Here is a 57,671-nt window from a genome sequence, read left to right as displayed (position 1 = left end):
TGTACATTATGCAGTTCATATTCGTCACACAGCGCGAATAGCTGGCGAGACAAACGCTCGTAACACGCGTTGCTGGAGTCAAAACATGCATAGAATGCATCATCCGGTTTAAACTCAGCAAGAATATAGTGATTGTTTCTAGCTTTAGTTGATATATAAACACGATTCAAATTCATTGAAGCCATTACTTTTGTCCTTTCCTCGGTAACGTAACTTAAGCAGTGTTTGTGGTATAAACACTGAGATGGCGCAACTATAGGATGAAGTTGTGACGGAAATATTGCGCTAGAACAAAATTTGTCACAAAAATCTGATGAACATTTAACTAAGTGAATAAATCCTGATACAGCGCAGATAATTGCTGTAAGTTCGGCTGAGTTTTTGTAATAATGCCAAGGTTAACTAAGAGCATAATTCAGAGGAAAGATTTCCTATGGCGGAAACTGAAAATCGCCCATCAAACTTTATTCGCAACATTATTGATGCGGATCTTGCCAGTGGCAAACATGCGTCTACGCACACACGTTTTCCACCTGAGCCAAATGGCTTTTTGCACATTGGCCATGCTAAATCAATTTGCTTAAACTTTGGTATTGCCCAAGATTATCAAGGTAAGTGTAACTTACGCTTTGATGATACCAACCCAGAAAAAGAAGACATTAACTACGTTAAATCGATCCAAGAAGACGTACACTGGCTAGGTTTCGAATGGGATGGCGAAATTTGCTATTCATCAAACTACTTTGACAAGCTCTATAGCTACGCGGTTGAGCTAATCGAAAATGGTAAAGCGTACGTTTGCTTCTTGTCGCCGGAGCAGGCGCGTGAATATCGTGGTACGTTGACTGAGCCTGGCAAAAATAGCCCTTATCGTGACACTTCACCTGAAGAGAACTTAGCCTTATTCGAAAAAATGAGAAATGGTGAGTTCAAAGAAGGAGAATGTGTACTTCGCGCTAAGATTGATATGGCAAGTTCATTTATGGTGCTTCGGGACCCTATTATTTATCGTGTACGTTTTGCGCACCACCACCAAACAGGTGATAAGTGGTGCATCTATCCAATGTATGACTTTACGCATTGTATTTCCGATGCGCTTGAAGGGATCACGCATTCACTTTGTACACTGGAGTTCCAAGATAACCGCCGTTTGTATGACTGGGTGCTGGATAACATCAGCATCGAGTGTCATCCACAGCAAATCGAGTTTTCTCGTTTAAATCTTGAATACACGGTGATGTCGAAGCGTAAGCTCAACGACTTGGTTGTTAATAACCATGTTGAAGGGTGGGATGACCCGCGCATGCCGACAATTGCAGGCCTTCGTCGTCGTGGTTATACACCAGCTGCAATCCGCGAATTTTGTAAGCGCATTGGCGTAACCAAAATGGACAACATGGTTGAAATGGGGATGCTTGAAGCGTGTATCCGTGACGACCTAAACGAAAATGCACCACGTGCAATGGCGGTACTTGACCCGGTTAAGCTAGTCATTGAAAACTTTGATGCAGATAAAGTTGAAATGCTACAAGCGCCTAATCACCCAACGTTAGACATGGGCGAGCGTGAGCTACCGTTTACGCGCGAAGTCTACATTGAACAAGAAGATTTTCGCGTAGAAGCGAACAAAAAGTTCAAGCGTTTGGTGCTAGGTAAAGAAGTGCGTCTTCGTAATGCTTATGTGATTAAAGCTGAGCGTATTGAAGAAGACGAAAACGGTAATATTACGACAATCTACTGTAGTTACGACCCTGATACTTTGGGTAAAAACCCAGAAGATGGCCGCAAGGTGAAAGGCGTAATTCATTGGGTATCTGCTTCACATTGTATTAAAGCGCCGGTGCGTCAGTATGACCGCCTATTTACTGTACCAAACCCAGCGGCGGCTGAAGATTTCACGGAAGTATTAAACCCAGACTCTTTGGTAACCATTGCAAATGCCAAACTTGAGCCAGCGCTTGCAAACGCTAAGCCTGAGCAAGGTTATCAGTTTGAGCGTTTAGGTTACTTCTGTCGTGATAACAAGTCAGAAGCGCTAATGTTTAACCAAACTGTTGGTCTACGTGATTCGTGGGCTAAGATAGAACAGCAAGGTTAATACTGAATGAGGTCGGCTAATGTCGACCTTTTTTATTGCTTTTTCTACGTACAATTATGTCTGAAAAATCCATCCAACACTTCTATATCAACGAACAGCAGTCCATCTACTTACTGTCTCATCATGATGCAAAAAAGCACCGTCAATGGCTGAATATCTGCAAAAAGCAATTGAGTCAACTTGGCTATAAACATGTTGAGGTAATTGGCTCCGGTGCATTTGGCTTCGTATTTGCTGGTACAAGTGATATGGGGAAAGACTGGGTGTTTAAATTTTCCCGGATCACGCTTGCCCAAAGTGTGCGTGATAGGCTTGAAGATGAAGGCTATATGTTGTCGCAAATTGATAACCCGATGGTGCCAAACTTCTATGCCTTCGAGCGAGTAAAAAAGCAAGGCATTTTAATGATGGAGCGTGCTCCTGGTGAAGATTTAGAAAAGATCTCACTCAAAAAGGGCCGTTTTAAAGCGCATGAGTTGGTAAGCCTCGCGTTAAAACTCAGAAATGTGTTGGTTGATTTACGCGAGCGTCGCAATGGCATGTCTCCTCAGCCTATCGTTCATGGAGATATTAAGCCATCCAATATCGTTTGGGATGAAGCTTCCGATGGTTTCTCTTTGGTTGATTGGGGAAGCTCTGTCTATGCTCAGGTGGACGTGCATGGTGAACCCATCGCCAGCAATATCATGGACTTGATGTCATCTGATGTAAGTACGACCAACGCTCGGATGGGGGATGTGTATTTTATTGGCGATGAGCAAATGTCGGGTGCACAATCTTCTCCTCGTTTCGATGAACAAGGCGTTGCATCGACGATTTATGCACTGGCTAGTGCACAATCATGTCGCTTTGGCGCTCAGGTCATTCCTGCTAGCGCTTTGGGGCTGCCAAAAGTATTTGCGCAGGTGCTAGATGGCATGCTTAGCAAAGACAAAGCAACGAGGGATAGTGCAGGGGATTACTTTGTTCGTAATATGCCAGCAATGGCAAAAATGTATTTACCTGATTTAACACAGTCAGAGAAAAAATCCCGTATTCCTTTTTGGACCTACGAAACCACAGTTAAGCCTGAAACGGTCGTCTACAGCTCACGCAAGCAGTTTTTGCGTCGTGCTGACGATAAACACAATCTAAGAGACGTAAACGACGCGCAATTAGATAGATATTATAAAGAGTTTTTGTTTGATACCGGCGATACCGAGAAAGCCTTTTTGGCCTCAATCAGCAGACTGGCAAAATACCCAGTCGTTGGTGGTCTCAGTTTTCACTGGAAAGACGCGCAGGTATTTGTTGAGTCGAGTCTTATTTTACACGATGAAACATTGAGTCTTGCATTTAAAGACGCGTTGAACGCCACCGTAATGATTGCGCAGGGGATCAAACAAAAAGGTTTGTTTAAATGCTGTTTGTTCGACGCGCGGCAAACTATTCAATTGACTCGTGACGGCACCGGTGCATTCCAATTTGACCATCTGCCAGAACTAGAATTTAGCGTTAGCGATATTTCGAGTAATGAAATTACACGTCCGCATTCATACTTTGAAGACGGCAAAGATCCAGACGAGCAGCTGCAGCTGCCAAGACAGATAATTCAATGTGTGTTCGAGTTAAACCAAATCCATCATACAGGTTGCATCATTTTTGAATCGTTACAAGATAGGATGAAAATCCACTATTACTACCGGCTACTTGATGCTAATAAAGAAGCGCAATTTAAGGCGCTACTGACTCGGATCATGCAATACGCGGTGAGTATTCAAGATTATGGCGTAGCAGGTTTTATGAAGCTACCCTATAAAAATACACGTGAGTTTGCTTTACGTGACCGCCAGCCTGACTTTTTCTTTCCCAAAAACCCCAAAACATTTGTTGTTAACACTTAGGTGTTGGTTAGGTGTTAGTACCACTTCTGGCCAGTCATTAACCGCCAGCTCTTTACACTAATTATAGTGAAAGCAGGAGTGGTAAACATGACAACACAATTTCAAATTAACGCGATTGACTACAAACAATTTAAGCATTTATTTTCTTTAAGCGATGAAGAACTAGCGGCATTACATGCCAAGAGGCTCGTCGTTGACGCTAAACCTGGCTATCCTTGTCGCGTTTCCCTACAAGAAGCAGAAATAGGGGAGGTGGTGTTGTTAGTACATTATCAGCACCATACTACTTTATCGCCATATCGCTCTTCTGGGCCTATCTTTGTGAGGGAACATGCTTTACTGGCAGAGCCTAAAGTAAATGAAGTGCCAGAAATCTTGCAAACCAGATTACTGTCCATCAGGGCCTACGACAGCGTAGGTGTAATGATAGAGGCGCAAATCGTAAAAGGAATGGAAATTAAAGACTTCCTCCATACCATATTTGACGACCATAAAATCGAATATGTGCATATTCACAATGCAAACCCCGGTTGCTTTAATTGCATAGCGCGTAGAGTATAGGAAAAAGAAGGTGGATCTGCCCAGGCTAAAACTAATCTGCTGAGCCTTTCAGAGTTGATGGCGTCAAGTTGAGGCGCTTGCTGATTTATGAAATAGTGACTATACCAATTCAAATGGCTATAACCTAGCTGACGAAGGAAAGTGGTGAGCAATCAACTTGCTTGCGATAGCAATGCTATTCGTAAGTCTATAGAAGTGCTGTACAAGCAAGAAAGCCGGAAAATTTACGCTACACTGATCCGCCTTCTAGGTGACTTTGAGTTAGCGGAAGAAGCATTGCAAGACGCGTTTAATATGGCGTTAAAACACTGGCCTACTCAAGGTATGCCAGAAAACCCAGTCCCTTGGTTAATTTCTACTGGTCGCTTTAAAGCCATTGATGCAATACGTAAACAGCAACGTCAAAGAGAAAAGCTAGAAGTTGCTGCTACTGAAATGGATGAGATTTCTGACATCGCAGGCCACGCTCAAGAGCAAAACGCCAATGCAATTGAAGACGACCAATTGCGATTAATTTTTACTTGCTGCCATCCGGCTATTGATCCAAAAGTACAAGTTGCGCTTACTCTGCGGGAGGTCTGTGGACTGACAACAGAAGAAATTGCCAGTGCATTTTTGGTGTCTAACACAACAATGGCACAACGAATTGTGCGCGGCAAAGCGAAGATCCGTGATGCCCGTATACCGTTCGAGCTGCCAGACGATACTGACTTTAACAACCGACTTGATGCGGTGCTGACAGTTATCTATCTGGTCTTTAATGAAGGATATTCAGCAACACAAGGCGAACTTGCAATACGCAGTGAGCTGACTTCGGAGGCCATCCGCTTAACTCGTTTACTTTATTCTCTAACGCCAGATCCAGAAGTGGCGGGGTTACTCGCCTTGATGCTCCTGAATGATGCAAGAAAGGCGGCGCGCACCAATGCCTGTGGCGACATTATTTTACTGGAAGATCAAGACCGAAGCCTTTGGAGTAAAGGTATGATTGCAGAAGGTACGCAGTTGGTCGCTGAAATAATGCGCGCCGGTGAATATGGCTTTTACACCATTCAAGCGGCTATCTCTGCGACTCATGCAGTTGCGACAACCGCCGCGGCGACAGATTGGTCACAGATTGTCGAGTTATATACTCAGCTACACCAAGTGAGCCCGTCTCCTGTTATTGAGCTCAACCAAGCGGTCGCAATCGCTATGAAAGAGGGACCAGATGCGGGTATTACCATTATAGAGCGGCTACTAGAACACAAAGAAATGCAAAGGTATCACTTGGCTCATGCGGCTTATGGCGAACTATTATCTCGTGCTGGCAGAACCGCAAGTGCGATTAATGCATTTAAAACGGCTCTTAATTTAACTACGCAATTACCAGAGCAAAGGGTTCTCAAACAAAAGCTTCTCAAGCTCGGTGAAAATTAATTAAGAAAATTTTCCTTACTTTGTCGATCTCTAGAGAATGCATTCGACTAGAGTGTATAGAGCACTTTATTTATCAAAACCGCAGGTGATCTTTGGTTATTCAGCTCTATTTACGAAAGACAACAGGAGAATTGACGATGAAAGTAATGGTGATTGTAAAAGCAAGTGAAGGGTCTGAAGCAGGGGAGTTACCAACCGCGGAATTAATGGCTGCGATGGGGGAATTCAATAATGCATTAGTTGATGCTGGAATTATGACTTCTGGTGATGGTTTAAAGCCGAGTAAAGAGGGAGTTCGCGTTCGTTTTAAAGGCGAAGAGCGGATTGTAACTAAAGGGCCTTTTGCAGAGACTAATGAGTTAATTGCGGGTTATTGGGTTTGGGAAGTAACATCGATGGAAGAGGCGCTAGAATGGGTTAAGCGCTGCCCTAATCCCATGAATGAGGAATCAGATATTGAAGTTCGACCGTTTTATGAAATGGCTGACTTTGCAGATATTGATCCCTGCGGCGAAATCCTCGCAGACGAAGAACAATTAAGACAAAAGATTGCGATGCAAACTGCGAATGTTTGCAATTATTTGTTTTTTGCAGGGCGTACCGAAGAGGCACTTGAATACTATCAACAGCATCTATATGCCAAAGTCGGTCTACTTATGCGCTTTAACGAAAGTCCAGATCCTATCCCAGATGGTGCGATACCAGAAAACTTTTCAGATAAAGTAATGCACTGTGAGTTTAGTATTGGCGATATGAAGATTTTTGCATCTGACGGCTGTGGTGATGATGCTTCGTTTGCAGGATTTAGCCTGTCTATAACAATTGATTCTGAACAAGAAGCTCACCGTGCATTCAATGCTCTAGCCGATGGTGGCACGGTCAGAATGCCATTACAAGAAACATTTTGGTCCCCCCTTTATGGTCAAGTCGTTGATAAATTCGGTGTGGCGTGGATGGTGATGCTACCTAGTAACGCCGCTAATTGACCACGAGTACGGAATAGCTAAGTCAAAGCGAGCAGCAAAAGATGCTCGCTATTCAGATATCATTTAATAAGGAGCTGGACACACTATGAAATATGTCGCTTTGGTTTATTACGATGAACACGCAATGGAAAAGCTCTCACAAGATGAATGGGACGCACTTAACCGTGAATGCATCGCGTGCGGGGAATCATTAAAAGAGCGCGAGCAGATGATAGGGGGTAACGCGTTGCTCTCAACTCAAAGTGCGACAACATTGCGGGTACGAGCGGGTAAAGTTGATATTACCGATGGTCCTTTTGCAGAGACTAAAGAGCAGCTTGCGGGCTTCTATTTACTTGATGTTAAAGACTTAAATGAGGCTATCTAAGTGGCTAGCAAAATTCCGCCTGCACGCTATGGCAGCATCGAAATTCGGCCAGTTCGCGAGTTGCAAGACGAGAACAATGTCAGCTATGAAGCACAAAGACGTGAATAAGAGAGGGGTCAAAGATGAGTTATATTGATGGTTTTGTATGCGCTGTACCCACCAATAAGCGCGAAGAATATCAGGCGCACGCCAGTAAAGCGGCAAATGTGTTTAAAAAGTTTGGAGCAGAACGCGTTGTCGAAGCATGGGGGATGATGTTCCTGATGGAACGCTTACCTCTTTTCCACTGGCTGTAAAATGTAAGCCTGATGAAACTGTGGTGTTTTCCTGGATCACTTGGCCTTCAAAAGAAGTCCGTGATGCTGGAATGGCAGAAGTATTTAAAGATCCTATTTGCGATCAAGAAGCTAATCCAATGCCGTTTGATGGCAAAAGGCTTATCTATGGTGGCTTTAAGACAATAGTAGAGTATTAACCTTAGTTATTAAATTGGGCTGAGTTATCAGTCCAATTGACATGGAGCTGATATATGTCGAACTTTACCATTACCACGTTTGATTGGGTGCCTGAGCTGCCACGAGGTTATGTCCGGGATATTCGCTTGCGGTGGGCGCTAGAAGAGGCGGGCATACCCTATGATATAGAGCTTACCGCTTTCAATGAACGAGAAAATACGCATTATTTACATCAACCATTTGGCCAAGTTCCTTGGCTTAGCCATGAAGATAAGGAAATATTCGAAAGTGGTGCTGGTCTGTTATACATCGCTGAGCATAGCGATGAATTAATATCGACAGAAAATAGCTCATCGGTAATACAGTGGCTATTCGCCGCGCTCAACTCTGTAGAAATGGCGAGTCTTCCATGGACAATTTTGAAATTTTCTGGAGATACTTTTGAGAGTGATGGCAGCAAAGCGATAGAGCGATTTTTACATAGTCGCTTGAAACACATGAATGAATATCTTAGGGAGAGAAACTGGTTGGCTGAGCAATTTTCTGTTGCAGACATCGCGATGGCTGATGTACTTCGTTTGGTCGATAGGTTTGATGGGCTAAAACAATATAGCTATTGCCGAAAGTATCTAGAGACTTGCGTTTCTAGAGCTGCTTTTAAAAAAGCACACAAAGATCAGCTGGAATTGTACTCTACGATATAGTGACCATATAAATGGAAGGTGGTGTTTATGCAGCAAATCAAAACAGATGCGGGTAATTCTAACAGCTGAGTCTTACATTGAGTTATTCCAATAGTTAAATGACAGTTTTGTTGATAGATGGAAAAATGGTCCTGTAGAGCGCTCTATAAAATAGCTTATAATATTGAAATAATTGATAGATGTAGAGACTTTATTGGGTTACATCGTTATTGTTGACGTAACCCATTGATTTACTATTTTGTATATTTCAGGAAAAGCTTGTATCTACGGTGCTGAACTTCATAACCTGGAATCGGCCCTCCGACATCTATAGCTCGAGTTGTAACAGTTACATACTCATTGCAGCCTACGTCTCCATTTTTTACAACCCTATGTATATCACCTAAAGAAAAGCGCCCATTGATATAAGGCATATATTCACAATATGTTGTTACATTATTGCTTTGACTCGAATTAAGCGCTGTATTTGTATTTGCATTTAATGTTAGTGATGTTATTAATGCAAAAAATACAATAGTTTTTTTCATTTTTATTCCTTTTTAATTGTGGTTGTAAATAACGGTACACATTTTATAAATAACTTTCAAGTTTTTGTGTTTTTATACTTTAAAAAGTTGAGCTTATATTTTAAGTTTTGATTTGAAATGTAAAAAGAGGTAAGTGGTATTTTTCGTCGTTTTATTTAATATTTTCGTAGTTCCTTAGTTGACCATGACCTAACTTGTACCATGAATTTAATCGAATAACATTGGCAGATTTTAATAAAATACATGGCCTTATAGATATTATTGTCTTAGTGAGACTAGTACTATTATGGTCTAAACTGAGAGCCTGTAGTTTCTGAGGCATTGCTTGCAACCATTGGTAAATGGGGTCAACGAACAGCGAAAAAACAAGTTATTTTGCTCAATGGCAAATGTTACATTGTCCACAATAAAAACCCGCCTTACAAATGGTAATCGTGTACGATACAAAAATAAATTCAGTGTTTAGTCAAAAGTAAATACCTTGTACACAATGTGAAATGATGTTGAAGGCTGTACGTCATTACACATGATGTTGTATTGTCTACGAAAGGCTCTCAATAAAATAGTAGATAGGAAAACACATGTAGTGGAGCAGCTTAAGAAAGTAGGTTATTAGTGATATACATCAAAATGTGCTGGGTTGGAAAAAGTCTCATTTTTTATACAGCTGAAACCAAAAAGGAATGGAATACTGCAAGAGCTATAACAGCCATTCTCGGTATTATTGTAGTGGAACTGCACTGGAAATGTGTCTATAGATACTCGCTAATCGGTCGCTTAAATTGTACTATCGTATAGATTGCTTGGGCATTCTACTTTTTAACACTAAATTGAGGATTTTGTATTTAAAGAAGATTACTCAAGGGACTGATTTGATGGCAAGGCAGAGAGTTGTGCGCTATACCAGCTTTGTATGAATATGCTCAAGCAAAGTGATTATGGTTCGTCAAGACAACGAAGTAAATTGAAAACGGTATATCGGAGTTAATTCAGTAGCTAAATTTAGGAGGGCGTTCAGAATTCTGTGTCAGCCTAAATTGCTAAATATCTAGCACACCATCTAACCGGCCTTCGAAGTGGATGGCTAATTGCGACAATGTCAGATTCCAGCTATGGATTGTCATTGTCCATTTCTTCGAAGCATTCAATATGCCGGCATACAATAATTTCATCAAGCTATTTTCGTTCGGGAATGCCCCCTTAGTTTTGGTTAACTTCCTAAATTGACGGTGCACTGCTTCAATTGCATTGGTCGTATAAATCGCCTTACGCACATAATCAGGATACTTGAAGTAAACGGATAAATTCGACCATTTACGGCGCCAAGATTCGATAACGATGGGATATAGCTTGCCCCATTTGGCATCGAGTTCGTCGAGTGCAACATGAATGCTTTCTGGTGTTTTGAAGCAACGTATTTCATTGAGTTACGTATTTGATGGATAACGCACTGTTGAACCTCTGTTTCAGGGTAGATAGTGCCAATCGCTTCAGGGAAGCCTTTAAGTCCATCAACACAAGCAATTAAAATATCGGATACGCCACGATTGCGTAAATCAGTTAACACCGATAACCAGTAGTTTGCGCCTTCACTTTCTGAAACATACAGACCAAGTAATTCCTTACGGCCTTCGATATTAATACCAAGGACGGTGTAAACCGCCTTGCTAACGTAGCGGCCATTCTCTTTGATTTTATAGTGAATAGCATCAAGCCAGATGAACGGATACAGGGTATCAAGACTTCGTTATTGCCAAGCCTTAAGCTCTGGTATTAGCTGGTCAGTTATGCCTGTTATAGTGGCTTCTGATATTTCAATGCCGTACATTTCCTGAGCGTGGCCTCGAATATCCCGGTAGCTCATGCCTAAAGCAAACATGGAAAGGGTTTTTTGGTCAATTTCAGGCGTTAGCTTGGTTTGATTTTTCTTAACCAACTGAGGCTCAAACGAGTCTGTACGATCTCTTGGCGTTTCAAGCTCAAATTGATCGACGGATGATCTAATCGTTTTCTTGCTTGTGCCGTTCTTGCGGTTAGGTTGCGGATCAGAGCCTAAATGTTGTTCTAGCTCTGCTTTTAAAGCAGCTTCGGTTAACTGTTTAATGAGTGGCGTTAAAACACCATCTTCGCCAGTTAAACCTTTACCAGATTGAAGTTCGGCTAATGCTTTGTTGAAGTAGAAAGATTGAGTCATGTATCATTCCTTTCTCTTAATATTACTGAAATGACACAGATTTCTAAACACTACCAAATTTAGCGAACTAAAAAGCCAGCAATTTGCTGGCTTAATGCTTAAATTGGCGAAAAGGTAGGTTAGTTACCATTTTCCTCAGCGTACTTTTTGCACGCTTCTTTATCTTCACACTCACCGTATAGATATAGTGAGTGATTAGTCAGTTTGATGCCATTGCTGTTCGCGATTTCTTCTTGGCGTGTTTCAATAACGTCATCTTCAAACTCGACAACTTTGCCACATTTTAAACATACCAAGTGATCATGGTGCGTGCTGCCAGACAGCTCGAAAACAGATTTACCGCCTTCAAAGTGGTGACGTGTTACAATACCAGCATCATCAAATTGGTTTAGTACGCGATATACCGTAGCTAGACCAATTTCTTCACCTTTGTCTAATAAGATCTTGTACACATCTTCTGCGCTGATGTGTTGATTATCAGGAGACTGAAGGATCTCTAAAATTTTGATGCGTGGAAGCGTTACTTTTAAACCAGCCTTTTTAAGCTCTAAGTTGTGATCAGTCATTAAATCTGTCTCAATCTGTTAGTTATAATTTGTCTTAGGTCAATATTCACGACGCTATACCTAAGAATAACTTGCTCGGGCAGCAAGTGCAAAGCAAATGGAATTAATCTTCCAGCTCGCTTAAGCACATTTCGTCATATACTTGTGCGCACCATTGTTTAACTCGTTGCTCTGTTAGCTCTGGCTGACGGTCTTCATCAATACCAAGACCAACAAATTTACCATCTTCAACGACAGCTTTTGACGCTTCAAAGTCATAACCATCGGTAGACCAATGGCCAACAACAATAGCGCCGCGCTCAGTGACGATGTCGTTGATCATGCCCATCGCATCGAGGAAGTATTCAGCATAATCTTCCTGATCGCCACAACCGAAGATAGCAACTAGCTTGCCTTCGAAATCGACTTCTTCAAGTTCAGGGAAAAAATCATCCCAGTCACATTGCGCTTCACCGTAGTACCATGTTGGAATACCGAACAGTAGTAAATCGAATTCAGCAATCTCTTCTTTACTGCTTTTAGCAATGTCTTTTACGTCAACGAGCTTTTTACCTAGCTCTTTTTGAATCATTTTAGCAACGTGCTCTGTATTACCAGTATCACTGCCGAAAAAAATACCTACGCTTGCCATTAATTGCTTACCTTTTATCTATTAACCGCTAACTTTTCTTGTAAGATGGTCTCGATGAGTGCACTTCGACTAATGTTTTGCGACTCTGCCATATCACTTAGCGCTTGATACAACTCTGATGAAACCTTAAATTCTACCCTTTTTAGGCCACGAGCACGATCTCTCTTGATTTGATTGCGCTTGTTAACCTTTAACTGCACTTCTCGTGGCAGTGGATTCGTCTTAGGACGTCCGGGACGTTTTTCATTTTCAAATAGGTCGATAGTCGTTCTATCTGTTTCAGCCTTGGCCATTATCCAACACCTGCGCCTTGCCAAAACACTTGGATCAAGCCTTTTGCTATAAATCCAGAGCAACCTAGAAACAACACCAGCCAAACGATATAGCGTCCGAACTTTGGCACGTCACCTTTTTTCAGTACGTCCTGAATCGCCATACCGATGAAAAAGAATATACCAGCTAGCGCAAACCACAGCCCTAGCGTTTCAAATTCATTTATAAATTGACTGACCATCTGAGCTCTACTCAATATTTAAACGGCGGCTACTATAACATAACCTAAATGCATAAATTAAGTTTATAACGGTAAATTCGATTCGTTTTATTGAAGAAAATCAATAATTGAGCGATTTACCGCTTCGGGCTTTTCTGCATGTAACCAATGGCCCGCACCTTGAATTATTTTTGCTCGCGCATTTGGGAAAAAACGAGCGATGGCATCCCTATGCTCAGGCAGGATGTAGTCAGAGTTATTCCCTTTAATGAACAAAGTATCGCACAAACAGGAATGAGTTTCATTAATATTTGATGTGATTGTATCGTATCTTTCAGTAATTACGTCTAAATTGAAACGCCAAGCAAGCTTGCCTTCTTCATTTTTTGCTAAACTTTTGAGCAAAAACTGACGCACACCGACGGTTTCAATATAATGCGACATGATGGTATCTGCTTCACTACGACTTGATACATCACTTTTTTGCACTTCGTTTAGCGCAGCTATTATTGCATCATGTCTTGAGTGATAATCAACAGGTGCAATATCTAATACGACAAGTTTGTTGATACTTTCTGGGAATAATTGGGCGAATTGCATTGCCACTTTACCACCCATCGAGTGACCAACGAGGCTTATTTTATCCAGTTTTAACTCATCCATTAGTGCTTTGATGTCTTTTGCCATTATTGGATAGGACATTTGCTCATCATGAAAAGAGCGACCGTGATTTCTCAAATCGACGTTAATCACATTGAAATGTTCAGCAAGTGCTTTTGCCACCACATTTAAATTTTCCAAGGAACCAAAGAGTCCGTGCATAATACATACTGTGGGCTTCGTTTGGTCGCCAATTTGTTGATAGTTTAACTGCATAAATCCTCCAAATTTGGCGTTAATTGTGACATTGAAGAGTAAAAATGCAAAGCCATAGAGTAATAAGTTAAATTTGGATATACTAAGTGACAATTGAAATGAGTTGCTCCTAATTAGCATAGATGACAGGAAACGCATGAAAAAGATAGAAATAGATGACGAGCTATATCAATACATTGCAAGTAACACACAAAGTATTGGAGAAAGTGCTTCTGAGATTTTACGTCGTTTATTAAAACTTACTCCTGGGACAGAATCTAAACCCGTCGTACAGCAGGAAGAAAAACAAGTACAAGAAATTGCAGCTGAGTCACAAACAAAAACACCAAGCCAACCGATAAAGCCAGCAGCTAATGTCTTTAATATTCTCAATAAAGAAGAGCTCGCCATGCAAAAGGGTGTAGTCGGGCGCTTTTTGTTTATCCTATCCGCGCTACATCGAACACATAAATCCGATTTTAAAAGTGTGCTTGAGATTAAAGGTCGTGACAGGATTTATTTCGCCACGAGTAAAAATGCACTACTCGAAAGTGGCAGCAGCATGAACCCGAAAAATATTGTAGACAGTGAATATTGGGTGATGACAAATTCAAATACGACTAGAAAGAAAATGATGCTTCATGAAGTAGCTAAGGTGTTAGGTTACACAGATGAAGCTGCCGAGAAAATTAGAGACTACCTATAAGTAAGGAAATCTTATGGCGATCCATCCGCAAGCTGGCAAAAAGGTATCGAGAGAATTATTGGTAAATGTACCTAAACTGGTTTCATCGTACTATTTAAATGAGCCTGATTTAGAAGCGCATCCAGAGCATTGTGTCGCCTTTGGCACAAGTGGTCATCGAGGCTGCTCACTTAATTTTAAGTTTAATGAGTCGCATATTCTGGCCATCACTCAAGCGATTTGTGATTATCGTAAAAATAATAATATTTACGGTCCGCTTTTCCTTGGTAAAGACACTCATGCGTTGTCGGAGGCCGCTTTTAACTCGGCTATTGAGGTTTTGGTTGCCAACGAAGTACAAGTTATCACACAAGAAAATGATGACTACACACCAACTCCTGTGATCAGCCACGCGATTGTCTCGCACAATGCAGTCAATCCACACGAGCTTGCAGATGGCATTGTCGTTACGCCATCACATAACCCGCCAGAAGATGGCGGCTTTAAATATAATCCCCAAATGGTGGACCTGCTGATACTGATGTCACCAACTGGATTGAAGATAGAGCTAATCAGCTACTACTCGAGGATTTGGTTGAGGTTGAATTATTCCCGTTTGCGAAAGCGAGAAGATCTGGATTTATCAAATATGAAGATCTGATCACACCATATGTTGAAGACTTGGGTAATATCATTGATATGGAAGCCATTGCTCAAGCCGGTGTTAATATTGGCGTGGATCCACTTGGTGGTTCAGGTGTTAATTTCTGGCCAGTGATCGCCAAACACTATGACTTGAAGCTTACGGTAGTAAATGATGTTGTTGACCCGAGTTTTGCCTTTATGCCGCTTGATAAAGACGGCAAGGTGCGTATGGATTGCTCGTCTCCTTTTGCAATGGCTAATTTGATAGCACTGAAAGACGATTACGATATTGGTATCGGTAATGATCCAGACTTCGACAGACATGGTATTGTTACGCCGGACGACCTGATGAATCCTAATCACTTTTTAGCGGTTGCAATTGACTACCTCATTAAACACCGAAGCTGGAAGAGCTCAGTAAAAATCGGTAAAACACTGGTATCTAGTGCCATGATTGACAAAGTGTGTGGCGCAAATGGTCGAGACGTTTACGAAGTGCCAGTTGGCTTTAAATGGTTTGTAGACGGGTTAGCGGCTGGAGAGCTCGCATTTGGCGGTGAAGAGAGTGCTGGCGCTGCGTTTTTAAGAAAAGACGGCAGCACATGGTGTACAGACAAAGACGGTTTTATCATGGGGTTACTTGCCGCTGAGATCCTAGCTGTTACAGGTAAATCGCCATCTCAACATTACCACGCTTTTGAACAAGCATTTGGCGCGCCTGTATACAAACGTATCGATGCACCCGCAAATACTGAGCAAAAAGCAAAGCTCAAGGCATTAAGTGCAGACAATATCAAGGCGGACACCCTAGCAGGTGATCAAATTACTCAGATATTAACCAATGCCCCAGGTAACGGCGCGGCTATTGGGGCCTTAAAGTCGTAACCGAAAATGGTTGGTTTGCGGCGCGCCCATCGGGCACTGAAGATATCTACAAAATTTATCTTGAATCATTTAAAGGTGAAGCACACTTAGCTGAGCTTGAACATGAGGCAAAGACATTGGTTGACTCAGTGATTAGTTAACCAAAAGCTTCTACAAGCCATACTCCTCGTATGGCTTTTTTTTATCCCAATGCGGATTACTCAACAACATCAATTTGGAATTATGACGTACTTATCAGAATTAAAACAAAGCGGTGACTTTCTTACTATCACAAGAAATAACGAATTTACACTTGAACCCGTGAACTTCACTTTAGACAACGGTACCTTGGTGGAAGTCCATGATACTGGTGTGATCCAGTTTACGCCCGCAGGTGAAACAACGAAAGATATTGTGCTATCGAGCGCGGTGCACGGCAATGAAACCGCGCCAATTGAGATATGCGATGAGCTTATCCAACATATTATTACTGGCAAGCTGGTGTTGGCGCAGCGTGTGTTGTTTATTTTTGGTAACCCTAAATCCATTAACATTGGCCAGCGTTTTGTCGATGAAAATCTAAACCGTCTATTTAACGGCGCACATAATCAAGAAACAGATAACCCCGAAAAGGTCCGAGCACAAAAACTAGAGGGTTACGTTAGGGCGTTTTTTGCACAGGGTGGTAACGAGCGCTATCGTTGTCACTACGACCTTCATACTGCTATTCGAGGGTCTAAAAACGAGAAGTTTGCAGTCTATCCTTTTTTACATGGTAAGCCGTGGAAGAAATCACAGCTGCAATTTTTATTGTCATGCGGTGTCAACACCGTATTAATGATGCGCTCTGCGGCGACGACATTTAGTTATTTTTCTTCTTACCAGTTTGGGGCCGACGCTTTTACTATCGAGCTTGGGCAGGTGAAGCCATTTGGTGAGAATAATATGGCGAGCTTTGCAAAAACCAAAGAAACGTTAAAAGCATTAATTAGCCAAGAAAAGGTAGAATATAAAGAATTTAATGCAGATGAGTTCGAACTATTTACGGTTCATCGTACCATCAATCGTACTCAAGCAGAGTTTTCTTTTCCATTCGCTGATTCTGCAGAGAATTTTACAGGCTTTTCGAAAGGTGAATTGCTAGCGACTGACGGAGACAAGCAATATTTCGCTGAGGTTGAGGGGAAGCTATTATCTTCCCAAATGCCAATGTTGCTTTAGGCCAACGCGCATTACTAACCGTTGTACCGTTAGAAGTTGATGAAAACTTTATATAAATCATAGATGTAAAATTCCACTCATCTTCGTATCAAAATCTTTCCAAAAACATTGATGCATTTTAACGGTTATTCATCTAGGATTAGTTGAATAACCGTTTACGTTAACGTAAAGTTGAAACGCTTTAATTTAATTTACTTACTTAAATCGCAAATATTATTCAGTCTTTGATAAGTTGTTAGACCAGTTATTCATACTAACCACGAATGTGATCAAGACCAATTAACACAATCATAAATGCGAGGTGAGTTAAGACTCTTTTCGTCTTACGCAATCTGAAGCCAGATCTCGTATGAGGAAGTCGGGTGTGAACTCCGTAAGTTTGTTATGACAACAAGAGAAGGTAGGTTATGACTAACCCCAATAATATATCCTTAAATATCAGCCACGCGCTGGAATTTATAGATGGTCATGCACTCAATATCCCTACATTAAAGATTTTAAGTGACCAAGGCGATGTTTTAGATGGTGCAACAGCACCAGATATTGATAAAGAAACGGCATTAAGAATTTACTCAACAATGCGGTTTATTCGTTTACTTGACGAGCGTATGCAAGGTGCTCAGCGTCAAGGACGTATTAGCTTCTACATGCAATGTCTTGGCGAAGAAGCCGCTGTTACGGCAAGTGCCGCAGCGCTTAAAGAAGATGACATGATCATGGCTCAGTACCGTGAACAAGCCGCAATTCACTATCGTGGTTTTTCACTTGAACAGTTCATGAATCAGCTATTCTCGAATGAGAAGGACTTAGGCAAAGGCCGTCAAATGCCTGTGCATTATGGGTCTAAAGAATTACATTACCTAACTATTTCGTCGCCGCTAGGAACGCAAATTCCTCAAGCAACTGGCTATGCGTACGGCCAGAAGCTAAAACACATTGATAAAGAAACTGGTGAGCTAACTTCTGAAATCGACAACGTCACGATTTGCTATTTTGGCGAAGGTGCTGCGTCAGAAGGTGATTTCCACGCCGGTCTAAACATGGCTGCAGTGCATGGTTCACCGGTCATCTTTTATGCTCGTAATAATGGTTATGCGATTTCAACACCTGCGGATGAACAGTTCAAAGGTGATGGTATTGCCGCTCGCGGTGTGGGCTATGGTATTAAAACTATCCGTGTGGATGGTGCCGATACGCTTGCCGTGTACGCCGCGACACAAGCCGCGCGTAAAATCGCAGTTGAAAACGGTGAGCCGGTGATGATTGAATCTATTGCATACCGTTTGGGTGCACATTCAACTTCTGATGATCCTTCTGGTTACCGTACTAAAGACGAAGAAGCTGAATTTAAAAATAGTTGCCCGGTAAATCGATTTAAGCAATGGCTCTTAAAACAAGGCTGGCTGGATGAAGCCCAAGATGATGCGGAAAAAGAGAAAATCCGTGAAGATATCCTAGCAGCATTGAAGGTTGCAGAGAAAGTACAGAAGCCTGCATTAGAAGATCTGGTCTCAGATGTTTATGACACGCCAATTCCATCGCTGCAGAAGCAATATGATGAATTGAAAGAGCATATTAAAGCTTATCCAGACGCATACCCAGTCACAGCAGGGAGAATTAAATAATGGCTAAAATGAACATGCTACACGCCATTAATTCGGCGCTAGATATCACGATGGCGGAGCATCCGCAGGCGTGTATTTTTGGTGAAGACGTCGGCTACTTTGGTGGTGTATTCCGTGCAACTTCAGGCCTTCAAGAAAAATATGGCAAACACCGTGTTTTTAATACGCCATTGACTGAACAAGGTATTTTGGGTTTTGCCAACGGTCTTGCAGCGTTTGGTGCCCCTGCGCTTGCTGAAATTCAATTTGCGGATTATATCTTCCCTGCATTTGACCAAATCGTGAATGAGTCGGCCAAGTTCCGTTATCGCTCGGGTAATGAGTTTGATGTGGGTAACTTAACAATCCGTACGCCATACGGTGGCGGTATTGCAGGTGGTCTATATCATTCACAATCACCCGAAGCTTACTTTGCACATACACCTGGTCTTAAAATTGTAGTACCGCGTAACCCGTATCAAGCAAAAGGCCTACTGCGTGCTGCCATTAAAGATGATAACCCGGTTATTTTCTTTGAACCTAAGCGCTTATATCGCGCTTCTGTTGGTGAAGTGCCTGAAGAAGATTACAGCATTGAGCTTGGTAAAGCCGAAGTAATTAAAGCAGGTACTGACATAACGCTATTGGCTTGGGGCGCACAGATGGAGATCATCGAACAAGCAGCGCAAAAAGCTGAAGAAGCGGGTATTAGCTGTGAAATAATCGATTTAAGAAGCATTCTTCCTTGGGATATGGAGACGGTAGCCAAGTCAGTGGTTAAAACGGGTCGTTTGGTTGTGAGCCACGAAGCGCCAATCACGAATGGTTTTGGCGCTGAGATTGCAGCAACCATACAAAAAGAGTGTTTCCTGCATTTAGAATCTCCAATTGAGCGAGTTTGTGGATTGGACACGCCATATCCTCTAGCACTTGAAAAAGAGTATGTGCCAGATGCACTTAAAGTGTTCGCCGCTATCAAACGTTCTATGGAATTTTAAGGATAAGTTATGGCTAAAGAATTTATCTTACCAGATATTGGTGAAGGCATCGTAGAGTGCGAAATCGTCGAGTGGTTGGTGGCTGTTGGCGATGAAGTAAAAGAAGATCAACCTATTTGTGACGTGATGACGGATAAGGCGTTAGTACAGATCCCTGCGGTACATGACGGTGTGATCACTAAGCTGCATTACGAAAAAGGTGAAATTGCAAAGGTGCACGAACCTTTGTTTGCAATGGATGTTGCCGGCGAGCAAGCTGCTCAAGCAGAGCAATCAGCACCTCAATCCTCGCCAACTACTTCAACCAATGCCGTACTTGAAGACTTTATCTTACCAGATATTGGTGAAGGCATTGTTGAGTGCGAAATCGTTGAATGGCTTGTTGCTGAAGGCGATGAAATCAAAGAAGATCAGGCCGTTTGTGATGTAATGACTGACAAGGCGCTAGTGCAAATCCCAGCCAAGTACGATGGTACTGTTGAGAAACTCTATTATCAAAAAGGCGAGATAGCACAAGTGCATAGTCCATTATTTCAAATGAAGTTGGCGTCATCTCACGCCGGAAAATCAGACGATCCAATCGCTGATGTCCACAAACCTAAAGAAAGTACAGCACAGGCAGCTACTGCAAACGATGACGCTACGCGTAGTTTACCAAAAAATGGTAAAGCGATAGCTTCTCCAGCGGTTCGCCGCAAGGCGCGCGAGGTTGGTGTTGATCTTTCTGAAGTGCCAGGCTCTGGTAAAAATGGTCGTGTGTATAAAGAGGACATCGAACATTTCCTTGAGCACGGTGCAAGTGGCGTTTCGACTAAGCAAGAGAACAGTACAACTGTACAGCCTCTAACGCAAAAGCCGACTCCTACCTCAGAAGGTGGTAAAAGAGTTGAGCCTCTACGTGGTATGAAAGCGGCGATGGCTAAACAGATGGTGGCCTCTGTTTCGACGATCCCGCATTTCACTTACTGTGACGAGATTGACTTAACCGATTTAATTGCGCTTCGTGGCGCTTTGAAAGAGCAATATGCCAAACAAGGCGTGAAGCTGACGATGATGCCGTTTTTTATCAAGGCGTTGTCACTTGCAATCAACGAATTCCCAATTTTGAATGCAAAAGTAAATGATGACTGTACGGAAATCACTTATTTTGATGACCATAATATTGGTATGGCGGTGGACAGCAAGTTGGGTCTTCTAGTGCCAAATATTAAATCGTGCCAAAGCAAATCAATTGTTGAAGTTGCCCAATCTGTTACTGAACTGACAGAAGCCGCTAGGGAGGGGCGAGTATCTCCTGATTCACTGAAAGGCGGTACTATCTCTATCTCAAACATAGGGGCGATTGGTGGCACAGTTGCCACACCGATTATTAATAAACCAGAAGTTGCTATCGTTGCGCTAGGCAAAGTGCAGCAGTTACCACGTTTTGATTCACAAGGCAATGTGGTGGCGCGATCTATCATGCAAGTAAGTTGGTCTGGCGACCATCGTATTATTGATGGTGGCACGATCGCACGTTTCAATAATTTATGGAAAATCTTCCTAGAGGAACCGGCTAAAATGATGATGGCAATGCGCTAATCCTCATTTTTGCTAGTTTCTACTTGTTGTAAAGGGCCTTTACGGCCCTTTTTTGTTTCTTCGACCAATTGGGTTATGTACCTATCCGTTTTAAAAGATTTAATGGCTTTCGTGCGATCTAACAATTGCTGCGCTATAAACCGCTCAGACTTATCATTTTAAAAGGTTTTGAAAGTTTGGAGCTGAATTGTTCTGCATATAACAATTCGCATATCTAGATTGAGTTGTAAGGTTTTGTGTCGGGGAGTAGGGCTATATTGAATGGTATTTATATAAGGTGAATAGATGCCTTTTCTTAAACACTGAAAAGGCATCTATCGAGGTTATTCTAACCCTTTCTTTGAATACAAAGTGACTTTGTCCGAAAGTAGCGTTACTTTAATATGCTTGTCTTCGCTTCCCCAAATGCAATTGGTATGTAGTGTTTTCTCTTCACACTTATCAGCAGAGCCAAGAATACTCTCAACTTCAGCTTTGTCCATGCCCACTTCTATTTTGTTGTAGTTTTCTAAACTTACTTTAGAACAGCCGACTAGGGTGAGTAGTGCAGCAGCAGTTAGTAATTTTTTCATAGGGTTGCCCGTCTAATGTTTGTATTTTCTTATTTGAAAGATGACCCCAAGTTTAGGGTGATCTAAGTAATGTATGTCGCCGCTATACACGCGTGTATATTGGGACATACGAGCAGTACGAATGTCGTTGCCGTCTTCGTACTTTAAATCTAAATCTGTGGTCACGTAAAGGTAATGTCTCACGTGAATTTTAATCAGGCCTTCAAGTTGCCAATGCACTTGCTCTTTCGATTCTTCGATATTAAATCGGTTCGATAGTGACGAAAACTGATCGTCATTTTCTGTTACGCTATAACTGGATGGTGACGCAAACAGTTTGCCACCAATAATTTCGATATTGGGTGCTCGCTTATTACTTTGCTCTGGGAATCGCCAACCTGTGTGCAACAGTGGCTTGAGCCCTTTACGTTTTAATTCAGCAATTTTGTTCGAAAAACTAAACTGTGACTCATCCAACAGATAAATTGAGTCCATATGTTCTTGTGGATCAACTAGTGGTGAAAGAGGCAAAGTGTCGAATTTTTCAACATAGTTTGCATCTGGATCGCAAGAGCTGGAACGTGCGCCCGACGTTAATCCACGAATAAAATCTTGCTCAGCAAACTGCTCACTGCCTTCCAAGCATAGTTTATAGCCAGTGGTATTAAAACCGTCGAATAATAGTGACTTGATGTTTTTCCGATTGAGTGGTTCAGGTTCAATACTAAAGTCTTCTCGCAAAGAGAAACTAGGCTCTTGCTCAAATGCTATCATTTCTACTTCAAACCAGCGGGTGGCCTGTGCAGATGCGCTACTTACCAAAGCCGCTAGGATGGCCAGACTTTTTATTGTTTTCATGCTACGGCCTTTTTCTCAAAGTCATCAATCATCGCATTAACCAGTTTTAATCTCTTTTGGGCATTTTTTTCTTCGATAAGGAATTTCAGTTTATTCGCGCCTTCCATTCTATAGGTTGACGGGCTACTTTGTATCAATCCTATGATGAATGTTGGGTTAACTTTTGTATGACTACTGAACTCAAAGAAGCCACCTTTGGGGTTTGCTTCGACCTTGTTAATGCCTAGTTGGGTTGCCTTTAGCTTAACAGACTGCACCGCAAAGAGGTTTTTTGCCGCATCTGGCAGCAGCCCAAAGCGGTCGATTAATTCGATTTGCAGCTCATCAAGCTCCGCCAGTGACTTTGTGCTAGCAATGCGTTTATACATGCTAAGGCGAATATTTACATCATGAATGTAATCATCTGGTAACAGTGCTGGGAACTTAAGGTCAACCTCGCTTTGCTGTTGAAGAAGGTTATCGAGTGTTGGCTCTTTACCATTTTTCAAGGCTTCAACCGCTTGTTCCAGCATTTCCATATACAGCGTAAAACCAACGGTTTGAATTTGACCGCTTTGGTCGTCTCCCAGCAACTCACCCGCACCACGGATCTCTAAATCGTGGGTGGCAAGCGCAAAACCTGCACCTAAGTCTTCGAGTTGCTCAATGGCCTGCAAGCGCTTGACCGCGTCTTTAGTTAAGGCTTGGCTATTCTTCGTGAGTAGGTATGCGTATGCTTGGTGATGGCTTCGTCCTACACGGCCGCGAAGCTGATGTAACTGTGCCAATCCGAGTTTATCGGCTCTATCCATTATGATGGTATTAGCAGAGGGAATATCGATACCGGTTTCAATAATGGTGGTACACACAAGCACATTATACTTTTGGTGATAGAATTCACCCATCAAGTGCTCAAGTTCTTTTTCACGCATTTGCCCGTGGGCAGTGGTGACGTTGGCTTCTGGTACGAGCGCTGAGATATCAGCGGTGATTTTGTCTATCGTCTCGACATTATTGTGGAGGAAGTAAACCTGTCCACCGCGCTTGATTTCACGCAGAATTGCTTCGCGGATAAGCTCGTCGTTGCGCTCTCGCACAAAGGTCTTTACTGCTAATCGTTTGGCTGGCGGTGTCGCGATAATAGAGAGATCACGCATACCACTCATTGCCATATTCAGTGTACGCGGGATTGGGGTAGCGGTTAGGGTAAGAATGTCGACATCCGCTCTAAGCTGCTTAATTTTTTCTTTTTGTCTCACACCAAAGCGGTGTTCTTCGTCGACAATCAGCAGACCCAAATCGGCGAACTTGATGTTTTCTTGAATAAGCTTATGGGTGCCTATCACAATATCAATTTTGCCTTCTTCAAGTTTTTGTAACGTTTCTTTTTGTTCTTTCGCTGAGTTAAAGCGCGAAAGCACACCGACTTCAACAGGCAGATCGGCAAAACGGTCTTTAAAGTTCTCGAAGTGTTGTTGGGCAAGGAGCGTAGTTGGCACTAAGACAGCTACTTGTTTGCTGTCGTTGACGGCAACAAATGCTGCGCGCATGGCCACTTCGGTTTTACCAAAGCCAACATCACCACAAACTAGTCTGTCCATCGCTAGGCTTGATTGCATGTCTGCAAGCACGGCTGTGATTGCATTGCGTTGATCGTCTGTTTCTTCAAACGGGAAGCTATCTGAAAAGTCTCGATAGGCACTCGCATCTAGCTTAAATGCATATCCCGGTTTGCTTTGACGCTTTGCGTATATGTCTAGGAGTTCAGCAGCAACATCTCTGACTTTTTCAGCCGCTTTGCGTTTTGCTTTTTCCCAGGCGTCATTACCCAGTTTATGAAGTGGTGCAGAAGCTTCTTCACCTCCTGAGTAACGACTGAGCATATGAAGCGAAGAAACAGGCACATAAAGTTTAGCGTCATTGGCATAGATGATAGTCACAAACTCGGTAGCAATACCTGCTGCGTCTATGGTTTCTAGCCCTAAATAACGGCCTACACCATGATCTAAATGAACAATAGGTTGACCTTCTTTTAATTCGGCGAGGTTTCGGATCAGCGCATCTTGCCCTTGCTCGTATTTATGTTTACGGCGGCGCTTTTGGGAGATCTTAACACCTAACAGTTCTTGCTCGGTGATGATAGACAGCGATTGCTTATCCAGTAGTTTCACACTGGTAGCAAGTGGCGTGACGACCACACCAACATCTGAGTCGCTAGAGACAAAATCCGCAATGCGCTTATAAGGCTTAAGTTTTAGTCCGGTTGGTTTTAATAAGGTAAGCAGTGACTCGCGTCGGCCCTCTGATTCAACGCTGAATAACACCCGAGACTTTTGTTTTTTCTCAGCAGCGATGTAATCGAGGATTTTTTGATACGGATTAGCTTGTTTATGCTCAATGCGGACATCGTCAATTAATTCCGCTGCGACATTGTTATTACCCGCTTTGGTTCCCAGCATCGCTTGACTAAGTTTTATTCGAGAGAAGCCGTTAAGGCCTTCAAATAAGGTCTCTATTGGCTGATATAGCTTGGCTGGTGAAAGCAGCGGACGAAGTGGGTCAACCCGGCGACTTTCGTAGCGTTTAGATACGTCTTGCCAAAAGGTTTGCGCTGCAGATTCAATGTCGCCAAAAGGCATAAATACGGTGTCTTCAGGCAAATAGTCAAACACCGTCGCTAACGAATCAAAAAAGAGCGGCAAATAGTACTCTATACCCGCAGGCCAGTTCCCTTTACTAACTTGCATATAGATACTGTCTTTTTCACTACTTGCGCCGAACGCTTCGCGGTAATTAATTCTAAATCGTTCAATGTCTTCCGCATTGGTTGGAAATTCGTGCGCTGGTAATAAATCGATAGCATCAATCTCATCATTTGAGCGCTGGCTTTCGATATCAAAATGACGAATTGAGTCTAACTCATCATCAAAAAAGTCTAACCTAAAGGGGAGTGGACTACCCATTGGGTATAAATCAATAATGGAGCCTCGAACGGCAAACTCACCATGCTCCATTACCTGCTGAACATGACGATAACCCGCTTGAGTTAAGGTATCGCGCAAGCTTTGTGCGTCTACTGTGTCACCTTTTTTTACCTGAAGACTCATGCCGTGGATAAAGCTAGGCGGTGCGGTACGTAGCATGAGGGTTGAAACAGGAATGATGAGTACGGATTGTTTTTCCTGTTTAAGTGTATTTAGCGTTGCAAGACGCTGCGAAATAATGTCTTGATGTGGTGAAAAGTGATCATAGGGTAATGTTTCCCAGTCAGGAAACATCATGACCGGCGTGTCTTTTAAAAGATACGCCAATTCATGCTCAAGGCGAAGTGCAGAGGGCGTGTCGGGGGTGACGAGTACAACTAGGTTGTCATGTTGTTGGATATGCTCACTCAAACACAGTGATAAGCTACTGCCAACCAAATTACCCCACGAAATTTTATCCTTGTTTGATTTTACCCAAGGTAAATTGTTCCATTGCACATTCGCCATTGATTACTCCTATTTATTAATCGCGATAAATTTTGCAAAGATCCTGATAGTGATCAATTCGTCTGTCTCTTAAATACGGCCAAATGCGGCGAACAGATTCGCTGCGTGCAAGGTCAACATCAACAACCGAGATTTCCTCAGCTTCTTCAGATGCATGTAATAACATTTCGCCTTGTGGACCGGTAACAAAAGAATTGCCCCAGAATTGAATACCTTCACTTTGACCTGAAGGGTCTGATTCATGGCCAACACGGTTAACGCTAATCACAGGTACTCCGTTAGAGACTGCATGTGCACGCTGTGCAATTATCCAAGCATCTCGTTGACGGATTTGCTCTGCTTTATCATCGCGAGGATCCCAGCCAATCGCCGTTGGGTAAATTAAAAACTCAGCGCCCGCCATTGCCATCAGACGCGCACCTTCTGGGAACCATTGATCCCAACACACCAGAACGCCTAATTTGCCAACAGACGTCTGAATTGGAGTAAAGCCCATATCGCCGGGGTGAAGTAAAACTTTTCATAAAAACCCGGGTCATCAGGAATGTGCATTTTACGGTATTTGCCGGCAATCGTACCGTCAGATTCAAGTACAACCGCGGTGTTGTGATAAAGCCCTGTTGCACGCTTTTCAAATAACGACGCAACGATGACAACATTAAGCTCTTTTGCAAGTGCGCATAGTGAGTCTGTGCTTGGGCCTGGAATGGTTTCCGCTAAGTCGAAGAGATCAGTGTTTTCTGTCTGACAAAAATACAAGCTGCGGTGCAATTCTTGTAACACGATAAGCTTAGCACCCTGACTAGCGGCTTTTCGGATACCGTCACAGGTTTTTGCAAAGTTGTTTACGAGATCTGTAGAGTTGCTATGTTGAACAATACCAACTTTGATGTTTTTTTCAGTCATGGTACTTACCTTAAAAAACCTTTTGGTAACTGCATCGTAATACAGTGCAGGCTACCGAATTGATGGATGATTGGTAGACAGTTAACGCCTATTACTGTTCTTTCTGGGTGTGCAAGAGAGACTTTGTCTAGCGCTTCTTGATCTTTGTCATCACCATAGATAGGTACTAGTACCGTTTTATTCAAGATCAGATAGTTCGCATAGGTTGCAGGCAATCTCTCACCCTCATTATCAAACTTAGCACTAGGCCAAGGTAAACTAATCAAACGGTATGGGTCGCCATTTGGGGTACGGAATGTGCGTAGCTGCTGTTCCATTTTATTGAGGGCATCATAGTGCTCGTCTGATTTGTCGTCGCACTTTACATATACCAAGGTATTATCCGGTGCAAAACGCACTAAAGTGTCAATATGACTGTCAGTATCATCACCGGCTAAGTATCCATGATCTACCCACAAGAAGGACTCTGCGCCCAACTCTTTTTGCAACACTAGTTCTAATTCGATTTTACTTAGATGTGGATTACGATTTGGGTTCAACAGACACTCTGAAGTAGTCAATAAAACATTGGACTCGTTAATCTCAATGCCGCCACCTTCAAGTACCACGTCAACCTTTTCAAAGGTACAGTGTGGGTTGAGGACCTGTTTTGCAAGCTGCTGATTGATCATATTATCTAAATCCGCAGCAAACTTGTTACCCCAACCCGTAAAGGTGAAATCTTTGATACATAGATTTCCGGTATTTGTTTTCGTCGTAAGTGGACCATGGTCACGGGCCCATGTGTCATTGCAAGGCGCAACAACAAAGTGGCATTTGGTTAAGCTAATCTCAGCTGCGCTGAGTAAGTTTTCGATATGCTGTTTTAGCGCTTCATTATGCGCCACGATAACGACTTCTTGAACTTGGGTAATATGTTGGCAAAGTGCAACGTACACAGGTTCAACGTCACTGAGAATGTCGCTCCAATCGGTATCAGAATGAGGCCAAGTAAGCATGATTGCGTCTTGTGGTGCCCATTCTGGGAGTAAAGTAAAACTCATTAAATCATCACCATATAATAATAAGCCTATAGTTTATCATTAACCTCAGGTGTGTCAGTAAGTTTTGTGAAGATAATTGAGTATTTCAATAAGGCACTTAATTCGTTAAATGCCTTATTGGTCTTTTTGCTGCTTTAGCTTAAGTTGTCTGGTCTGGGCGTGTAAGCTCGCCCGTACGAGCAACTCTTGATCCGCTTCTCTAATAGCGGTAAAGGCGAGGGTGAATTTACCATCTTGCTTGGCAATGACTTCTGAGTAGCAAAAGATAGCACTGGCTTCATTGCGCAAAAATATTTTAGTTCGTAACGATTGCCCGACCTCATAATCTTCTTCTAACGTTGCGGTCAGGCCGCCGCCGCCGTAGCTGTCACAAAATAGATGACTGTCGTCAGGCTCTTCGGTTGCGAGGATATGGCTGATAATTAAATCAATCTTACGTGATTGCGCCTGTAAATAAGCTGCTAACTCATTGGCAATATCACCCAAATTACGAAGTGGTCGAAGGGCATTAAGATCTAACTCATTAATTTCGTTCGCGAGCTTAAATAGCGGCGGAATTGCAGCTTCTAATTGATATTCGTTTTCTGGAACCATATTGTCATCAACTGGGTAGAGGTTGATCTGAACCTGTTCAGCTATCTGAAAATACTGTTCAAATAATTCCTGCAAATTCGCTTTCATGTTTTATCTCTTGGCATCGCGCCGCTTTACAACTGTCTCTATAGTAACGGTTTAGTTTACCGATAATCAAACTTTGAATTGCTCAAGTAGTTGTTCTTGGGTTGTTATCTTTTCTACTTGAGACTGCATGGTGGCATCAACGCTTTTAGCTTCGTTATATACCGACTCGGAAATACCACGAATTGATGAGCTACTGCTATTCACGTTATTTACAATGTCATTTTGCTCATTCAGCATATCAGCAATACGTGAGTTCAAATCGACAATATGGCGAATGGCGCTACGCATATCTTCAAGCGCGGCTCGAGTTTGCTCTGCCTTTTCAACCGTTTTATCGACATAATGTTGGCTTTGTTTCATTACCGTAACTGCGCTTTCTGAACCAGACTGTAGTTGACTTATCATTCCACGGATTTCAGTTGTGGCTTCTTGTGTTCTTTGCGCAAGCGATCTCACTTCGTCTGCAACGACGGCAAAGCCGCGGCCAGACTCACCAGCTCTTGCCGCTTCAATAGCTGCATTGAGCGCTAGGAGGTTAGTTTGTTCCGCGATACTGTTTATAACCGATAATATTTGCTCAATAGCTGTAGACGAGCTTTCCAACTCTGTAACTACGGTCATTGCCGAACTGATTTGATTAGATAGCTCTTGAATCGTCTCCGTTGTTTCTGAAACGATTTTTTCTCCTTGGCGAGCAACTTGATCGGTGGTTTTAATTGCTTCAGCGGCTTCATGGGCGGACTGTGTTACCTGATGCTCAGTTGCAGACATGTGTGTTGTTGCTTCATCAAGCACTTTGATACTTACTAACTGGTCTTGAATGGAAAGTTTGGCTTTATTAGCGACCTTAGATGTTTGTTGAGCATCGTTTAATACTTCATGGCCTAAACCCTGAATATTCGCTATCAGAGACTGTAAGCTGCTGGTAAACGCATTAAAATTTTGCGCCAGAGCTGCGAACTCGGGTTCATGTTCGGTATTTAATCGTACGGTTAAGTCCGCATTACCGCGTGCGATAGCAGCCATGGCGGTGTTGATTTCGTCGAGTGGTTTTAATAATAAGCTAATGACAAAAGAAAGTAGCACGGTCGCGAGTGCGACAGAAATAAAGGCAAATATGGCTGCATCTCTTTGCAGTCGTGAAAGTGCAGCAAAAACGGTGTCTTCATCCAGCATAACCCCTAGATACCAATCTAAGCCTTCGACCTCTTTAAACAGCACTAATTTGTCTTCACCGTTTACTTCAACGTATTGGATGTTTTCAGAAATACTTATATCACCGAGAAATGCACGAGAAGAATTACCATTTAGTTTTACGTCGGGGTGTGAGATAGTCGACCCATCTTTACTCACCATGAAAGCAAAACCTGCGTCGAGCAGGTTAAACGAGTTAATCATTTCGCCGAGCTTTGCCAAGCTAACGTCGTAAAAAATCGCGCCGTTAAATTGGCCTTGCTTAAACACAGGCGCACCGATTGATACTACAATTTCGTTACTTACAGCATCAGCGTAAGGCGCTGTAATAACGAGTTTTCGTGCGGCTTTTGCATCGGTATACCAAGGCCGCTTTCTCGGGTCCCAGTTTGCGCCAGGGTTCCAATTTGGATCGCTTGCGACATATTTTCCAGTTTGCTCTTCACCATAACCAATCAGCAGGAAAGAGGCGGTAAGCTGTGGCTGTGAGAGAACGGGAAAGGCTGCGTCTAAGGTGTCAGTGGAAGCGACTAAATTGGTAGCAAGAGCGGCTAAGTCGGTTGCACCTTTCATTTGTGCAGTGACTGTATTGCCAATCCCCTGAATGATTTCATTCACACTTTGTTCGGCTTGCATTTTGATTGCTGATTGCACAGAAATGTATTGAATAACAGATAAGACTAGTAATGCTGCAAGCAGCACAAGCGCAGAGACGGATACGACTTTGTGTTTAAACTTCACGACCACACTCCAATAAATTTGATACATTAAACTTATGACATTTAATAAGAAAATGCCAAACCTTCTGTGCTGCATTTGAAGGTATTTCAAATTATTGCGTTTATATTAATTATCTATTCACGGTGCAATTCCTATTCTTTAATACTTAGAAGAGGAGAAAACATCAATGTATAAACCAGTTTTAACAGCAATTGCCTCGGTGATGATACTCGCTGCATGCGGTGGCGGTTCAGATTCTGACTCAAACAAAAACAACACCACTCAACCAACTCAAAAAACCACCGTAAGTGTGGGTGTCTCAGATGCTGCTGTGAATAATCTTGCAGAGGTCAACCTTGTTATTCAGCAGTTGACATTTAGAGCATCCGGAAAAGAAGATGTTAAATTTGACACCTTGGATGCACAGGGTAATCCAATGAAAATCAATCTGCTTGAATATACGGGTGACGATATCTATTTGGTTGTAAAGGACCAAGAGATCGATGCTGGCGATTATGAGTGGATCAGAGCCGATGTTGTAAACGGTAGTGCAGGGTCTAACTTTGATTTAACCTCTAGCGTGCGTTTTTTAGATGGTAGTCAAGCCCCACTAGCCGTAACCCGTAAAGGTAACAATGGAGTAGGTGAAATCCAACTCAATAACTTCTCGTTAAATGAAGGTGAGAACCAAATCGTATTGGAGTTTGACTTGAATAAAGCGCTGTTGAAACGCGGAAATGATGACACTGTTTATCTAAAACCAACAGCTGTCCGTTTGGAAAACCTGTTAACCAGTTTCGAGATTGAGGGCACGGTTAGCGAGGCTGTGAAAAATGCATGTATAGCAGATAACGCGGACCTAGCTCCTCTAGTCGGAGAGTACAAACATGTTGTTTATCTTTATAAAGCGGATGTTGCAGTGCCAAGCGACATTAGTGATGAAGATGCTGCACCAGTAGCAACCGCAAACTTAGATGCCGAGAGTGAATATGAGATAGCATTTATTGGTTCTGGAGACTACAAACTAGGGTATTCGTGCTTAGGTCATTTAGATGATGCCGAAACGATAGATGCAGATTTTAGTTTGTATCAAACAAAAGATGTTACGTTAACGCAAGATACCGAAGTGAATTTTGAGACAAACTAACAGCAAAAAAAGGGCTTCAATTGAAGCCCTTTTTACTACTTAAAATTCAAAATTAAGCATTTTCTAGAGCAGCGCGTGGGTCAACATATTCCATGTTGAAGCCTTCTGCCACTTCTTTACACGTTACTTGACCTTTCAGAACGTTTAAGCCGTCCATAAAGTGTTTGTCATTAAGTAGCGCTTGTTTGTAGCCTAAGTTAGCAAGCTTGATGATGTACGGAAGCGTTGCATTGTTAAGTGCAAAAGTTGAAGTACGAGGTACAGCACCAGGCATGTTAGCTACACAGTAGTGAACTACGTCATCAACAATGTATGTTGGATCTGCGTGTGTAGTCGCTTTAGAAGTAGCAATACAGCCACCTTGGTCGATTGCAACGTCAACGATAGCAGCACCAGGCTTCATCGCTTTGATGTGTTCTGCAGTTACAAGCTTAGGAGCCGCTGCACCAGGAATTAGTACGCCACCGATCACAAGGTCAGCTTCTAGTACGTGCTTTTCAAGTGCATCAGCTGTTGAGTAGATAACTTTAGCTTGGCTACCGAACTGTGCATTCAAAGAACGTAATACATCAATGCTACGGTCAAGAATAGTAACGTCTGCGCCCAGACCTACAGCCATTTGCGCTGCGTTACGACCAACCATACCACCACCGATCACAACGACTTTAGCTGGTTCAACGCCAGGTACACCACCTAGCAGCATACCACGGCCTTCACGTGACTTTTCAAGCGCTTGAGCACCAGCTTGAATTGACATACGACCAGCAACTTCTGACATTGGCGCTAGCAGTGGAAGACCACCACGCGCGTCAGTTACAGTCTCGTATGCGATACAGATAGCACCGCTCTTGATCAGATCTTCTGTTTGTGGAAGATCTGGTGCTAGGTGAAGGTAAGTGAATAGGATTTGATCTTCACGTAGCATTGCGCGCTCAATAGCTTGAGGCTCTTTTACTTTAACAATCATATCAGCAGTAGCAAAAACCTCTGCTGCTGTGTCTAACACTTTAGCACCAACTTGAACATAATCTTCGTCAGTAAAACCAATGCCGATACCAGCATTTGTTTCAACAACGACTTCGTGACCGTGATTGATTAGTTCACGAACGCTCGCAGGAACCATACCAACGCGGTATTCGTGGTTTTTTATCTCTTTAGGTACACCAATAATCATAATATTCGCCTCAAAATAAGAACGGGGTAAAATTTTTGACTATTATATTTACCTATAGCCAGTGTGTCTCACTGTTTTAATATTTCAATGTAGTGATATACTCTAAATTAATGAATCATTCAGGATAAAAAACTACACTATGTATCAACAACTAGACAGGATCGACAGAAAGATTTTAGTCGAACTTCAGAAAGATGGCAGAATTTCGAACGTAGAATTGGCCAAACGCATAGGATTGAGCGCTACGCCTTGCTTGGAGCGCGTTAAAAAGCTGGAGCGAGAAGGATTTATTCGAGGTTATAAAGCGGTAGTCGATCCTGCTAAGCTTGGACAGGGACTTTTAGTGTTTGTTGAAGTTACAGTGAATAAAAACTCGCCTGATGTGTTCGATAGATTTAATCAAGCAGTGAAGCAGCATGACGAAATTATTGAATGTCACCTTGTGTCCGGTAGTTTCGACTATCTATTGAAAACACGAGTGACCGACATGTCAGAATATCGCGGAGTGTTAGGAGAAATTTTACTTAAGCTGCCAAACATCAGTGAAAGTCGCACTTTTGTGGTCATGGAAGAAGTAAAAGGAGAAGAAGGAGAAGTAATAAAACCTTGTGCACCTTGAGGTATTTCTTGGTAAGGTGTAAGTATATACAGCAAAACTAACGCAAATCACTAATTTGCTGACGTTTTGGGCTTTTATAGTCCAGAAAAGAAACAGAAAAAAAGGTTTAATTACAATGCGCTTAAATGGTGTGCAACGCCTCTTAGAGACAGGTTTGATTGTGAGCACGGCTGCAGCAATATTTATGTTGTGTGCGTTGATAAGTTTCGACCCAGCCGATCCTGCTTGGACTCAATCCGGTGAGTACGTAAAAGTAAACAATATCACTGGTGCTGCCGGAGCTTGGCTGGCAGACATTATGCTGCTGAGTTTCGGTTGGCTGGCGTTTTTGATCCCAGCTGCGCTGCAGTTTCTTGGTTATTTACTGTTTAAAAAGCCGCATAAACTACTGCAACTAGATTACACCACACTAGGTTTACGTCTTATCGGCGCGACATTATTTATCACCTCTGCGAGTGCAATCAGCAGTATCAATTTCGATGATATCTATAATTTCTCATCTGGTGGGGTAGTAGGGGATGTGGTTGCTGGTGCAATGATGCCTGCCTTTAACTTTACCGGTACTTCTATTCTGTTACTGTGTTTTTTCTTCGCCGGAGTGACACTACTTACCGGTGTGTCTTGGGTTGAATTCGTTGATTATTTGGGTGAAAAGGTACTTGCCGGCTTTAGGTGGTTACGCGATAGACTGACAGCAGAGCGCGATATAGAGCAAGCGCAGTCAGTTTCACAGAAATCTGAAGCCGTTAGCGTTAACACGGATAGAGTAGAAACTGAGACACCAATAATAGCGACAGAGCGAAAAGATGATCACGAGCAGACTGTTCAGCAACAAACCGATACCGAAATTAATGTTGACTTCGATACTGAAGAAGAACCAAGTGGACTTGGCAAATTAAAAGATAAATTGTTCGGTAAAACGAACACTGAACCTACACCTCAGACCGCGTCTGCACAGCACTCTGATCTGCAGGAGAAGAAAGAGCCGTCGGTATTTGATGAGCTAGATGATATTCTAGAGCAAGAAATCAATTTTTCGGCGATAGAAGATGAGCCACTAGATACTGTCGCGGCTTTAAATGCCTTGGATGAAGCTCCAGTGCACGAAACCAAAGTGGTTTCTCCGGCAAGACCGCTTAAGCCTAAAGCACCTGAAAAGGCCGCCAATGGTTATCAGCCTCCACCGAGCGCAAAAGAGCAATTTGAAGCGCTTCTAGAAGCTCAGCCACCTGCAGATCCATTACCTTCATTAGATTTGTTGGATAGGCCGGACAAGGCTAAAAACCCAATTTCGCAAGAAGAGTTAGATCAGGTTTCGCGGCTGGTTGAAACTAAACTATTAGACTTCAACATTCAGGCTCAGGTAGTTGGTGTGTATCCTGGTCCTGTCGTTACGCGCTTTGAGTTAGATCTCGCGCCAGGCATTAAAGTCGCTAAGATCACCGGTCTAGCCAAAGACTTAGCGCGTTCATTATCCGCGGTCAGTGTGCGTGTAGTTGAGGTTATCCCAGGCAAGACGTATGTCGGTTTAGAGCTGCCTAACAAACACCGTGAAATCGTACGTTTGTCCGAAGTGATAGATGCTCCTAAGTTTGAACAAAACCCATCACCTTTGACTATGGTGCTTGGTAAAGATATCGCGGGCCAAGCGGTCGTTGCTGATTTAGCCAAAATGCCACACCTGCTGGTGGCAGGTACAACCGGCTCTGGTAAGTCAGTGGGCGTTAATGTCATGATCTTAAGCTTGTTATATAAGTCTCCGCCAGAAGATGTGCGGATGATCATGATAGATCCGAAAATGCTAGAGCTTTCGGTTTATGAAGGTATCCCACATTTATTATGTGAAGTGGTTACCGATATGAAAGAGGCAGCAAATGCGCTACGCTGGTGTGTGGGCGAGATGGAACGCCGTTACAAGCTAATGTCGGCACTCGGTGTTCGTAACCTTAAAGGTTACAATCAGAAGATTAAAGACGCCAAAGAAGCTGGTCATCCAATTTTAGATCCGCTCTTTAAAGATACAGACGGTATGGCAGATGAGCCACAAGAGTTAGATAAATTACCGAGTATTGTAGTCGTAATAGACGAATTTGCCGACATGATGATGATTGTTGGTAAAAAAGTAGAAGAGTTAATCGCGCGTATTGCACAAAAAGCGCGAGCGGCAGGTATACATTTAGTGCTGGCAACACAGCGGCCATCAGTAGATGTAATTACAGGTCTGATCAAAGCGAATATACCAACACGAATGGCGTTCCAAGTATCAAGTAAGATTGATTCGCGCACAATATTAGACCAGCAAGGTGCAGAAAACTTGCTGGGTATGGGTGATATGCTCTATCTGCCGCCCGGAACTAGCGTCCCCGTTCGTGTACATGGTGCGTTTGTTGACGATCATGAAGTACATGCCGTAGTGAATGACTGGAAGGCAAGAGGCAAGCCAAACTATGTAGAAGAAATCCTATGTGGTGAAGCAACTGAGGATATTTTATTACCTGGTGAAGCACCGGAAGGTGGAGATGAAGAGTCTGATCCACTGTACGATGAAGCCGTTGGGTTTGTCATTGAGACAGGCAAAGTCTCTGTCTCAAGTGTACAACGTAAGTTAAGAGTTGGTTATAACCGTGCTGCTCGATTGGTTGAGCAAATGGAAATGTCGGGAGTGGTAAGTGCTCCTGGTCATAACGGTGCACGAGATGTATTGGTAAAAGGTGGAGCCAATTAATGAAAAAAATTAAGCAAATTGCGTTGCTAACTGTACTATCAAATCTCTTTATTCAGCCTGTGTGGGCTGACGAAGCTGCGATGCAAAGCCTAAAAGCAAGGCTGGCCGAATTAACCAGTTTTCAAGGTAAGTTTGAGCAAATCGTTAAAGATCAAGAAGGCAATGAGTTGCAAACCGGTGAAGGGGCGATCACGTTAGCGCAACCACTAAAAATACGCTGGCAACAAGAGATGCCGGATGACACTTTATTTGTATCAAGCGGTGCGACAACTTATTACTACGATACGTTTGCTGAGCAAGTGACTATTCTCGACACGACTAAACTCATTGATACCACACCCTTTGTGCTGCTTACTACTCAAGAGAACAGCCAATGGTTGAAGTACAACGTAACACTTGACGGTCAAGAGTATCTGATCACGCCAAAAAACAAAGTAGACTCACAGGTAGAGCAATTAACACTGCGTTTTGACGATAAGAACGATGGCTTGGCATTTTTGAAAGTGAATGATATTTCCGGGCAAGTTTCTACGTTTAGCTTTAAGGAAAGTCAAGTTAATGCGCCGGTAAAAGAGAGTTTGTTTGAGTTTACAATTCCACAAGGAGTGGTCGTAGACGACCAAAGAGGCAGTGACTAGTTTAGGATTTGATTTTACACCAGATGTACGACCGTTGGCCGCAAGAATGCGGCCAACTTCGTTAGATCATTATGTTGGGCAGAGCCATATTTTATCCAAAGGTTCAGTACTCTATCGTGCGATTGAGTCTGGTCGTTGTCATAGCCTGATCCTTTGGGGCCCACCAGGTGTGGGTAAAACCACTCTTGCTGAGATTATTGCCAACTATGCAGACGCTGAGCTTATTAAGCTTTCCGCTGTTAGTGCAGGAATTAAAGAAGTTCGTGAAGCGGTCGTTGATGCTAAAAACCGACTCGCTCAGTTTGGTAGGCGTACGCTATTATTTGTTGATGAAGTTCATCGTTTTAACAAGTCTCAGCAAGACGGGTTTCTACCTCATATTGAAGATGGCACTTTTATTTTTATTGGTGCTACCACTGAAAACCCTTCTTTTGCACTGAATAACGCGATTTTGTCTCGTGCACGTGTTTATACTCTACAATCGCTTGTAGAAGATGAATTAACTCAAGTACTAGAAGACGCGTTGTCACGCGATGAACAGCTGTCGAAATTAGCTATCACAATAGATGACAGCGCGCTTGAACTCATCGCTAAAGCAGCTTCGGGAGATGCGAGAAAGGCGCTTAATCTGCTGGAGCAGGCAGTTGACTTAAGCTTTGATCCAAACTTAAACAGTCATTTGGTGAACGAACTCGTATTAAAACAAGTGTTGCCCAGCCAACTATCAAGTTATGACAACAAGGGCGACCTTTACTATGACCTAATCTCAGCGTTTCATAAGTCAGTTCGCGGTAGCGCACCAGACGCGGCACTCTATTGGTATTGTAAGATATTGGCAGGTGGTGGTGATCCGCTATATGTGGCAAGGCGACTACTGGCCATTGCCACGGAAGATATCGGCAATGCAGACCCAAGAGCGATGCAGGTTGCGTTAAATGCATGGGATATATTTCATCGTGTTGGGCCAAGTGAAGGTGAGCGTGCAATAGCACAGGCGACGCTTTATCTCGCAAGTGCGCCAAAAAGTAATGCAGTCTACATGGCGTTCAATCAGGCTAAGCGTGATGCAGCAAGTGATCCGAATTACCCCGTACCTGAACATCTCAGAAACGCACCGACAAAACTAATGAAAGAGCTCGGTTTTGGCGAAGAATACCGCTATGCACATAATGAACCCGGCGCGTTTGCAGCAGGAGAAAATTACTTCCCAGAAGCTATTCAAGAGCGACAATACTATCAACCCACAGATAGGGGACTTGAGAAACAAATCGCCGATAAGCTCAACTATCTACAGACGCAAAACGCGCAAAGTAGCAACAAGAGGTACAAGTAGCGATGCTGATAAATTACCTCACAATTGCACTGGGTGGAGCGTTTGGTGCAATGTTACGCTTTTTTATCAGCGATATATCGATAAAACTCTTAGGTAAGGGATTCCCTTTTGGGACGTTGATCGTTAATATTCTTGGTTCATTATTGATGGGTGTGCTTTACGGTTTAATTGAAAAAGAAGTTATCTCAGTTTCACCATCTAAAACGCTGATAGGTATTGGGTTTTTAGGTGCGCTGACTACTTTTTCTACATTCTCAATGGATTCCTTGTTGTTACTTCAGCAAGGGCAATATGTGAAAATGGCGTTTAACGTCACATTAAACGTGGTGGCGTGTATCTTTATGGCCTGGGTTGGTCTCTGCCTCATCATGCAAAAAGGTTAAAAAACAATGTTAGATTCTAAATACTTTCGTCAAGACATCGAGGAAGCAGCAGCGCGTCTGAAAAAGCGTGGTTTTGAACTCGATGTTGCTAAGATCACCGAATTAGAAGAAAAGCGCAAAGCGCTACAAACCAAAACTCAGGAATTACAGAGTGAGCGTAACAGTTCCTCCAAAGCGATTGGTCAAGCGAAAGCGAAAGGGGAAGACGTTCAACCTTTACTCGATGCTGTTGCCAACTTGGGTGACCAATTAAGTGCGGCAAAAGAAGAGCAGGATAAAATTCTAGCTGAACTAAACGACTATGCAATGTCGTTGCCAAACCTTCCTGCTGAAGAGGTACCAGTTGGTGCTGAAGAGTCTGAAAATGTTGAAATAAGTACTTGGGGTGAGCCAAAGCAGTTTGATTTTGAAGTAAAAGACCATGTTGACCTTGGTGAAGCGCTTGATAAGGGCCTTGATTTTGAAACAGGTGTGAAGCTAAGTGGTTCACGCTTTACAGTGATGCGCGGCGGCGTAGCGCGTATGCACCGAGCGCTTGTACAACTGATGTTGAATACTCACACTGAGCAAAATGGCTACACAGAAATGTATGTACCATATCTTGTAAACAAAGCGAGCTTGTTTGGCACGGGTCAGCTTCCTAAGTTTGCGGAAGATTTATTCCACACAGAAGCATTATCTGAAGATCAAGATGGCTTTAGTTTAATTCCAACAGCAGAAGTACCGTTAACTAACTGCGCGCGTGACGTTATTTATGACGAAAAAGAGCTGCCGATTAAGATGACGGCGCACACGCCTTGTTTCAGAAGTGAAGCGGGTAGCTACGGTCGTGATACGCGGGGACTTATCCGCCAACACCAGTTTGATAAAGTCGAACTTGTCCAACTTGTTAAACCTGAAGATTCAATGGCAGCGTTAGAAGAGCTAACTGGTCATGCAGAGCAAATTTTGCAGCTACTTGGCTTACCTTACAGAAAAGTCGTGCTTTGTACCGGAGACATGGGCTTCGGAGCGACGAAAACGTACGATTTGGAAGTTTGGTTACCAGCGCAAAATACCTACAGAGAAATCTCTTCTTGCTCAAACATGTGGGATTTCCAAGCGCGCCGTATGCAAGCGCGCTTCCGCCGCAGTGGTGAGAAGAAGCCAGAGCTACTTCATACTCTTAATGGGTCTGGTTTAGCGGTAGGTCGTACTCTGGTTGCGATTTTAGAAAACTACCAGCAAGCAGATGGATCAATTATTGTGCCTGATGCACTAAAACCATATATGGGTGGTGTAGAGGTTATTAAAGCAAGCTAAGATAGTACTGCTTAATTGAGCTTTGCTCGATTTAAAAACTCAAGTTATTGAAAAGAGGTTGGATTCGTCCAGCCTCTTTTTATTACTATATTATGAATGTTTTTTTACAGCAATATATAGAAAATCAATGTCTTAAAACTAATCTTTGTGTCTTAAATATCCTAAAGACATTACGAAAATAAAATAATTATGCTTTTTGTACTCAACTGTACAAGAATTACATTTCTGATCGTTGCATGACTCGCTTAGATGTGATTTATTGAAGGTATGGGTTTGGCCAAATCTCATCGGTAAGTAGCACATCTGTATGAAATACGATGTCGCTCGTGTTTAACTTTTCTCAATAAGATCTTTAATTTAAATAGTTAGTACGAATAGTCATTATATCGCAAGTCACTATCTTCGTTTTGAATGACGTTCGCTCAAGTTTGAACTACACAGTATTAGAAACGCTAATGCTGATCGAGAAAAAGGTGAGGATATTACCTATGAAGAGACAGAAAAGAGACCGTTTAGAAAGAGCACATTCACAAGGATTTAAGGCAGGATTAGCCGGTCGGTCGAAAGAAAATTGTCCCTATCAACAAGTAGAACACAGATCAGAATGGTTAGGCGGATGGCGAGAAGCGATGGATAATCGCAACATCTTTAAAACCTGATACCGAATTTTAGGAGAGCAAAGCCCCAGATGGGGCTTTGTGTGTTTTTAAAGCTATAAAACGATAACAGCGAAAAAGTTAAAATGCGCTGGTATCTTGGAAAAGACCTACTTTCAAATCTTTTGCTTCATAGATCACGCGACCATCAACTTCGACGATACCATCTGCTAGACCCATAAATAGCTTACGTTTGATAACGCGCTTCATTTCAATGCGATAAGTTACTTTTTTAGCAGTCGGTAAGATTTGACCCGTAAACTTCACTTCGCCCACACCGAGTGCACGACCAAGGCCAGGACCACCAGACCAACCAAGGAAGAAGCCTACCAATTGCCACATCGCATCCAAACCTAAACAGCCGGGCATTACTGGATCACCTTTGAAGTGGCAGTCGAAGAACCACAGATCAGGGTTGATGTCGAGTTCAGCAATAATTTGACCTTTACCATGCTCACCACCGTCATCATTAATCTGAACGATGCGATCCATCATTAGCATGTTGTCGCTAGGTAGGCGGCAGTTGCCTTCACCAAACATTTCTCCACGACCACATAAAATAAGTTCTTCTTTTGTATAGCTGTTCTTCGGTTCCATAAATCTTCTTCTTAACTTGCAAATTGACGCTACTTTAGCGTACAGATGTACGCTAAACAACTCCGAACAGTTAAAAAGCGTACGGAGACTTGTAAATTTTGCGCTAAAGATATGTCTATTTGATTAAATTTCAAAAAATTGAAGAGATTAAATGCAAATCAGTTCCAATTGGGGGCGATTTATAATGTGAAAATCATTATAATCGAGGATGATTTTTTAGCAGGCTATTTTGGGTGATCTATGATCCTTTTTGTTGACTCTTTAACCGTAATTGATTTTTCGTACCTTTGCCCACGACGTGGTGCGGTAGGTGAAAGTTGGATCACCGATATTGTGTTGCATGGTGAGCTAAACGAAGAGTCTATGGTGTTAGATTTTGCAAAAGTTAAAAAGCAAATCAAACGTATTATCGACGAAAAACTGGACCATAAATTAGCGGTACCCAGCGCACTTGCGTGTAATGCTAAACACAGTGAAGGCCGATTTGAATTTGATATGCAATTTGATGGAAATCACTTAGCCATGAATGCACCGGAAGAAGCGGTGTGTGTAGTGGAAGGGAATGAAATCAATGAAGCCAATGCAATCGCTTACCTTAAGTCTGTTATTATGCCGCATATGCCTGAAAACGTGAAAGACTTAGATATAACTCTGCGTCCAGAGGCCGCAACTGGCTTCTATTACCACTATAGCCATGGCTTAAAGAAACACGATGGTAACTGTCAGCGTATTATTCATGGTCATCGTTCATTGATTGGTGTGAAGCTAAACGATATCAGCATGCCTAGATTACAAAAACAATGGGCGGATAAATGGCAAGATATTTATCTTGGCAGTGAAGAAGACTTGATTGATCCTAGTTTGCTTCAGTACTTAACCGCGCATGATAAAGATTATGCGTTCGCATATACCTCGTCGCAGGGATATTTTGAGTTGGCGATCAGCAAATCACGTTGCGATATATTACCTTGTGATACAACAGTTGAATGTATTGCGGAGTATCTTGCTAGCCAAATAAAGCTGCAAAACCCACATGATAAGGTTGAAGTAAGAGCGTACGAAGGGGTTGGAAAAGGAGCGATTGCGTATGCTTAAACGTGCAATTGTCATATTGCTTGCGAGCACCACATTATTTGCTGAGGCGCTTGAATTAAAAGGTCACCTGACACAAGGTGGCTTGGTCGTCGGCAAGCTTGAAAATGCAACTGAGATAAAGCTAAACGAGACAGAATTAAAGCGCTCTAAAGATGGCTATTTCGTGTTTGGTTTTGGCCGCGATGCCGAACTTAACCACATCTTGAGTTGGCAATCTGATGATGGTCAAAAGCATCGCCAAGCGATAGTGATCACGAAACGAGATTACGATATAGACAAGATCACGGGGGTTGCGAAAAAGTATGTTTCGCCACCAGAGTCGGTGCTAAAGCGCATACGTGAAGAAGCACAAGCCGTGTCAAAAGCAAGACAAGGCAATTCGGATTTATTATTCTTTAAAGACCCCGTTTTCAGACCTGCGAAGGGCCGTATTTCAGGTGTTTATGGTAGCCAAAGATATTTTAATGGCGAGCCAAAACGACCACATTTTGGATTAGATATCGCAAATAAAACGGGTGAACCGGTCTTAGCACCGGTATCGGGCAAAGTGGTATTTGCAAATCCAGATCTATATTACAGTGGCGGTACTTTGATTATCGATCACGGTCACGGTATTACCTCTACTTATATCCACCTTAGTAAACTGGATGTTAAGGTCGGCGATACGGTAAAAACTGGCGATAAAATCGCTGAAATTGGCGCAACGGGCAGGGTAACTGGCCCGCATTTGGATTGGCGCTTTAATTGGTTCGGGGAACGACTCGATCCAGCTCTACTTATGAAAGATACACTAGCGGATAAAGCAGTACAAAAATGACAGACGAACAAAGACAAGCCATTGTTGAGCAACGTATTAAAAGCTCAATCACACACGTAACAAAGACCGTATTCCCAGGCCGCACAAACCATCATAACACTTTATTTGGTGGTGACGCTCTTGCTTGGATGGACGAAGTTGCCTTTATTGCTGCAACGCGTTTTTGTCGCAAACCTTTGGTAACGATCTCTTCAGACCGAGTTGATTTCAAAGAGGCAATTCCTGCAGGTACTTTTGCTGAATTAGTATCTAAAGTGGTGCATGTTGGTAATACCAGCTTAAAGGTTGATGTTGAAATCTACCTTGAAAGAATGCACAAAGATGATAAACACTTAGCAATTACAGGTAGTTTTACCTTTGTTGCGGTGGATGACAATCATAGGCCAACCCCCGTGGTTTGTGACAAAATGCTAAACGGCTTTGACGGTTAAATCTGCGACTTTAAAAGCGTAGAAAAACAAATATAGGGCTAAGCCCTATATTTAACAACACATAAAGAACACATCATACATATTGTTTTTAATAATGGTATTTCTCAGTCACAGCTAAAACCCTTCTGTGATTAATTAGTCAAGTCACCACGTTTCTTGTTCCCGGGTCGAGTTTCTTTCATTTAGAGGACAAATGAGTCACTTTTTACTAGTAATTTTTTGACAGTTAAAAAGCCAAAGACCATACTTTTTACCAGTATACTGAAATAGGAGTGTCGCTCATGGCAATTCCAGTAACCGTTGCAGACGATTCTATGATGTCCAGAAAGGCAGTGCTTAGAGCAATACCAGAGGGCTGGGATGTTGAAGTCAGTGAGGCAAAAAATGGTAAAGAAGCATTGGTGATGGTTGAGCAGGGCAAAGCTGAGGTTTTATTTTTGGATTTAACGATGCCAGAAATGGATGGATTTGAAGTACTCACACATCTACACGAACACCATGCGAAAACCGTAGTCATTGTCATTTCCGCAGATATTCAGCCTGAAGCGAAAAAGTTGGTGGATAAACTCGGCGCGTTTCGCTTTTTACAAAAACCATTACAAAAAGAAGAACTACATAACACGCTACAAGAACTAGGTTTATTATGAACATGCCACTCAGTGAAGAGCAAAGAGATGGCTTGCAGGAGCTAATGAATATATCCATGGGCCAAGCTGCTAACTCTCTAGCTCGTTTAATCGAAACGAAAATTAGTTTATCTATCCCAGAAATTACTTCGGTAAGCCCAAATCAACTCAATGAGATCTGTAATACCGCACATGTTTACAGAACTAGGCAGTCATTTTTAGGGGAGATTAAAGGTGAGGTCATTAACCTATTGTCACCGCAAGGCTTGCAAGAAATAGCCGAGCTCATGGACTACGATAGTCCACTTGATGATTCCGATCTCAATGAGGTACTACTAGATTTATCTAACATCTTGGCAGGTGCATGTTTAAACGGCTTTTCTAGTCAGTTAGCGCTTAAAACCTCATTGACTATGCCGACTATTTATAAACACCAGCTATCCGATGACATTGCTGATTGGAAAACAACGCTGGTGATGAAAATAGCATTTATAATAGAGCCTATTTCTTTCGATTCGAGGGTGATTATTTGTTTGGATGAAAATTCCATTAAAACAGTGATTAAAAAACTAAATGCCATGCTCGGAATAGAGGACTGACTGTGTTTAGCGAATTGCAGCATTATATTCCAGTCGGAATTTGTGTGCTAGACCAAGCATACACAGTGGTTTTTGCGAATGACTTTTTGAAAAACCGTCTTCCGGATGACACCCCAAAAGATATTGAGGGTATGTCCATAGACGAGGTCTTTCCTGAAGCTGCAAAAATCATTAAACGAAAATTGAAGAGTGTATTTGCATTAAAAGCAGCAAGTTTTAGCTACTGGGAACATCGCCCCCACGTTTTTGAACTAAGCAGCAGCCGCCCTGTTACTGGTGATGAAACCTCAATGTATCAGAATATTCAATATGTGCCGATTTTTGAGCACTCGGAAGAAGTAAAAAAGGTATGTGTGATCATACAAGATGTGACCGAGCTTGCGAGCTATTATCAAGAGCAAAAACGTTTAACCGAAGCATTGGAGATAGAAAAACAGGAATTAAAAACACTCAACCTTAAGTTGGAAGCTGCACAAAACCAATTACTGCAGTCCGAGAAAATGGCGGCAATTGGTCAATTAGCTGCGGGCGTCGCTCATGAAATCAATAACCCAATTGGTTTTGTGAATTCCAATATTCAAAGTTTAGAAGGTCAGGCTAGCGGATTGTTTGCGATGCTCGCTTTTTATGAAACGCATTTTAGTACACTTGCCGATAGTGATTTAAAACAACAAGAGCAGCAGCTTAAAAATCAGCACAGTATCGACTTTTTAACGGAGGACGTTCCTGAATTACTGCAAGAGTGCTTAGAAGGGCTTGATCGAGTCTCCAATATAGTCGAGAGCTTAAAATCCTTTTCTCACGTTGATAACCAAGAGTGGCAAGAAGCCGATCTTATCAAAGGAATTGAAAGTACGTTGAAAATAGCAAACAACTCAATTAAATATCATGCGGTTATCAACAGAACTTACTCCCTCGATGATGAAGTGTTGCTGTATTGTCAGCCAATGCAGATTAATCAGGTATTTTTAAATTTAATCATCAACGCCGCGCAATCGATAGAGTCAAGTGGTACGGTAACAATCTCCATTGAAGATAGACAAAACGAAGTGATTATTGCCATCCAAGACACAGGCAAAGGGATCCCGGCTGAGGACATCAACAAGATTTTTAATCCATTTTTTACAACCAAACCCGTTGGTCAAGGCACAGGCCTCGGACTATCTCTATCATATAGTATTGTTGCCAAACACAAGGGTCGTATTAAAGTCGACTCACAAGTCGGTGTAGGCACAACGTTTACAGTATTTTTACCTAAGCTCAGTGAAGAGGATTTCTCAGATGAGTTTACTGAGAATTAATCAAACCCAATTTATAAATCAAGTTAGCCTTCACTGCGTCAGGACCTCTTTTCAACAGGTACAACTCCTTATTGTTTCTGTTCTGAGCAACCAAATCTCAATCAATTAACTTCAACTTTCTTAAACCCGTTTCTAATTAAAAAATCTAAAGTCAAACTTTCATTGCCCCAGATTTCAATACCACGGCGAAGTTCATAACATTATGTTTATAAATGTTTTTTTTAATCAAGAATATCTAAAATAAATTTTTGTTCAAATTTTGACAGGTAGAAAGTATAAGACTAAAGTAACATATAAGACATATGAGACGACAGGGTGTGGGCATGCAGGCAATCACAGAAATCACACAATCATTTCAATATCTCATTTTTCAGCAAACACAGGATTGCGCCACAAATGAGAGCTTGTTAATAAAGGAGATCATTGAACTTGATCCCGAGACCAAAGTGCCCTTGACGGCAGAGTTTATTAAATTAATTATCCGATGCTCAGGTTAAATTAGAGGGAGGAAAGCCCCAAGCACGAGTAAAACCCAAAACCCGCCGCCGAGCAAAAGATGTTGCGCTGGGCAAGTTCGCTCAAACGAGCACTCTGAACAGTTCTAAGGAGGTGCCACATGATTGGGGACTGTATTAGCGATCAAGAATTTACCTTTATTGCGGACTTCTTCAAAGCCGAATCAGGAATACATCTTAGGGATCATAAAAAGAACGTAGTCTGTAGACGGCTCAATCAACGGCTAAGGGTTTTAGGGTTTAGTAGTTATGCTGAGTACATTGAGTATCTAAAAATACCCAATAATAAAGGTGAGCGAAACATGTGCATCGACATGCTGACAACTAATGAAACCTATTTCTTCAGAGAACGTAAACACTTTGAAAAGTTAGAAGAGCTGTTTACTACATATTACGAAAAGTCTGCACCGGATATTTGGTGTGCGGCCTGCTCCTCTGGCGAGGAGGCATACACGTTGGCCATGTGCACACAGGAGCATTATGGATTGGGAAACTGGGTGGTGCGTGCCAGCGATATTTCTGAGCGGATGCTGGACTTAGCGAAAAAAGCAATTTATCCATTACATCGTGCCAGCAATATTCCTGACGAATATCTAAGGAAATACTGTCTAAATGGAGTAGGAGTCAAAACCGGTTATATCATGGTGAATGATGAGCTCTATCATAAGGTCAATTTTTTCAAAAGTAATCTACTTGTGCCCTATATTGGCGGTAAAGCTGACATTATTTTCCTTCGTAATGCATTAGTTTATTTCGAAAACGAGGAAAAGATAAAGATCCTTGAAAATATTTATAGGGCAATGCCAAAGCAAGGTTTTTTGTTTCTAGGACACTCAGAGAGCTTAAATAGTGTGTATGACAAATTTAAATCAATTGCCCCAGGGGTGTACGCAAAATGTTGATGCCAAACAGAGAGGTTGAATCAATATTCTTGTAGCCGGGGAGTTTAGTAATAGAGTCATTTCGTCCAGCAACCCTCAATACGTTGCTAGGGTCATATGTTTCACTTGTTTTACAGTACCTAAAGCCGAGCAGAGAGGATAGATAATAAAACGCAATAAGTGTTGAAAATCTAGCGATAGCAAATCTTGTCGAGCATCATGATGATAAACGAGTCGTCTTGCGCTTTTTTGTCGTATTTTCCATGACTGGCGCGAAATTATATCAAGCAATATAAAATATCCTGTTATTTGTACACTTAGGGTAGAATAACCCTAACAACGCTCGTGCTTGTTAAACAGGGTAGTATCTCAGATCCGATTTTACAGTTAGAAAAAGCTCACCTTCGAGCAAACAAGAGACGGTCGTCAATGTTAGCTTTATTCTACATAGCGGCCATTTAGTCAACTCATTTTTGCTCCTCTCCGAGCTAACGTGAATGGTCTAATCACGGCTTTGAGCGAATTGCCGACGCTTCTTGGTCCCACCTTGATTGTCGGCTTCAGACAAAGAGCGTACCTTCTATACGTCAACTTGGCTTTTCGCTTTGCTTTTATTTTGAGTTCAATGTCGCGAAAAAGGCGACCGTTTAGCCAATAATAAGGTGCGGAATTTTCTCTCTTTACACCAAATTAAATAATATCAAACTTATTAATTCTGAAGGCGCTAAAGACTTTAATTTCTTATTTCACGCTAATTACATCTGAAATATGCTGAATGACTTTTGCGCCGTCCCCGGTTTCATAAACTTCAAAGGTAATATCCCCTACAACAAAATTGCATTCAGTGTTTTCCTTAATGCACTCTTTAATACTATTAAACTCTACTGGAGGAGCTTGAACCCAGCTGGAAACATTTGACAACTTTAGTCTCATCAATTTATCACTAATTACTGAATCAGCTTCAGAATTCAGGTTATCAATTGGTTGACCAATTGGCAGGTACCCCAACGACAAAGAAGAATTCGCTTTGATTAGGTAAGTCTCGTCTTCATAACTCGATTGTGTAACCCAATTCAGTTTTAACTTAATGTCTATTTCAACAAAGTCAGAAAGTGATTTTGCTGCGGCATTTTCGATGTTTATATAGATTGGATTTAATCGAAAGGCATCAACAGATTCGGAAAAAATAAGGTCAAAAGTGATGTCCAGTCCAGATTTTAAAGAGTCGCCATCTTCAAAAAAACGAAGAAACCGAATGCATCGACTGGGAATGCTTAAATTCCATGAATTTTCCCCGTTACTCTCAGTTGGTGCCAAATGATAAAACCCATTAACGACGGACTTACCAGAATATTTTGAAAGAAATTTAGATTTTTCTATCTCAACCACTTTTGTACTGATGTCTTTCAATTTTTCTAGAATATCCATCTCGCTAAAACCAATACCCTCGGCAGAGCTCCTCGCTCCTACAACCTCAATCTTTTCTAGTTTGTCTTCATCCACCCCTTTTTTTACAGCATACTCTTTGACAATAAGTGAGTTGTCACAGTGTTCTTTTATTTTTTTTGGTAATTGATAAGTGGAGTCAAATTTATTATTTTCACTGCCATAAAAAAAAGCTAAAGAGAATGCTCCATTGGATTTCCCTGAATGTTCAACTTCCTGAACAAAAGAAAAGCCGGAAATCGTATACAAAAAGTACAACGCATAGACGCTTGCCATTCCTAAGGCACCTTTAATGAAAGGTAGCCAATTTGCTAATATTGAGTTTTTATCTTTTTTTTCATCACCTTGCATGCCGTTCATGTCCGTATAGATATTCTGCAATCAGACTATAAAGATAGTACAGTTACATACAAGTTGCTTTCATTTGGGATAAGTTATTGCATGGAGAGAAGATAAGTGGCACCCACCACTATTAACATCCGAGCTGAAGAAATGAAGTAAAAAAGTATGTAAACACTCCAATTGCCTTTAAACAACTTGTGCCATCGTATCACAATCGCTTCATCCGACAGACGCTTAGCCTTTTTTATCATCAACATATAAAACAATGTGAGTGTGATTAATCATCACGGCATAAGCACAGATATCAATACAAAACACGGAGCCTAACATCAGGAGCTTTTCTTCAACCCAATCCCAGCGGTGCTCGTATGATTTGCCAGTAAATTTATCTTCACCACACAAAAATGCGCGCCTTACGCAACGGGAGATACAGTGATAATATTTGGTGTCGGTTAAACTGATTTGTTTTTTACGGGCAGTTGCCATAGTTTAGTTTCCGCAATCCTTTGAGTGCAGAATTAAAGCTTAGGCGGTATCTTTGGAAAGTGCAAATTAGTGGAGGGTGTCAGCGATTTGCTATCCTTATTTTGTTGCTATAAATTGTTAGGGGAATAAGGATGAGGAGCAGCTAGGAACTATGAACCAAGCGGATAAGTTTGAAGTACATTACTATTTCGGTGACGAAAGCCACTCGATGGATGCTGTTGTTAGAAATAAATGCGAAGCGGAAATATTAGCCATACTTCTTGAAACTGCCGATACTTTAAAGATAGACATAGATATTAATGCGGAAGTATTTAAAGAAGGTGGTTTAAGAGACTTCTGGCGCATCCTTGGTCAAAATAACAACCAAATCACAATTTTGTTAGTTATTACGACAATTGTACTTTCTCGAATCCCAACCACAGACCCTGAGATTGAAGCTCTAGAGAAAGAAATCAAACAGCTGACAATTGAAGAAAAGAAGCTAAATATTGAGAAGCTTAAACTAGAGTTGAGTGAGAAGTCAGTTGAAGAAATCGACAAGGCTACTATTGGCAAGGCAGCAAAGCATGTTGACAGAAATCTGAAAATCGTAAAACGAAGGTCAAATCTATATTCAACGTTGTCAAACTACCATAAGGTGCAAAGCATTGGTGTCAATGCACTGGGTTTTAATTTTGAAGGGTTAATGGACGAACGTATTGTTCAAAGATCAAGTTTTAAAAACTTCATACTTTCCACGAACAAACTTAGATCAGAGGTTGATGACGCTGCTGAAGTTTCAATAGTATCTCCTGTATTAAAGGAGGGAAGGTATAAGTGGAAAGGAATCTATCAAGAAAAGCCAATTAGCTTTGATATGCACGATTCCGAATTCAAAGAGCAGGTGTTATTGGAACAAGTTGCTTTTAAACATGGTTCTGCAATTACATGTGTTCTACGTATAGCTCGAGAGCTAGATGAGATTGGTGACGTAAAAATAACTGGCTACTCAGTTGTAACTGTTATTGAAGTTACTGATGGTTTTACTACTACGCCTACGATTCAGGGAAAACGCTATGTTCAGGCAAAGCAAATGGCAGAGTCTCAAGGGGATCTTTTTGCCTAAGCTATCCTAACAAGCGAATTAACGAGGGACGTACACTTGTGGCGCACTTTTTCATTGAAACGCTGTGATTGGGCGTTTCAATCAGCTTGGTATAGTAAACGAACGTTATGTTTAACGAGTAAAAATTGGAACTTTGTGAAACTTCGAAAGATTAAAAGTTGTTAACTCACAAGGTTTATAAGGTAATTCTTGAGCCGGAAGGCGTTGAAAAGATTGCTGTACAATACAATGTGACGATAAAAGGTAAGTCCGGTGTTGAGCATCAAATCAATGCTCGTAGCAGCCAGTTATCTGCAAAACGCACTGGCTAGATAAAGAAATAATTATACATAATATTAAAAGCAATAAGTTAGCTCATCCCTTATCCAAATTTGATGCTGTTTAAATGCGCTAAATAAAATAAAAGCCAGCAATTTGCTGACCTTTTGATATTTATACATTTACATGGCGTCGTACTCATCCTGCCAGAAGAATTTTTCTTCCCCAAATGCTGGTTTTAAGTCATCCAGCCAGTGGGCATTTTCGTCGAACTTGGCAAAGAACGGGCGCTGCACCCAGTCTGGGTTTCGTGCTTGAATAAAGCGTAGTACAAATACTTTTTCGCCCGCGACTTCGGTTACGCCAGACACTTCAACTTTACCTGGACCTGCACTCATTGAGGGGCCTCTAACTGTACGGCTCACACCAGAGACTTGCTTATAAGCTTCACGGAATGTTTCCCACGTTTTATGTAACGGGATTTCAAAGTAACGCTTAGCGCCGGTATCTCGCTCGATAAACATGTAGTAGGGTATCATGCCAAGCTGTGTTTGCTCTTTCCACATGTCAGCCCACATATCAGCGTCTACGTTTATATTATTTAAAAGTGGTGCTTGTGTTCTGATCTGTGCGCCAGTTTTGCGGATAAGCTTAATCGCTTCACGTGTGACTTCAGTACGCAGTTCTTGTTTGTGGTTAACGTGTGCCATGATTGACACATGCTTTCCTGCATCAACCAGCTCTTTTAATAAGGTTAACAACTCTTGCGCGTCTGGATCGGTGACGTATCTAAACGGCCAAAAAGTGAGAGATTTAGTGCCGATCCTGATGGTACGAATATGGTCAAATCTTGGCTCTTTTAGTGCCTCAAGGTATTTACGCAATTTAACGGTGCGCATTACCATAGGATCGCCACCAGTCATCAATAGATCGGTCACTTCAGTGTGTTCTGCTAGGTAGTTGTGGAGCAGCTCGGCGTCGTTATTGTTAAATCGGGTAGCTTTGCCAACAAACTGCGCCCAGCGGAAGCAGAAAGTGCAATATGAGTGGCAGTATTGTCCTTGAGACGGGAAAAACAATACTGTTTCTTTATATTTGTGCTGGATGCCATCTACGCGTTCACCTTCATACTCAGGAACATTTTTTTCCATTTGACCCGCAGGGTGCGGGTTTAACTTTTGACGAATTTTGGTGGCAAGGTTAAACACTTCTTCAGGTGTATGCTCACGACTTAATAAATCGGCCATTTGCTCGTACGACTCATCGTCTAGCATGCCACGTTGTGGAAAAGTTAATTGAAAAACAGGGTCATTGGGCACTTTGTCCCAATCGATGAGCTCTTCAATGACAAAGTTATTAACGCGAAAAGGGAATACATTGGCGACGACTTTCATTTGAAAGCGAAGATGTTCAGGCAGTTTATCCAGTTGCTCTATCTTATCGATTTGGCGGTGTTGGTAAACAGTAAAACGAGGTGGCTGGTAAGCTTCAGCTGGCTGCAATTTGACGGTTTGCTGCATAGATAATATGTCTCTTTTCTCACTTGCTAATAATAAAAACGGCCATGGTAACATGCCATTGATATCATTTCAGGTACAAAGCGAGGAAAGTTCGAAATAACGCAATTTTGTTGATTATTCGTCATCGTTTTAGATTACATTGTTGGAATTAGGTCATGAAATAGACCTAATTCCAAATTTAATGTGCTTTAGAAGTGTTCGCCTTCAATGGCAACATAAATCGCGTCAATGAGTGTTTCAATATCTTTATTTGAGGTGATATACGGCGGCATAATATAAATTAGCTTGCCAAAAGGCCTTATCCATACACCTTGTTGTATGAAGAATTTTTGGATTTTTGCAACATCAACAACCCTTTCTACCTCCACCACACCAATCGCACCAAGAACTCTGACATCTGTTACTGCACTTAGATTAAGACAGCGCTTGAGTGCGTTAAGCGCACTCGCGACTCGTTCAATATTGGCCATGGTTTCTTGGCGCTTTAAGATAGTGAGACTAGCTACAGCGGCGGCACACGCCAGTGGATTTCCCATAAAAGTTGGTCCGTGCATTAACACTTTCGCTTCGCCTTGGCTAATACCCAAAGCCACATCTTCTGTTGCTAAAGTGGCCGCGAGCGTCATGTTTCCGCCAGTAAGTGCTTTACCAACACACATAATGTCCGGTGAGATCCCAGCGTGTTCACAGGCAAACATTTTACCTGTACGGCCAAATCCAGTCGCAATTTCATCTACAATCAGTAGCACCTCATACTTATCGCATAGCGCTCGAAGCGCCTTGAGATATTCTGGATGGTAGAAGTTCATGCCGCCCGCATTTTGTACTATCGGTTCGATGATAAATGCCGCGACCTTTTCATGATGAGCAGCAAATGCGGTTTCTAACGCGTTAAGTTCATCTTGACTTTGGCTGCCGTAAAACTCACTTTTAGGGGCATCGACAAACACTTGCTCAGGTAAAAAGCCTTGGTACATCGCATGCATCGAATTCACAGGATCGCAAACGCTCATCGCCGCAAATGTATCTCCGTGGTAGCCTTTTTTGGCTGTCATTATTTGGGTTTTATTCTTTTTGCCTTTACTCAACCAATATTGAATCGCCATTTTGATTGCAACTTCAACACTGACTGAGCCGCCGTCCGCTAGGAATACTCGATTAAGTGGGCCTGGGGTTAGCTCCACGAGTAGTTTGCATAACTCCACGGCAGGCTGATGAGTTAGGCCCCCAAACATAACATGGCTCATCGTGTCAGCTTGATTTTTTATCGCCGCGATTATTTCTGGATGACCATAACCATGCACAGCACTCCACCAGGATGCCATACCGTCAATGAGAGTTTCGCCAGTTTCAAGCTCAATTTTATTCTCGAATGTTCTTGCGGCTGGATAGACGGGCAGAGGGTCAATCATTGATGTATAGGGATGCCATATATGCTTGCGATCAAATTCAATATCGATTGTATGTTTGTTGTTCATTTGTAAACCTTGTGGGCGCGTATAACGTTGACAATACTAAGCTAAGAAGTAGACTAAGCCAATCACCGTCAGTTTGACTGCGCTAAATTTAATCACTAGAAAATACTCGTGTTGTAAATTTAGGCAAGAATAAAAAGAGAATGAAAATATGGAATTAGGCGCGCTAAGACACGATTGGACACATGAAGAAGTAAAAACACTGTTCACCATGCCTTTTAACGACTTACTTTTTTATGCAGCAAGTATTCACCGCAAAAACTTCAATCCAAATGAAGTTCAAATCTCCACCTTGCTGTCTATCAAAACGGGTGCCTGTCCTGAAGATTGCAAATACTGCCCACAGTCAGGTCATTACAAAACGGATCTTGAACGTGAGCGTTTGATGGAAGTGGAAAAGGTTGTAACTCAAGCTAAGTTGGCGAAAGAAAAGGGCGCGACGCGTTTTTGTATGGGTGCCGCTTGGTCTGATCCAAAAGACAGAGATATGCCTTATATCGCCAAAATGGTGAAAGAAGTTAAAGAGCTAGGCCTCGAAACCTGTATGACTTTGGGTAAGTTGGATAATCAAAAAGCGCACACGCTAAGAGAAGCGGGCCTTGATTATTACAACCATAATTTGGACACCTCGCCTGAATACTACGAGCAAATTATCACGACAAGAACTTACCAAGACAGACTCGATACCCTTGATCACGTAAGAGATGCAGGAATGAAAGTGTGTTCTGGTGGTATTGTAGGAATGGGAGAGCAGGCATCTGATCGTTATGGCTTGCTGATCCAATTAGCAAACCTGCCAAAACAACCAGAAAGTGTACCGATTAATATGCTTGTTAAGGTTAAAGGTACGCCGCTTGAAAATGTTGATGATCTCGATCACTTTGAATTTATCCGTACCATCGCGGTTGCGCGTATCATGATGCCACACAGTTACGTGCGGTTATCTGCAGGTAGAACGGCGATGAATGAACAGATGCAATCTATGTGTTTCTTCGCTGGCGCTAACTCAATTTTCTATGGTGATAAGCTATTAACCACGGAAAACCCAGAAGCAGACGCCGATATGAATCTCATCAGAAAACTTGGTATGAACCCTGAAAAACGTGAAGATTACTCGGATGAGGCCTATGAGGCATCGTTAAGCTCTGCAATTGCAGACAAAGCGACATCAGAGCTATTTTACGAAGCCAACTAATCAATGTCGTTTGAGTATATTCAATCTGCCTTAGCAGCCCGTCACGCTGAAGGGTTGCTAAGAAAGCGCATTGTGGTTGAAAAGGCCTCTGCAAGTAGAATTCAAATTGCTGATCAGCAATATATTAACTTTGCCAGCAATGACTACCTGGGACTTGCAGACTCGTTGGAGTTTAACACTCTCGCATGCACTGAAGCCGGAAGCCGAAGTTCGGCGCTTGTTACGGGTTATCTTGATATTCACTGTCAGCTAGAAGATAAGCTTTGCAGCGTTTTGGGTTATGATGCAGCACTGCTGTTTCCAAGCGGTTTTGCTGCTAATACCAGTGTGTTAAAGGCATTGTTCACGCCCCAAGAAAAACAATTAAGCGCTGCGGTGTTCCAAGACAAGCTCAACCATGCCAGTCTGTTAGACGGTGGTTTAGCGGGCAGCGCTAAGTTTGTTCGCTTTAATCACAATGATTTGACGCACTTAAGGTCTCGATTAGAAAAAACCAAAGCTGACAGTAAGCTCATCGTGACTGAAGGGGTGTTTTCTATGGACGGAGACCAAGCGCCGGTATCTGAAATCAGTGCGCTGGCTAAGTCTCATTCTGCGTGGCTCATGGTCGACGACGCTCATGCGTTTGGCGTTGTGGGAGCGCAAGGACTTGGCACGATTGAAAGCGGCATTAAACCTGAAATTTTGGTGATCACCTTTGGCAAAGCGATGGGCTGTCAAGGAGCTGCGGTATTAGCGAGTCATGATGTGATAAATTACATGACGCAATTTAATCGTGAGTTTATCTATACAACGGCGTTGTCGCCTATTATGGCAAGCGTTGCATTATGCCAACTGAATAAGTTGCTTACAGCAACGGAAGCGAGACACAAATTACAAGTAAACATCGACTATTTTAAGTCGTTAGTTGCACAAACTAACTTATCTCCCATTCCAAGTGATACGGCCATACAGCCTCTTGTGTATGGTAGCAGTGAAAATGTATTAGCGGCGCAACATAAACTTAAGGAAAAGGGGCTTTGGGTTGGGGCTATTAGGCCACCAACTGTGGCGCAAAATACCGCACGATTGCGAATAACAATAACGGCACAGCACAGTCATGAAGATATAGACAAATTAGTCTCGGCCTTAGTGGAGAGAGCATGAGCAAAGCACAGAAGACGCAAACAGCAAAGTGCTTTTCAAAAGCCGCGCAATCATACTCTCAACACGCTAACGTGCAAAAACAAGCTGCAGATGTACTCTTTTCACGTTTAACACAGCAAAATAGCGAGCTTGGTGCGGTGCGTATGTTTCCTAGGTTGCTCGATTTAGGATGCGGGCCACATGAAAACTTTCATAGATTAAACGCCTTCACGAATCATTATGTTGGAGCGGATCTGAGTTTGGCTATGTTGGCAAGCGCTGAAAATACTGTAAATAGTGTCTGCTGTGACATGGATAAACTCGCTATTCAGTCAAACTGTATTGATTTGATCTTTAGCAATTTTGCGATTCAGTGGTCTAATTCCCCGCAAACGCTATTTGCGCAATTGTATGAAGTGCTAAAAAAAGAAGGTCGGGTGCTGCTAAGCTCTGTGCTTGACGGCTCGTTAAGCGAAATCGATGGCGCATGGCGAGCCATCGATGAGTGTGGCCATATCAATTCATTTTATTCGCTGTCAGCGCTTAAATCTTTTGCTCAAAAGGCCGGTTTCGCTGTGACGTGGGAGGACGAAGTGTTATTGATTGATAGCTATGACACGCCATTAAAGGCGTTGCGCTCAGTGAAAAATATCGGTGCCAACGATGTAAAAACCGCTTCTCGCCGACAAGGTTTGTTAGGCAAATCAGCCTACGCTCAGCTGCTGAGCAGCTACCCTGAGAGTGAAAATGGTTTTGATGTAAGTTATCAAGTCGGATTTTTGGAGTTAAGGAAATGAATCAAGCATATTTTATAACTGGGACCGACACTGAAGTAGGTAAAACCTATATTTCTACTCTATTACTGAAACTGTTAGCCAAGCACGGCAAAAAGACTTTTGGCTTTAAGCCGATCGCAGCAGATGCTGAAGAGGCATTTGGTGAACTAGTGAACGTTGATGCTATCAGTTTAATGGAAGCTGCGACGGTGCACGGTACTTACGAGCAAGTGAACCCATTTTGTTTTGCACCGCCAATTGCGCCGCACATTGCAGCAAAACAGGTAAATGTAGACATTACAGTCGATAAGCTACATGAGCGCTATAGTGAAATTCAGCACTTA

The 57,671-nt window shown here is 42.3% G+C and carries 50 protein-coding genes and 6 pseudogenes (2 of these 56 cut by a window edge); 35 read left to right on the top strand and 21 right to left on the bottom strand.

Annotated elements, in window-relative coordinates; all coding sequences use genetic code 11:
- Positions 1 to 185: the start of a DUF3083 family protein gene (locus tag B1L02_RS08780; RefSeq protein ID WP_088530726.1), read on the bottom strand. 886 nt of this gene lie to the left of the window's left edge; only the first 185 of its 1,071 coding nucleotides appear in the window; the start codon lies at positions 183 to 185; its stop codon lies beyond the left edge, outside the window.
- A gap of 248 nt (positions 186 to 433) precedes the next feature.
- On the opposite strand from B1L02_RS08780, the gene glnS reads away from it, so the two are divergent.
- The 8 genes and pseudogenes from glnS to B1L02_RS08740 all read left to right on the top strand — a co-directional run bounded on the left by glnS (position 434) and on the right by B1L02_RS08740 (position 8,473).
- A complete protein-coding gene (glnS, locus tag B1L02_RS08775) occupies positions 434 to 2,098 on the top strand; it encodes a glutamine--tRNA ligase (protein ID WP_088530725.1) in 1,665 nt (554 codons plus the stop codon).
- A 56-nt stretch (positions 2,099 to 2,154) separates the two neighbouring features.
- Positions 2,155 to 3,981 (top strand): protein kinase domain-containing protein, encoded by a 1,827-nt coding sequence (locus B1L02_RS08770; RefSeq protein WP_088530724.1) that lies wholly within the window; start codon positions 2,155 to 2,157, stop codon positions 3,979 to 3,981.
- Between the two features lie 87 nt (positions 3,982 to 4,068).
- The gene (locus B1L02_RS08765; RefSeq protein ID WP_088530723.1) at positions 4,069 to 4,542 is read left to right on the top strand and encodes a DUF1203 domain-containing protein; all 474 of its coding nucleotides are present in this window, start codon (positions 4,069 to 4,071) and stop codon (positions 4,540 to 4,542) included.
- Positions 4,543 to 4,686: 144 nt separating this feature from the next.
- Positions 4,687 to 5,961, top strand: a complete 1,275-nt coding sequence (locus B1L02_RS08760) for an RNA polymerase sigma factor (RefSeq protein ID WP_088530722.1) — start codon at positions 4,687 to 4,689, stop codon at positions 5,959 to 5,961.
- Positions 5,962 to 6,098: 137 nt separating this feature from the next.
- A complete protein-coding gene (locus B1L02_RS08755) occupies positions 6,099 to 6,947 on the top strand; it encodes a YciI family protein (RefSeq protein ID WP_088530721.1) in 849 nt (282 codons plus the stop codon).
- Between the two features lie 85 nt (positions 6,948 to 7,032).
- Positions 7,033 to 7,314: a YciI family protein gene (locus B1L02_RS08750; RefSeq protein WP_223192062.1), complete on the top strand. Its 282-nt coding sequence runs from the start codon at positions 7,033 to 7,035 to the stop codon at positions 7,312 to 7,314.
- A gap of 122 nt (positions 7,315 to 7,436) precedes the next feature.
- Positions 7,437 to 7,789 (top strand): annotated as a pseudogene (locus tag B1L02_RS08745) (DUF1428 domain-containing protein).
- 54 nt (positions 7,790 to 7,843) lie between these two features.
- Complete coding sequence (locus tag B1L02_RS08740) at positions 7,844 to 8,473, top strand: glutathione S-transferase family protein (RefSeq protein WP_088530720.1); 630 nt, start codon at positions 7,844 to 7,846, stop codon at positions 8,471 to 8,473.
- 233 nt (positions 8,474 to 8,706) lie between these two features.
- Here the strand turns inward: B1L02_RS08740 and B1L02_RS08735 are convergent, their stop codons facing one another.
- From B1L02_RS08735 to B1L02_RS08705, 7 genes and pseudogenes are all read right to left on the bottom strand, one after another.
- A complete protein-coding gene (locus B1L02_RS08735; protein ID WP_045963822.1) occupies positions 8,707 to 9,000 on the bottom strand; it encodes a hypothetical protein in 294 nt (97 codons plus the stop codon).
- A 1,040-nt stretch (positions 9,001 to 10,040) separates the two neighbouring features.
- Positions 10,041 to 11,194: pseudogene (locus B1L02_RS08730) on the bottom strand (IS256 family transposase).
- Positions 11,195 to 11,313: 119 nt separating this feature from the next.
- Complete coding sequence (fur, locus tag B1L02_RS08725) at positions 11,314 to 11,760, bottom strand: ferric iron uptake transcriptional regulator (protein ID WP_010372691.1); 447 nt, start codon at positions 11,758 to 11,760, stop codon at positions 11,314 to 11,316.
- Positions 11,761 to 11,863: 103 nt separating this feature from the next.
- A complete protein-coding gene (gene fldA / locus B1L02_RS08720) occupies positions 11,864 to 12,391 on the bottom strand; it encodes a flavodoxin FldA (protein ID WP_010372695.1) in 528 nt (175 codons plus the stop codon).
- 14 nt (positions 12,392 to 12,405) lie between these two features.
- Complete coding sequence (gene ybfE, locus B1L02_RS08715) at positions 12,406 to 12,684, bottom strand: LexA regulated protein (protein WP_010372698.1); 279 nt, start codon at positions 12,682 to 12,684, stop codon at positions 12,406 to 12,408.
- Positions 12,684 to 12,905: a DUF2788 domain-containing protein gene (locus tag B1L02_RS08710; RefSeq protein WP_010372701.1), complete on the bottom strand. Its 222-nt coding sequence runs from the start codon at positions 12,903 to 12,905 to the stop codon at positions 12,684 to 12,686. Before B1L02_RS08710 ends, ybfE begins: the two co-directional genes overlap by 1 nt.
- An 87-nt stretch (positions 12,906 to 12,992) precedes the next feature.
- Entirely contained in the window at positions 12,993 to 13,760 is a 768-nt protein-coding gene (locus B1L02_RS08705) for an alpha/beta fold hydrolase (protein WP_088530719.1), read from the bottom strand.
- 136 nt (positions 13,761 to 13,896) lie between these two features.
- On the opposite strand from B1L02_RS08705, the gene seqA reads away from it, so the two are divergent.
- The 6 genes and pseudogenes from seqA to B1L02_RS08675 all read left to right on the top strand — a co-directional run bounded on the left by seqA (position 13,897) and on the right by B1L02_RS08675 (position 21,337).
- On the top strand, positions 13,897 to 14,445 hold the full coding sequence (gene seqA, locus B1L02_RS08700; RefSeq protein WP_088530718.1) for a replication initiation negative regulator SeqA: 549 nt from the start codon (positions 13,897 to 13,899) through the stop codon (positions 14,443 to 14,445).
- 13 nt (positions 14,446 to 14,458) lie between these two features.
- Positions 14,459 to 16,094, top strand: a pseudogene (gene pgm, locus B1L02_RS08695) (phosphoglucomutase (alpha-D-glucose-1,6-bisphosphate-dependent)).
- A gap of 82 nt (positions 16,095 to 16,176) precedes the next feature.
- Positions 16,177 to 17,210: pseudogene (astE, locus tag B1L02_RS08690) on the top strand (succinylglutamate desuccinylase).
- A 351-nt stretch (positions 17,211 to 17,561) separates the two neighbouring features.
- Positions 17,562 to 18,779, top strand: coding sequence for a thiamine pyrophosphate-dependent dehydrogenase E1 component subunit alpha (locus tag B1L02_RS08685; protein WP_088530717.1), 1,218 nt, complete (start codon positions 17,562 to 17,564; stop codon positions 18,777 to 18,779).
- A complete protein-coding gene (locus B1L02_RS08680) occupies positions 18,779 to 19,756 on the top strand; it encodes an alpha-ketoacid dehydrogenase subunit beta (protein ID WP_088530716.1) in 978 nt (325 codons plus the stop codon). Before B1L02_RS08685 ends, B1L02_RS08680 begins: the two co-directional genes overlap by 1 nt.
- A 9-nt stretch (positions 19,757 to 19,765) precedes the next feature.
- Positions 19,766 to 21,337, top strand: a complete 1,572-nt coding sequence (locus B1L02_RS08675) for a dihydrolipoyllysine-residue acetyltransferase (RefSeq protein ID WP_088530715.1) — start codon at positions 19,766 to 19,768, stop codon at positions 21,335 to 21,337.
- 323 nt (positions 21,338 to 21,660) lie between these two features.
- Here B1L02_RS08675 and B1L02_RS08670 read toward each other — a convergent pair whose 3' ends face one another.
- From B1L02_RS08670 to B1L02_RS08640, 7 genes and pseudogenes are all read right to left on the bottom strand, one after another.
- A complete protein-coding gene (locus B1L02_RS08670; protein WP_088530714.1) occupies positions 21,661 to 21,909 on the bottom strand; it encodes a DUF3862 domain-containing protein in 249 nt (82 codons plus the stop codon).
- A gap of 12 nt (positions 21,910 to 21,921) precedes the next feature.
- Entirely contained in the window at positions 21,922 to 22,746 is an 825-nt protein-coding gene (locus B1L02_RS08665; RefSeq protein ID WP_088530713.1) for a CsiV family protein, read from the bottom strand.
- Positions 22,743 to 26,216, bottom strand: coding sequence for a transcription-repair coupling factor (gene mfd / locus B1L02_RS08660; protein WP_088530712.1), 3,474 nt, complete (start codon positions 26,214 to 26,216; stop codon positions 22,743 to 22,745). Before mfd ends, B1L02_RS08665 begins: the two co-directional genes overlap by 4 nt.
- A gap of 16 nt (positions 26,217 to 26,232) precedes the next feature.
- Positions 26,233 to 27,122: pseudogene (locus B1L02_RS08655) on the bottom strand (carbon-nitrogen hydrolase).
- 5 nt (positions 27,123 to 27,127) lie between these two features.
- Positions 27,128 to 28,165: an agmatine deiminase family protein gene (locus B1L02_RS08650; protein WP_088530711.1), complete on the bottom strand. Its 1,038-nt coding sequence runs from the start codon at positions 28,163 to 28,165 to the stop codon at positions 27,128 to 27,130.
- Positions 28,166 to 28,279: 114 nt separating this feature from the next.
- Positions 28,280 to 28,846 carry a PilZ domain-containing protein gene (locus tag B1L02_RS08645; RefSeq protein ID WP_088530710.1) on the bottom strand — a complete coding sequence of 189 codons (567 nt, stop codon included), beginning with the start codon at positions 28,844 to 28,846 and terminating at the stop codon, positions 28,280 to 28,282.
- 66 nt (positions 28,847 to 28,912) lie between these two features.
- The gene (locus B1L02_RS08640; RefSeq protein WP_157757227.1) at positions 28,913 to 30,781 is read right to left on the bottom strand and encodes a methyl-accepting chemotaxis protein; all 1,869 of its coding nucleotides are present in this window, start codon (positions 30,779 to 30,781) and stop codon (positions 28,913 to 28,915) included.
- Positions 30,782 to 30,947: 166 nt separating this feature from the next.
- On the opposite strand from B1L02_RS08640, the gene B1L02_RS08635 reads away from it, so the two are divergent.
- Positions 30,948 to 31,907 carry a DUF4382 domain-containing protein gene (locus B1L02_RS08635; RefSeq protein WP_088530708.1) on the top strand — a complete coding sequence of 320 codons (960 nt, stop codon included), beginning with the start codon at positions 30,948 to 30,950 and terminating at the stop codon, positions 31,905 to 31,907.
- Between the two features lie 52 nt (positions 31,908 to 31,959).
- Here the strand turns inward: B1L02_RS08635 and ald are convergent, their stop codons facing one another.
- Entirely contained in the window at positions 31,960 to 33,081 is a 1,122-nt protein-coding gene (gene ald / locus B1L02_RS08630; protein ID WP_088530707.1) for an alanine dehydrogenase, read from the bottom strand.
- A gap of 139 nt (positions 33,082 to 33,220) precedes the next feature.
- On the opposite strand from ald, the gene lrp reads away from it, so the two are divergent.
- The 7 genes from lrp (at position 33,221) to rmf (ending at position 40,740) form a co-directional block, all read left to right on the top strand.
- Positions 33,221 to 33,700, top strand: a complete 480-nt coding sequence (lrp, locus tag B1L02_RS08625; protein ID WP_010372754.1) for a leucine-responsive transcriptional regulator Lrp — start codon at positions 33,221 to 33,223, stop codon at positions 33,698 to 33,700.
- A 115-nt stretch (positions 33,701 to 33,815) separates the two neighbouring features.
- Complete coding sequence (locus B1L02_RS08620) at positions 33,816 to 36,425, top strand: DNA translocase FtsK (RefSeq protein ID WP_088530706.1); 2,610 nt, start codon at positions 33,816 to 33,818, stop codon at positions 36,423 to 36,425.
- Positions 36,425 to 37,063 carry an outer membrane lipoprotein chaperone LolA gene (gene lolA / locus B1L02_RS08615; protein WP_088530705.1) on the top strand — a complete coding sequence of 213 codons (639 nt, stop codon included), beginning with the start codon at positions 36,425 to 36,427 and terminating at the stop codon, positions 37,061 to 37,063. Before B1L02_RS08620 ends, lolA begins: the two co-directional genes overlap by 1 nt.
- On the top strand, positions 37,056 to 38,396 hold the full coding sequence (locus B1L02_RS08610) for a replication-associated recombination protein A (RefSeq protein WP_088530704.1): 1,341 nt from the start codon (positions 37,056 to 37,058) through the stop codon (positions 38,394 to 38,396). The genes lolA and B1L02_RS08610 overlap by 8 nt, the downstream gene beginning before the upstream one ends.
- Positions 38,397 to 38,398: 2 nt before the next feature.
- Positions 38,399 to 38,779, top strand: a complete 381-nt coding sequence (gene crcB, locus B1L02_RS08605) for a fluoride efflux transporter CrcB (protein WP_088530703.1) — start codon at positions 38,399 to 38,401, stop codon at positions 38,777 to 38,779.
- A gap of 6 nt (positions 38,780 to 38,785) precedes the next feature.
- On the top strand, positions 38,786 to 40,081 hold the full coding sequence (serS, locus tag B1L02_RS08600) for a serine--tRNA ligase (protein WP_088530702.1): 1,296 nt from the start codon (positions 38,786 to 38,788) through the stop codon (positions 40,079 to 40,081).
- A gap of 488 nt (positions 40,082 to 40,569) precedes the next feature.
- Entirely contained in the window at positions 40,570 to 40,740 is a 171-nt protein-coding gene (gene rmf / locus B1L02_RS08595; protein ID WP_010372771.1) for a ribosome modulation factor, read from the top strand.
- Positions 40,741 to 40,818: 78 nt separating this feature from the next.
- Here rmf and fabA read toward each other — a convergent pair whose 3' ends face one another.
- The gene (fabA, locus tag B1L02_RS08590; protein ID WP_010372774.1) at positions 40,819 to 41,334 is read right to left on the bottom strand and encodes a 3-hydroxyacyl-[acyl-carrier-protein] dehydratase FabA; all 516 of its coding nucleotides are present in this window, start codon (positions 41,332 to 41,334) and stop codon (positions 40,819 to 40,821) included.
- Positions 41,335 to 41,574: 240 nt separating this feature from the next.
- Between fabA and B1L02_RS08585 the strand changes: the two genes are divergently transcribed.
- The 7 genes from B1L02_RS08585 (at position 41,575) to B1L02_RS08555 (ending at position 47,620) form a co-directional block, all read left to right on the top strand.
- Positions 41,575 to 42,429 (top strand): 6-carboxytetrahydropterin synthase, encoded by an 855-nt coding sequence (locus tag B1L02_RS08585; RefSeq protein ID WP_088530701.1) that lies wholly within the window; start codon positions 41,575 to 41,577, stop codon positions 42,427 to 42,429.
- The gene (locus B1L02_RS08580; protein WP_088530700.1) at positions 42,422 to 43,246 is read left to right on the top strand and encodes a M23 family metallopeptidase; all 825 of its coding nucleotides are present in this window, start codon (positions 42,422 to 42,424) and stop codon (positions 43,244 to 43,246) included. Before B1L02_RS08585 ends, B1L02_RS08580 begins: the two co-directional genes overlap by 8 nt.
- Positions 43,243 to 43,677, top strand: coding sequence for an acyl-CoA thioesterase (locus B1L02_RS08575; protein ID WP_088530699.1), 435 nt, complete (start codon positions 43,243 to 43,245; stop codon positions 43,675 to 43,677). Before B1L02_RS08580 ends, B1L02_RS08575 begins: the two co-directional genes overlap by 4 nt.
- A 281-nt stretch (positions 43,678 to 43,958) precedes the next feature.
- Positions 43,959 to 44,324, top strand: a complete 366-nt coding sequence (locus B1L02_RS08570; protein WP_010604737.1) for a response regulator — start codon at positions 43,959 to 43,961, stop codon at positions 44,322 to 44,324.
- Positions 44,321 to 44,902: a chemotaxis protein CheC gene (locus tag B1L02_RS08565; RefSeq protein WP_088530698.1), complete on the top strand. Its 582-nt coding sequence runs from the start codon at positions 44,321 to 44,323 to the stop codon at positions 44,900 to 44,902. Before B1L02_RS08570 ends, B1L02_RS08565 begins: the two co-directional genes overlap by 4 nt.
- A gap of 2 nt (positions 44,903 to 44,904) precedes the next feature.
- Positions 44,905 to 46,203 (top strand): sensor histidine kinase, encoded by a 1,299-nt coding sequence (locus tag B1L02_RS08560; protein WP_088530697.1) that lies wholly within the window; start codon positions 44,905 to 44,907, stop codon positions 46,201 to 46,203.
- Between the two features lie 616 nt (positions 46,204 to 46,819).
- A complete protein-coding gene (locus B1L02_RS08555) occupies positions 46,820 to 47,620 on the top strand; it encodes a CheR family methyltransferase (RefSeq protein WP_088530696.1) in 801 nt (266 codons plus the stop codon).
- 720 nt (positions 47,621 to 48,340) lie between these two features.
- On the opposite strand, the gene B1L02_RS08545 is transcribed toward B1L02_RS08555, so the two are convergent.
- The gene (locus B1L02_RS08545; protein WP_232003166.1) at positions 48,341 to 49,405 is read right to left on the bottom strand and encodes a hypothetical protein; all 1,065 of its coding nucleotides are present in this window, start codon (positions 49,403 to 49,405) and stop codon (positions 48,341 to 48,343) included.
- 158 nt (positions 49,406 to 49,563) lie between these two features.
- Positions 49,564 to 49,873: pseudogene (locus tag B1L02_RS08540) on the bottom strand (transposase); the annotation flags it as partial.
- 151 nt (positions 49,874 to 50,024) lie between these two features.
- Between B1L02_RS08540 and B1L02_RS08535 the strand changes: the two are divergent.
- On the top strand, positions 50,025 to 50,978 hold the full coding sequence (locus B1L02_RS08535; RefSeq protein WP_088530693.1) for a hypothetical protein: 954 nt from the start codon (positions 50,025 to 50,027) through the stop codon (positions 50,976 to 50,978).
- Positions 50,979 to 51,136: 158 nt separating this feature from the next.
- Positions 51,137 to 51,289, top strand: coding sequence for a hypothetical protein (locus B1L02_RS24020; RefSeq protein ID WP_167651248.1), 153 nt, complete (start codon positions 51,137 to 51,139; stop codon positions 51,287 to 51,289).
- Positions 51,290 to 51,418: 129 nt separating this feature from the next.
- Here B1L02_RS24020 and B1L02_RS08525 read toward each other — a convergent pair whose 3' ends face one another.
- Positions 51,419 to 52,756, bottom strand: a complete 1,338-nt coding sequence (locus B1L02_RS08525; RefSeq protein ID WP_039495850.1) for a KamA family radical SAM protein — start codon at positions 52,754 to 52,756, stop codon at positions 51,419 to 51,421.
- 188 nt (positions 52,757 to 52,944) lie between these two features.
- Entirely contained in the window at positions 52,945 to 54,234 is a 1,290-nt protein-coding gene (gene bioA / locus B1L02_RS08520) for an adenosylmethionine--8-amino-7-oxononanoate transaminase (RefSeq protein WP_088530692.1), read from the bottom strand.
- Positions 54,235 to 54,382: 148 nt separating this feature from the next.
- Between bioA and bioB the strand changes: the two genes are divergently transcribed.
- The 4 genes in view from bioB to bioD are tightly spaced (at most 3 nt apart) and all read left to right on the top strand, a layout consistent with a single transcriptional unit that may run on beyond the window.
- A complete protein-coding gene (bioB, locus tag B1L02_RS08515; protein WP_010379433.1) occupies positions 54,383 to 55,426 on the top strand; it encodes a biotin synthase BioB in 1,044 nt (347 codons plus the stop codon).
- A 3-nt stretch (positions 55,427 to 55,429) separates the two neighbouring features.
- Positions 55,430 to 56,572, top strand: coding sequence for an aminotransferase class I/II-fold pyridoxal phosphate-dependent enzyme (locus B1L02_RS08510; RefSeq protein ID WP_088530691.1), 1,143 nt, complete (start codon positions 55,430 to 55,432; stop codon positions 56,570 to 56,572).
- Positions 56,569 to 57,348 (top strand): methyltransferase domain-containing protein, encoded by a 780-nt coding sequence (locus tag B1L02_RS08505; RefSeq protein WP_088530690.1) that lies wholly within the window; start codon positions 56,569 to 56,571, stop codon positions 57,346 to 57,348. Before B1L02_RS08510 ends, B1L02_RS08505 begins: the two co-directional genes overlap by 4 nt.
- Positions 57,345 to 57,671 carry the 5' end (the start) of a dethiobiotin synthase gene (gene bioD, locus B1L02_RS08500; protein WP_088530689.1) on the top strand. 369 nt of this gene lie beyond the right edge of the window, so only the first 327 of its 696 coding nucleotides appear in the window; it begins with the start codon at positions 57,345 to 57,347; its stop codon lies beyond the right edge, outside the window. The genes B1L02_RS08505 and bioD overlap by 4 nt, the downstream gene beginning before the upstream one ends.

It is taken from the genome of Pseudoalteromonas piscicida (assembly GCF_002208135.1).
GTDB classification, from domain to species: Bacteria; Pseudomonadota; Gammaproteobacteria; order Enterobacterales; family Alteromonadaceae; genus Pseudoalteromonas; species Pseudoalteromonas piscicida_A.
The sequence above is the reverse complement of the archived record's forward strand: the minus strand, read 5'-3'. Positions and strand labels throughout refer to the sequence as shown.

Bases quoted from the DNA above. Each gene is read 5' to 3' on its own strand.
- B1L02_RS08645 (WP_088530710.1), bottom strand. From the start codon at position 28,846: ATGAAAGCGAATTTGCAGGAATTATTTGAACAGTATTTTCAGATAGCT.
- lrp (WP_010372754.1), top strand. From the start codon at position 33,221: ATGTATCAACAACTAGACAGGATCGACAGAAAGATTTTAGTCGAACTT.
- B1L02_RS08665 (WP_088530713.1), bottom strand. From the start codon at position 22,746: ATGAAAACAATAAAAAGTCTGGCCATCCTAGCGGCTTTGGTAAGTAGC.
- B1L02_RS08650 (WP_088530711.1), bottom strand. From the start codon at position 28,165: ATGAGTTTTACTTTACTCCCAGAATGGGCACCACAAGACGCAATCATG.
- fldA (WP_010372695.1), bottom strand. From the start codon at position 12,391: ATGGCAAGCGTAGGTATTTTTTTCGGCAGTGATACTGGTAATACAGAG.
- glnS (WP_088530725.1), top strand. From the start codon at position 434: ATGGCGGAAACTGAAAATCGCCCATCAAACTTTATTCGCAACATTATT.
- B1L02_RS08565 (WP_088530698.1), top strand. From the start codon at position 44,321: ATGAACATGCCACTCAGTGAAGAGCAAAGAGATGGCTTGCAGGAGCTA.
- B1L02_RS08735 (WP_045963822.1), bottom strand. From the start codon at position 9,000: ATGAAAAAAACTATTGTATTTTTTGCATTAATAACATCACTAACATTA.
- B1L02_RS08710 (WP_010372701.1), bottom strand. From the start codon at position 12,905: ATGGTCAGTCAATTTATAAATGAATTTGAAACGCTAGGGCTGTGGTTT.
- B1L02_RS08750 (WP_223192062.1), top strand. From the start codon at position 7,033: ATGAAATATGTCGCTTTGGTTTATTACGATGAACACGCAATGGAAAAG.
- B1L02_RS08685 (WP_088530717.1), top strand. From the start codon at position 17,562: ATGACTAACCCCAATAATATATCCTTAAATATCAGCCACGCGCTGGAA.
- B1L02_RS08505 (WP_088530690.1), top strand. From the start codon at position 56,569: ATGAGCAAAGCACAGAAGACGCAAACAGCAAAGTGCTTTTCAAAAGCC.
- serS (WP_088530702.1), top strand. From the start codon at position 38,786: ATGTTAGATTCTAAATACTTTCGTCAAGACATCGAGGAAGCAGCAGCG.
- B1L02_RS08740 (WP_088530720.1), top strand. From the start codon at position 7,844: ATGTCGAACTTTACCATTACCACGTTTGATTGGGTGCCTGAGCTGCCA.
- B1L02_RS08535 (WP_088530693.1), top strand. From the start codon at position 50,025: ATGAACCAAGCGGATAAGTTTGAAGTACATTACTATTTCGGTGACGAA.
- B1L02_RS08620 (WP_088530706.1), top strand. From the start codon at position 33,816: ATGCGCTTAAATGGTGTGCAACGCCTCTTAGAGACAGGTTTGATTGTG.
- seqA (WP_088530718.1), top strand. From the start codon at position 13,897: ATGAAAAAGATAGAAATAGATGACGAGCTATATCAATACATTGCAAGT.
- bioB (WP_010379433.1), top strand. From the start codon at position 54,383: ATGGAATTAGGCGCGCTAAGACACGATTGGACACATGAAGAAGTAAAA.
- B1L02_RS08555 (WP_088530696.1), top strand. From the start codon at position 46,820: ATGATTGGGGACTGTATTAGCGATCAAGAATTTACCTTTATTGCGGAC.
- rmf (WP_010372771.1), top strand. From the start codon at position 40,570: ATGAAGAGACAGAAAAGAGACCGTTTAGAAAGAGCACATTCACAAGGA.
- fur (WP_010372691.1), bottom strand. From the start codon at position 11,760: ATGACTGATCACAACTTAGAGCTTAAAAAGGCTGGTTTAAAAGTAACG.
- B1L02_RS08675 (WP_088530715.1), top strand. From the start codon at position 19,766: ATGGCTAAAGAATTTATCTTACCAGATATTGGTGAAGGCATCGTAGAG.
- B1L02_RS08680 (WP_088530716.1), top strand. From the start codon at position 18,779: ATGGCTAAAATGAACATGCTACACGCCATTAATTCGGCGCTAGATATC.
- B1L02_RS08575 (WP_088530699.1), top strand. From the start codon at position 43,243: ATGACAGACGAACAAAGACAAGCCATTGTTGAGCAACGTATTAAAAGC.
- lolA (WP_088530705.1), top strand. From the start codon at position 36,425: ATGAAAAAAATTAAGCAAATTGCGTTGCTAACTGTACTATCAAATCTC.
- mfd (WP_088530712.1), bottom strand. From the start codon at position 26,216: ATGGCGAATGTGCAATGGAACAATTTACCTTGGGTAAAATCAAACAAG.
- B1L02_RS08510 (WP_088530691.1), top strand. From the start codon at position 55,430: ATGTCGTTTGAGTATATTCAATCTGCCTTAGCAGCCCGTCACGCTGAA.
- B1L02_RS08570 (WP_010604737.1), top strand. From the start codon at position 43,959: ATGGCAATTCCAGTAACCGTTGCAGACGATTCTATGATGTCCAGAAAG.
- B1L02_RS08525 (WP_039495850.1), bottom strand. From the start codon at position 52,756: ATGCAGCAAACCGTCAAATTGCAGCCAGCTGAAGCTTACCAGCCACCT.
- B1L02_RS08635 (WP_088530708.1), top strand. From the start codon at position 30,948: ATGTATAAACCAGTTTTAACAGCAATTGCCTCGGTGATGATACTCGCT.
- B1L02_RS08580 (WP_088530700.1), top strand. From the start codon at position 42,422: ATGCTTAAACGTGCAATTGTCATATTGCTTGCGAGCACCACATTATTT.
- ybfE (WP_010372698.1), bottom strand. From the start codon at position 12,684: ATGGCCAAGGCTGAAACAGATAGAACGACTATCGACCTATTTGAAAAT.
- fabA (WP_010372774.1), bottom strand. From the start codon at position 41,334: ATGGAACCGAAGAACAGCTATACAAAAGAAGAACTTATTTTATGTGGT.
- bioA (WP_088530692.1), bottom strand. From the start codon at position 54,234: ATGAACAACAAACATACAATCGATATTGAATTTGATCGCAAGCATATA.
- B1L02_RS08755 (WP_088530721.1), top strand. From the start codon at position 6,099: ATGAAAGTAATGGTGATTGTAAAAGCAAGTGAAGGGTCTGAAGCAGGG.
- ald (WP_088530707.1), bottom strand. From the start codon at position 33,081: ATGATTATTGGTGTACCTAAAGAGATAAAAAACCACGAATACCGCGTT.
- B1L02_RS08765 (WP_088530723.1), top strand. From the start codon at position 4,069: ATGACAACACAATTTCAAATTAACGCGATTGACTACAAACAATTTAAG.
- B1L02_RS08585 (WP_088530701.1), top strand. From the start codon at position 41,575: ATGATCCTTTTTGTTGACTCTTTAACCGTAATTGATTTTTCGTACCTT.
- B1L02_RS08545 (WP_232003166.1), bottom strand. From the start codon at position 49,405: ATGAACGGCATGCAAGGTGATGAAAAAAAAGATAAAAACTCAATATTA.
- crcB (WP_088530703.1), top strand. From the start codon at position 38,399: ATGCTGATAAATTACCTCACAATTGCACTGGGTGGAGCGTTTGGTGCA.
- B1L02_RS08770 (WP_088530724.1), top strand. From the start codon at position 2,155: ATGTCTGAAAAATCCATCCAACACTTCTATATCAACGAACAGCAGTCC.
- B1L02_RS08670 (WP_088530714.1), bottom strand. From the start codon at position 21,909: ATGAAAAAATTACTAACTGCTGCTGCACTACTCACCCTAGTCGGCTGT.
- B1L02_RS08705 (WP_088530719.1), bottom strand. From the start codon at position 13,760: ATGCAGTTAAACTATCAACAAATTGGCGACCAAACGAAGCCCACAGTA.